At 66.5% G+C, this 53,949-nt stretch carries 58 protein-coding genes (1 of these 58 cut by a window edge); 36 read left to right on the forward strand and 22 right to left on the reverse strand.

Going from position 1 to position 53,949, the window contains the following annotated elements; genetic code table 11:
• The first annotated feature begins 22 nt into the window (after positions 1-22).
• Positions 23-598 (forward strand): Maf family protein, encoded by a 576-nt coding sequence (locus UU7_RS01475; protein ID WP_007804689.1) that lies wholly within the window; start codon positions 23-25, stop codon positions 596-598.
• On the opposite strand, the gene UU7_RS01480 is transcribed toward UU7_RS01475, so the two are convergent.
• Entirely contained in the window at positions 582-1,400 is an 819-nt protein-coding gene (locus UU7_RS01480; protein WP_007804691.1) for a CPBP family intramembrane glutamic endopeptidase, read from the reverse strand. The genes UU7_RS01475 and UU7_RS01480 overlap by 17 nt on opposite strands.
• A 179-nt stretch (positions 1,401-1,579) precedes the next feature.
• On the opposite strand from UU7_RS01480, the gene UU7_RS01485 reads away from it, so the two are divergent.
• Entirely contained in the window at positions 1,580-2,356 is a 777-nt protein-coding gene (locus UU7_RS01485) for a class I SAM-dependent methyltransferase (protein ID WP_007804692.1), read from the forward strand.
• A 2-nt stretch (positions 2,357-2,358) separates the two neighbouring features.
• Here UU7_RS01485 and UU7_RS01490 read toward each other — a convergent pair whose 3' ends face one another.
• Positions 2,359-2,751, reverse strand: a complete 393-nt coding sequence (locus UU7_RS01490; RefSeq protein ID WP_007804694.1) for an MAPEG family protein — start codon at positions 2,749-2,751, stop codon at positions 2,359-2,361.
• 122 nt (positions 2,752-2,873) lie between these two features.
• On the opposite strand from UU7_RS01490, the gene ypfJ reads away from it, so the two are divergent.
• Together ypfJ and UU7_RS01500 are read left to right on the forward strand one after the other, a co-directional pair.
• The gene (gene ypfJ / locus UU7_RS01495; RefSeq protein ID WP_007804696.1) at positions 2,874-3,737 is read left to right on the forward strand and encodes a KPN_02809 family neutral zinc metallopeptidase; all 864 of its coding nucleotides are present in this window, start codon (positions 2,874-2,876) and stop codon (positions 3,735-3,737) included.
• Positions 3,738-3,938: 201 nt separating this feature from the next.
• On the forward strand, positions 3,939-4,325 hold the full coding sequence (locus tag UU7_RS01500) for a YkgJ family cysteine cluster protein (protein WP_007804698.1): 387 nt from the start codon (positions 3,939-3,941) through the stop codon (positions 4,323-4,325).
• A 34-nt stretch (positions 4,326-4,359) separates the two neighbouring features.
• Here UU7_RS01500 and UU7_RS01505 read toward each other — a convergent pair whose 3' ends face one another.
• Entirely contained in the window at positions 4,360-5,973 is a 1,614-nt protein-coding gene (locus tag UU7_RS01505; RefSeq protein ID WP_007804700.1) for a tetratricopeptide repeat-containing sulfotransferase family protein, read from the reverse strand.
• A gap of 80 nt (positions 5,974-6,053) precedes the next feature.
• Positions 6,054-7,970: a DEAD/DEAH box helicase gene (locus UU7_RS01510; RefSeq protein WP_007804704.1), complete on the reverse strand. Its 1,917-nt coding sequence runs from the start codon at positions 7,968-7,970 to the stop codon at positions 6,054-6,056.
• Between the two features lie 143 nt (positions 7,971-8,113).
• Between UU7_RS01510 and fghA the strand changes: the two genes are divergently transcribed.
• Positions 8,114-8,962 carry an S-formylglutathione hydrolase gene (fghA, locus tag UU7_RS01515; RefSeq protein ID WP_007804705.1) on the forward strand — a complete coding sequence of 283 codons (849 nt, stop codon included), beginning with the start codon at positions 8,114-8,116 and terminating at the stop codon, positions 8,960-8,962.
• Positions 8,963-8,988: 26 nt separating this feature from the next.
• Here fghA and UU7_RS01520 read toward each other — a convergent pair whose 3' ends face one another.
• Positions 8,989-10,317, reverse strand: coding sequence for a DEAD/DEAH box helicase (locus UU7_RS01520; protein ID WP_007804707.1), 1,329 nt, complete (start codon positions 10,315-10,317; stop codon positions 8,989-8,991).
• 162 nt (positions 10,318-10,479) lie between these two features.
• Positions 10,480-11,139, reverse strand: coding sequence for a class I SAM-dependent methyltransferase (locus tag UU7_RS01525; RefSeq protein ID WP_007804710.1), 660 nt, complete (start codon positions 11,137-11,139; stop codon positions 10,480-10,482).
• Between the two features lie 143 nt (positions 11,140-11,282).
• Between UU7_RS01525 and UU7_RS01530 the strand changes: the two genes are divergently transcribed.
• Positions 11,283-12,512 carry an MFS transporter gene (locus UU7_RS01530; RefSeq protein ID WP_007804712.1) on the forward strand — a complete coding sequence of 410 codons (1,230 nt, stop codon included), beginning with the start codon at positions 11,283-11,285 and terminating at the stop codon, positions 12,510-12,512.
• Between the two features lie 69 nt (positions 12,513-12,581).
• The gene (locus UU7_RS01535; RefSeq protein WP_007804713.1) at positions 12,582-13,067 is read left to right on the forward strand and encodes an FKBP-type peptidyl-prolyl cis-trans isomerase; all 486 of its coding nucleotides are present in this window, start codon (positions 12,582-12,584) and stop codon (positions 13,065-13,067) included.
• A 125-nt stretch (positions 13,068-13,192) separates the two neighbouring features.
• Here the strand turns inward: UU7_RS01535 and UU7_RS01540 are convergent, their stop codons facing one another.
• The 3 genes from UU7_RS01540 to UU7_RS01550 form a co-directional block, all read right to left on the reverse strand.
• Positions 13,193-13,693, reverse strand: a complete 501-nt coding sequence (locus UU7_RS01540; RefSeq protein ID WP_040672661.1) for a C40 family peptidase — start codon at positions 13,691-13,693, stop codon at positions 13,193-13,195.
• A 140-nt stretch (positions 13,694-13,833) separates the two neighbouring features.
• Positions 13,834-14,139, reverse strand: a complete 306-nt coding sequence (locus UU7_RS01545) for an energy transducer TonB (protein ID WP_007804717.1) — start codon at positions 14,137-14,139, stop codon at positions 13,834-13,836.
• A 247-nt stretch (positions 14,140-14,386) separates the two neighbouring features.
• Positions 14,387-15,736 (reverse strand): hypothetical protein, encoded by a 1,350-nt coding sequence (locus tag UU7_RS01550; RefSeq protein ID WP_007804719.1) that lies wholly within the window; start codon positions 15,734-15,736, stop codon positions 14,387-14,389.
• Positions 15,737-15,836: 100 nt separating this feature from the next.
• On the opposite strand from UU7_RS01550, the gene hutG reads away from it, so the two are divergent.
• The gene (hutG, locus tag UU7_RS01555) at positions 15,837-16,616 is read left to right on the forward strand and encodes an N-formylglutamate deformylase (RefSeq protein ID WP_007804721.1); all 780 of its coding nucleotides are present in this window, start codon (positions 15,837-15,839) and stop codon (positions 16,614-16,616) included.
• A gap of 36 nt (positions 16,617-16,652) precedes the next feature.
• Here hutG and UU7_RS01560 read toward each other — a convergent pair whose 3' ends face one another.
• The 7 genes from UU7_RS01560 to asnS all read right to left on the reverse strand — a co-directional run bounded on the left by UU7_RS01560 (position 16,653) and on the right by asnS (position 22,699).
• Positions 16,653-17,084, reverse strand: coding sequence for a RidA family protein (locus UU7_RS01560; RefSeq protein ID WP_007804722.1), 432 nt, complete (start codon positions 17,082-17,084; stop codon positions 16,653-16,655).
• Complete coding sequence (gene can, locus UU7_RS01565) at positions 17,081-17,746, reverse strand: carbonate dehydratase (protein ID WP_007804724.1); 666 nt, start codon at positions 17,744-17,746, stop codon at positions 17,081-17,083. The genes UU7_RS01560 and can overlap by 4 nt, the downstream gene beginning before the upstream one ends.
• Positions 17,743-19,263 carry an aldehyde dehydrogenase gene (locus UU7_RS01570; RefSeq protein ID WP_007804726.1) on the reverse strand — a complete coding sequence of 507 codons (1,521 nt, stop codon included), beginning with the start codon at positions 19,261-19,263 and terminating at the stop codon, positions 17,743-17,745. The genes can and UU7_RS01570 overlap by 4 nt, the downstream gene beginning before the upstream one ends.
• A gap of 78 nt (positions 19,264-19,341) precedes the next feature.
• On the reverse strand, positions 19,342-20,133 hold the full coding sequence (locus tag UU7_RS01575; protein ID WP_007804729.1) for an SDR family NAD(P)-dependent oxidoreductase: 792 nt from the start codon (positions 20,131-20,133) through the stop codon (positions 19,342-19,344).
• Positions 20,134-20,149: 16 nt separating this feature from the next.
• A complete protein-coding gene (locus UU7_RS01580) occupies positions 20,150-20,464 on the reverse strand; it encodes a hypothetical protein (RefSeq protein WP_007804731.1) in 315 nt (104 codons plus the stop codon).
• On the reverse strand, positions 20,461-21,285 hold the full coding sequence (locus UU7_RS01585; RefSeq protein WP_007804733.1) for a MalM family protein: 825 nt from the start codon (positions 21,283-21,285) through the stop codon (positions 20,461-20,463). The genes UU7_RS01580 and UU7_RS01585 overlap by 4 nt, the downstream gene beginning before the upstream one ends.
• Positions 21,286-21,298: 13 nt before the next feature.
• Positions 21,299-22,699, reverse strand: coding sequence for an asparagine--tRNA ligase (gene asnS / locus UU7_RS01590; RefSeq protein ID WP_007804735.1), 1,401 nt, complete (start codon positions 22,697-22,699; stop codon positions 21,299-21,301).
• A 150-nt stretch (positions 22,700-22,849) separates the two neighbouring features.
• Between asnS and UU7_RS01595 the strand changes: the two genes are divergently transcribed.
• From UU7_RS01595 to radA, 7 genes are all read left to right on the forward strand, one after another.
• Positions 22,850-23,176, forward strand: coding sequence for a HesB/IscA family protein (locus UU7_RS01595; RefSeq protein ID WP_007804736.1), 327 nt, complete (start codon positions 22,850-22,852; stop codon positions 23,174-23,176).
• Positions 23,177-23,385: 209 nt separating this feature from the next.
• Positions 23,386-23,814, forward strand: a complete 429-nt coding sequence (gene rpsF, locus UU7_RS01600; RefSeq protein WP_007804738.1) for a 30S ribosomal protein S6 — start codon at positions 23,386-23,388, stop codon at positions 23,812-23,814.
• Positions 23,815-23,828: 14 nt separating this feature from the next.
• The gene (gene rpsR / locus UU7_RS01605; RefSeq protein WP_007081973.1) at positions 23,829-24,059 is read left to right on the forward strand and encodes a 30S ribosomal protein S18; all 231 of its coding nucleotides are present in this window, start codon (positions 23,829-23,831) and stop codon (positions 24,057-24,059) included.
• Positions 24,060-24,203: 144 nt separating this feature from the next.
• Positions 24,204-24,653 carry a 50S ribosomal protein L9 gene (rplI, locus tag UU7_RS01610; protein WP_007804740.1) on the forward strand — a complete coding sequence of 150 codons (450 nt, stop codon included), beginning with the start codon at positions 24,204-24,206 and terminating at the stop codon, positions 24,651-24,653.
• 295 nt (positions 24,654-24,948) lie between these two features.
• Positions 24,949-26,343: a replicative DNA helicase gene (locus tag UU7_RS01615; protein ID WP_007804742.1), complete on the forward strand. Its 1,395-nt coding sequence runs from the start codon at positions 24,949-24,951 to the stop codon at positions 26,341-26,343.
• A 19-nt stretch (positions 26,344-26,362) separates the two neighbouring features.
• Entirely contained in the window at positions 26,363-27,451 is a 1,089-nt protein-coding gene (alr, locus tag UU7_RS01620) for an alanine racemase (RefSeq protein WP_007804744.1), read from the forward strand.
• A 114-nt stretch (positions 27,452-27,565) separates the two neighbouring features.
• The gene (gene radA / locus UU7_RS01625) at positions 27,566-28,951 is read left to right on the forward strand and encodes a DNA repair protein RadA (RefSeq protein WP_007804745.1); all 1,386 of its coding nucleotides are present in this window, start codon (positions 27,566-27,568) and stop codon (positions 28,949-28,951) included.
• Positions 28,952-28,958: 7 nt separating this feature from the next.
• Here the strand turns inward: radA and UU7_RS01630 are convergent, their stop codons facing one another.
• Positions 28,959-29,756 (reverse strand): cytochrome C assembly family protein, encoded by a 798-nt coding sequence (locus UU7_RS01630; RefSeq protein ID WP_007804747.1) that lies wholly within the window; start codon positions 29,754-29,756, stop codon positions 28,959-28,961.
• 95 nt (positions 29,757-29,851) lie between these two features.
• Between UU7_RS01630 and ffh the strand changes: the two genes are divergently transcribed.
• The 5 genes from ffh to rplS all read left to right on the forward strand — a co-directional run bounded on the left by ffh (position 29,852) and on the right by rplS (position 33,459).
• Positions 29,852-31,234 (forward strand): signal recognition particle protein, encoded by a 1,383-nt coding sequence (gene ffh, locus UU7_RS01635; protein ID WP_007804749.1) that lies wholly within the window; start codon positions 29,852-29,854, stop codon positions 31,232-31,234.
• A 196-nt stretch (positions 31,235-31,430) separates the two neighbouring features.
• Complete coding sequence (gene rpsP, locus UU7_RS01640; protein WP_007804750.1) at positions 31,431-31,685, forward strand: 30S ribosomal protein S16; 255 nt, start codon at positions 31,431-31,433, stop codon at positions 31,683-31,685.
• Between the two features lie 2 nt (positions 31,686-31,687).
• Positions 31,688-32,203, forward strand: coding sequence for a ribosome maturation factor RimM (rimM, locus tag UU7_RS01645; protein ID WP_007804751.1), 516 nt, complete (start codon positions 31,688-31,690; stop codon positions 32,201-32,203).
• A 35-nt stretch (positions 32,204-32,238) separates the two neighbouring features.
• Positions 32,239-33,012: a tRNA (guanosine(37)-N1)-methyltransferase TrmD gene (gene trmD, locus UU7_RS01650; RefSeq protein ID WP_007804752.1), complete on the forward strand. Its 774-nt coding sequence runs from the start codon at positions 32,239-32,241 to the stop codon at positions 33,010-33,012.
• A gap of 42 nt (positions 33,013-33,054) precedes the next feature.
• On the forward strand, positions 33,055-33,459 hold the full coding sequence (rplS, locus tag UU7_RS01655; RefSeq protein WP_007804753.1) for a 50S ribosomal protein L19: 405 nt from the start codon (positions 33,055-33,057) through the stop codon (positions 33,457-33,459).
• 106 nt (positions 33,460-33,565) lie between these two features.
• Here rplS and UU7_RS01660 read toward each other — a convergent pair whose 3' ends face one another.
• Both UU7_RS01660 and epmB read right to left on the reverse strand, forming a co-directional pair.
• Positions 33,566-35,608, reverse strand: a complete 2,043-nt coding sequence (locus tag UU7_RS01660) for an EAL domain-containing response regulator (protein WP_007804754.1) — start codon at positions 35,606-35,608, stop codon at positions 33,566-33,568.
• Positions 35,609-35,743: 135 nt separating this feature from the next.
• The gene (gene epmB, locus UU7_RS01665) at positions 35,744-36,754 is read right to left on the reverse strand and encodes an EF-P beta-lysylation protein EpmB (RefSeq protein WP_007804755.1); all 1,011 of its coding nucleotides are present in this window, start codon (positions 36,752-36,754) and stop codon (positions 35,744-35,746) included.
• Positions 36,755-36,842: 88 nt separating this feature from the next.
• Between epmB and efp the strand changes: the two genes are divergently transcribed.
• From efp to folE2, 7 genes are all read left to right on the forward strand, one after another.
• Entirely contained in the window at positions 36,843-37,421 is a 579-nt protein-coding gene (efp, locus tag UU7_RS01670) for an elongation factor P (protein WP_007804756.1), read from the forward strand.
• A 139-nt stretch (positions 37,422-37,560) separates the two neighbouring features.
• Positions 37,561-38,892: a TRZ/ATZ family hydrolase gene (locus UU7_RS01675; RefSeq protein ID WP_007804757.1), complete on the forward strand. Its 1,332-nt coding sequence runs from the start codon at positions 37,561-37,563 to the stop codon at positions 38,890-38,892.
• Between the two features lie 12 nt (positions 38,893-38,904).
• Positions 38,905-39,156, forward strand: coding sequence for a YciI family protein (locus tag UU7_RS01680; protein WP_007804758.1), 252 nt, complete (start codon positions 38,905-38,907; stop codon positions 39,154-39,156).
• Positions 39,157-39,247: 91 nt separating this feature from the next.
• Positions 39,248-39,952 (forward strand): bifunctional 2-polyprenyl-6-hydroxyphenol methylase/3-demethylubiquinol 3-O-methyltransferase UbiG, encoded by a 705-nt coding sequence (ubiG, locus tag UU7_RS01685; protein ID WP_007804759.1) that lies wholly within the window; start codon positions 39,248-39,250, stop codon positions 39,950-39,952.
• Positions 39,949-40,632 carry a phosphoglycolate phosphatase gene (gene gph, locus UU7_RS01690; RefSeq protein ID WP_040672735.1) on the forward strand — a complete coding sequence of 228 codons (684 nt, stop codon included), beginning with the start codon at positions 39,949-39,951 and terminating at the stop codon, positions 40,630-40,632. Before ubiG ends, gph begins: the two co-directional genes overlap by 4 nt.
• Positions 40,629-41,483, forward strand: a complete 855-nt coding sequence (locus tag UU7_RS01695; RefSeq protein ID WP_007804764.1) for an isoprenoid biosynthesis enzyme family protein — start codon at positions 40,629-40,631, stop codon at positions 41,481-41,483. The genes gph and UU7_RS01695 overlap by 4 nt, the downstream gene beginning before the upstream one ends.
• Before the next feature lie 108 nt (positions 41,484-41,591).
• Positions 41,592-42,539 carry a GTP cyclohydrolase FolE2 gene (gene folE2 / locus UU7_RS01700; protein WP_007804766.1) on the forward strand — a complete coding sequence of 316 codons (948 nt, stop codon included), beginning with the start codon at positions 41,592-41,594 and terminating at the stop codon, positions 42,537-42,539.
• A gap of 37 nt (positions 42,540-42,576) precedes the next feature.
• Here folE2 and yidD read toward each other — a convergent pair whose 3' ends face one another.
• Positions 42,577-42,849: a membrane protein insertion efficiency factor YidD gene (gene yidD / locus UU7_RS01705; protein ID WP_083845920.1), complete on the reverse strand. Its 273-nt coding sequence runs from the start codon at positions 42,847-42,849 to the stop codon at positions 42,577-42,579.
• A gap of 250 nt (positions 42,850-43,099) precedes the next feature.
• Here yidD and dksA point away from each other — a divergent pair, with 250 nt between their 5' ends.
• A complete protein-coding gene (gene dksA / locus UU7_RS18820) occupies positions 43,100-44,200 on the forward strand; it encodes an RNA polymerase-binding protein DksA (protein ID WP_193385047.1) in 1,101 nt (366 codons plus the stop codon).
• Between the two features lie 176 nt (positions 44,201-44,376).
• On the opposite strand, the gene UU7_RS01715 is transcribed toward dksA, so the two are convergent.
• Together UU7_RS01715 and cysS are read right to left on the reverse strand one after the other, a co-directional pair.
• Complete coding sequence (locus UU7_RS01715) at positions 44,377-44,814, reverse strand: SufE family protein (protein ID WP_040672738.1); 438 nt, start codon at positions 44,812-44,814, stop codon at positions 44,377-44,379.
• A gap of 62 nt (positions 44,815-44,876) precedes the next feature.
• On the reverse strand, positions 44,877-46,247 hold the full coding sequence (gene cysS, locus UU7_RS01720) for a cysteine--tRNA ligase (RefSeq protein WP_007804773.1): 1,371 nt from the start codon (positions 46,245-46,247) through the stop codon (positions 44,877-44,879).
• A gap of 189 nt (positions 46,248-46,436) precedes the next feature.
• On the opposite strand from cysS, the gene UU7_RS01725 reads away from it, so the two are divergent.
• From UU7_RS01725 to argC, 8 genes are all read left to right on the forward strand, one after another.
• Positions 46,437-46,967, forward strand: coding sequence for a glycine zipper 2TM domain-containing protein (locus UU7_RS01725; protein ID WP_007804775.1), 531 nt, complete (start codon positions 46,437-46,439; stop codon positions 46,965-46,967).
• 405 nt (positions 46,968-47,372) lie between these two features.
• Positions 47,373-48,380, forward strand: a complete 1,008-nt coding sequence (locus UU7_RS01730; protein WP_007804777.1) for an N-acetylornithine carbamoyltransferase — start codon at positions 47,373-47,375, stop codon at positions 48,378-48,380.
• A gap of 6 nt (positions 48,381-48,386) precedes the next feature.
• A complete protein-coding gene (locus UU7_RS01735; RefSeq protein ID WP_007804779.1) occupies positions 48,387-49,007 on the forward strand; it encodes an FMN-binding negative transcriptional regulator in 621 nt (206 codons plus the stop codon).
• The gene (locus UU7_RS01740) at positions 49,004-49,492 is read left to right on the forward strand and encodes an OsmC family protein (protein WP_007804781.1); all 489 of its coding nucleotides are present in this window, start codon (positions 49,004-49,006) and stop codon (positions 49,490-49,492) included. Before UU7_RS01735 ends, UU7_RS01740 begins: the two co-directional genes overlap by 4 nt.
• Positions 49,493-49,560: 68 nt before the next feature.
• Entirely contained in the window at positions 49,561-50,808 is a 1,248-nt protein-coding gene (locus UU7_RS01745) for an argininosuccinate synthase (protein ID WP_007804783.1), read from the forward strand.
• On the forward strand, positions 50,805-51,905 hold the full coding sequence (locus UU7_RS01750; RefSeq protein WP_007804785.1) for an acetylornithine deacetylase: 1,101 nt from the start codon (positions 50,805-50,807) through the stop codon (positions 51,903-51,905). The genes UU7_RS01745 and UU7_RS01750 overlap by 4 nt, the downstream gene beginning before the upstream one ends.
• Positions 51,906-51,942: 37 nt before the next feature.
• A complete protein-coding gene (locus UU7_RS01755; RefSeq protein ID WP_238530874.1) occupies positions 51,943-53,208 on the forward strand; it encodes an acetylglutamate kinase in 1,266 nt (421 codons plus the stop codon).
• Positions 53,209-53,354: 146 nt separating this feature from the next.
• Positions 53,355-53,949, forward strand: partial view of an N-acetyl-gamma-glutamyl-phosphate reductase gene (gene argC / locus UU7_RS01760; protein ID WP_007804788.1) — the 5' portion only. The gene runs 377 nt beyond the window's last position; 595 of the gene's 972 nt are visible here — the first part of the coding sequence; its start codon is at positions 53,355-53,357; its stop codon lies off the right edge, out of view.

Raw genomic sequence — 53,949 nt, forward strand, 5'->3', positions numbered from 1 at the left:
CCCCGCATCCGTCGGACTTCGCATGCTGTATCTCGCCTCGCAATCGCCACGCCGCCGTCAGTTGCTGGAGCAGTTGGGCGTGGCCTTTGCGGTGATCGATGTCGAGGTGACCGAGCAGCGCGAAGCGGGTGAATCACCGCAGGACTACGTGAGCCGGGTCGCTCGCGACAAGGCCCGTGCCGGCCTGGCAGCGCTGACGGATGCATCATCGGCGTGGGTGCTGGGCGCGGACACCGAGGTGGTGCTGGACGACGAGGTGTTCGGCAAGCCTCGCGATGCCGCGGATGCGGCCGCGATGCTGCGGCGGCTCTCCGGTCGCACGCATACGGTGATTTCGACGCTGTGGCTGGTTGGCGGGCAGGGCGAGTACCGGGAGGAATGCCTTTCCCGGGTGCGGTTTGGCGCGCTGGATGATGGGCTGATCCAGGCTTACGTAGCCAGCGGCGAGCCGTTCGGCAAGGCCGGCGCCTATGCCATCCAGGGACGCGCGGGGGCCATGGTCGAGCATCTGGCCGGCAGCTATTCCGGGGTGATGGGGCTGCCGCTGTTCGAAACGGCGCGATTGCTGCGTCGTGGCGGTATCAGCCCGTCGCCCTGACGGCGATGAACCAGCCGACGACGGCCAGCAGATTGTTGATGCCGTGTGCCAGCACGCCGGGCCAGATCGACTTTGAACCCAGGCGCAGGACCGCCAGCAGCACGGCCAGCAGCAGCAGGTTCGGCAGCGCATACCACTGGTAATCCAGCCCCGGCAGATGGATCAGCACAAATGCCAGAGAACTGAGCGCCACCGCCAGGCCGGCACGGCAATGCCTCATCAGGGCCGACAGCAGCACGCCGCGAAACAGCAGTTCCTCCACGACCGGCCCCACGCCGACCACCACCAGCACCAGCAGGAGGCGCGATGCCAGCGGAGTCCGCGCGCCGATCTGCTCGATGTCCTGGGTCACCGGATGGCCATGCGCCAGCCACTGCGTCAGCAGCGAACCGATCCACGGCAGCAGCAGGCCGGTGGCGATGGCCAGTGCGAAGAACCAGGTCCGGCTGGGCGCAACGAAACCCAGCCCCGGCGGCTGAGCCGTCGACCACCACGCGCCCCACTGCCGATGCGCCAGCCACAGGGTCAGTGGCGCGGCCACGCCCAGCGAGACGATCGCCAGCCAGGCCTGCATGCCTGGCCGGGCGAGGGTGGTGCCGACGGCAACTTCCAGGCCGGTCGCCGGGTGATCGAACATCGCGGCGAACATGGCTACCAGCGCAAACGCGAATCCGGCCAGCAATTGCAGCGCAAAGTAGCCCGCGATGATGCCTACCGCGCCGCCCAGGCCCGGTGGCAGTCGATATGTCGTGCTGGAGGGCAGGGCGGGTGGCCGGGGTGTCTGGGTACCACTGACTTCCATGCGTTGATCATGCCTGCGGGATGCTGGTGAAGGCGCGGCGCGCGCTTCGAGGTGTCACCCGCCGGACAGGTCTTCACCCGTGCCGGGAGCGTGCGTGGGCCACGGCTTGCAGCGCGGGGTCATGCCGCTACTATGCCAAACAGCAGAAGCTTGCGTCACCAGTGGCTACAGGGGGTGTGATGGCTATCGACTTCGGCAGGACGGCCGCTGACTACGCGCGCCATCGGGCAGGGTTCCCCGAAATCTTCTTCGATCGCCTGCTCAGCGACGGCTGCGTCCATACCGGTGACGTCGTACTGGATCTGGGTACGGGCACCGGCACGGTGGCCCGCGGGATGGCCTTGCGCGGCTGCGAGGTCACCGGCCTGGATCATTCCGCTCCGCTGTTGGCGCAAGCCGCGGAGCTGGATCGCGCCGCGGGTGTGCAGGTGAAACAGGTCAGGGCCAGGGTCGAGAACGCCGACTTCGCACCGGCTTCTTTCGACGTGGTGACGGCCGGACAATGCTGGCACTGGTTCGAGCGCGCCCGCAGCGCCGCGCTGGTGCGCAAGTGGCTGCGGCCCGGCGGTCGTTTCGTGATCGCGCATTTCGACTGGGTACCGCTGAACGGCAACATGGTGCAGGACACCGAGCGCCTGATCCTTGCCTACAACGCGGGCTGGACCATGCACAGCGGCAGTGGCCTTTATCCGGCATGGCTCAAGGACCTGGCCGAAGCCGGCTTCAGCGACCTGCGCACCTGGTCGCTGGACGTGGAGGTTTCCTACAGCCACGCGGACTGGCGGGGGCGCATCCGCGCCAGTGCCGGCATCGGTGCCAGCCTGGACGAAACAAGAGTCCAGCGCTTCGATGCCGAGCTGGCCGCGTTGCTGGCCGCGCGTCACGCCGGCGAGCCGATGGCGGTGCCGCATCGTCTGTGGGTATTGAGCGGCACCGCTCCGGGTTTGCTCGGCTGACTTCAGCCGACCATCATCGCGCGGGCCACGCCGATGCAGGCCATCACCAGTGCCGCAGCCCAGCCCAGCATGCTCACCAGATAACCCGGTCCGCGCTTGCCGGCGTCGCGCAGATAGGCCAGGGCATACCACACGCGGCCAGCCAGCCAGACCAGGCCCGCGATGCCGGCCCATCCGGTGAAGCCGTAGTGAGCCGCCAGCCACAGTGTCGGCAGGAACATCACCGTGGCCTCCAGCGTGTTCATCTGTACCCGATAGGCCCGCTCGAAGGCCGGGTCGCCGGTGGTCGCGGGTGCCTTGACGCCGTACTTGCCGCGGGCGTGGCCAACCGCCCACATGGTGCCGAACATCAGCAATACGGTGAGCAGGGTAACCAGGGCGGGCAGATGGGTCATGCTGAAATCCTCACGAAGGGTGGCCTACTTTAGCCGTGATGTCCGACGTGGCGCGATGCGCGGCAGCGCGCTATCGTCGCCGGACAGCGCCGAGGCGCACGTACCAGCACTGCGGGGGATCTATGGATTGGCGGAAGGGTGGCAGCAGCAACAACGTCGAGATCGACAGTGGCGGCGGCGGTGGCGGCCGGCGCTTCGGCGGTGGTCGTGGCATGGGCCTGGGCACCATCGTGGTGCTGGCGCTGATCGGCTGGATCTTCTTCAAGAACCCGATGGCTTTGCTGGACCAGGGCGGCATCCAGCCCGGCGCCGGCGGCCAGACCGGCGTGCCGGCCCAGGTCGATCCCGAGCAGAAGGATTTCGTCAGCGCCGTATTGCATTCCACCGAGCAGAGCTGGGGCGAGATCTTTCGCGAACACGGCGCCACCTATGTCGAGCCGAAACTGCACCTGTTCAGCGGCGGCGTGAGTACGGCCTGCGGCAGCGCCAGCACGGCGGTGGGCCCGTTCTATTGCCCGGGTGACCAGAAGGTCTACCTGGACGTGGCGTTCTTCCAGCAACTGCAGGACGAACTGCATTCCTCCGGCGACTTCGCCCGCGCGTACGTGATTGCGCACGAGGTCGGCCATCACGTGCAGAAGCTGACCGGCGTGTTCGACAAGGTCGACCAGGCCCGGCGCCAGGGCGCCCCGATGGATGGCGCCGACGGCCTGTCGGTGCGACAGGAACTGCAGGCGGACTGCTATGCCGGCGTGTGGGCCAACCACAGCCAGCAGGAGTTGAACTGGCTGCAGCCGGGTGACATCGAATCGGCCCTCAACGCCGCCAGCCACATCGGCGACGACACCCTGCAGCAGCAGGCGCAAGGCCGCGTGCGTCCGGACACCTTCACCCACGGCACCTCGGCCCAGCGCGTGAAGTGGTTCAAGACCGGGTTCGCCAGCGGCGACATGGCCCGGTGCAATACCTTTGCCGGAGAGCCATAAGCACTCAAGCGCTCGACCTCCGGTCGAGCGCTTTCCGCTTACCTCCCCTGCGCGCAGGGGAGGGCAAGGGTGGGGTCGCTCTTGCCGCACGGCCTCCCGCAAAAAGGGGAGCGAGGCGACATCGCTCCCCCACTCCCCAGCCGCGTCCCCGCGCACTAGAATCCGCTCCCTGCGCGCCTCGGGGCGCCCCTGGTCGGTTCGATGGATCATCCCTGCCTGCGTTGCGGTGCCTGCTGCGCGTTCTATCGCGTGGCCTTCCATTGGTCGGAAGCGGAGGCGTTCCTCGGCGGCTGCGTGCCGCCCGAGCTGACCGAGAAACTTGATCCGCACCGGCTGGCCATGCGCGGCACCAACGCTGCGCAGATACGCTGCGTGGCGCTGCAGGGCGTGGTGGGCGAGGCCGCCCATTGCGGCATCTATCCGCAACGACCGTCGGTATGCCGCGAAGTGCAGCCGTCATGGGAGTTCGGCGCGGTCAGCCCGCAATGCGACAAGGCGCGGCTGGCCCATGGCCTGCCCGTGCTGACGCCCGGAGACTGGCTCGACCCCTCCGATGCCGGCCTGCCGCCGTTGCCGCAAAGTGCCTGAAGCGCTGCCGGTTGGTTTTGCCTGATCGGTGCGGTCAGCCGGCCCTGGGCAGGCCCAGGCCGAAACGCAGCGGATCGAGCAGGGCGCCGTAATGCTCCGCGCGTGCCGTGTCGCGACGCAACGGCTGGCGCACCTGCGCCGCGCTGGCCGTGCGCACGTTGCGCGAGGCGCGATGGTAGTCGAGGCAGTCCGGGTCGAACGGCAGGTCGCAGAACGCCAGCAGCGCACGGATCTCGTCTTCCGGTGTGGCCAGCAAGGCCTCGTAGCGCTGGATGCGGATGCGCTGCGGCGCCGCTGCCTGCCAGGCGCCCATGATCCGTTCGTAGTCGCGGACATAGGCGGCGATGTCGGTCAGCGTGCAGGCGAAGTGCGGCAACTTGTAGAACTGCTGCTTGTAGCAGGACCAGCCTGCTTCCAGCGCATCGCGGCGGGCGTCGATGACCGGGGCGCCCGGCAGCATCGCGCCCAGCACGCCGGCCAGCAGCCAGTTCGACGGCAGCTTGTCGGTATGCCGGGGCTTGTGTCGGCGCCAGCGGGCGGTGAGCTCCAGATAGCGCCGGCCCAGTCGTTGCCAGTCGTCCGCGCCGGCCTCGTCGATCCATTGCAGCAGGGGTTTCCGGCGCCGCGCGGATTCCTCGCCGAGCACCTGTTCCAGTTCGGTGAGCTCGCTGGCGCCTTCCACCTCGGGATGGGCGGCGAGGATCTGCTCGAACAGGGTCGACCCCGAGCGTGGCAAGCCCACGATGAAGATCACTTCACGCCCGAGGCCCGTGTCGATGGGCGGCGGCAGCCGCCGGGATGCCGCAAGCAGGGCCTCGGCGTGGGCATGGAAGGCGGACGCCTGCCACGGCCTGATCTCGCGCAGTTCGGCGTTGGCGCGATTCAGCGCGTGGAAGGCCTCCTCGTAGCGTTCCTGGTCCTCGCAGACCTTGCCCAGCGCGAAACCCATCGCGATGCGGTCGGCCGGGGCGATGCCGGGCTGTCGCAAGGCGGCGCCCAGCTGTTCCCGATCCGCGTCCGATAGCGGCCGCGTCTTCATGTTTGCCAGTCCGCGCCAGGCATCGCCGCAGGCCGGATGCAGGGCCAGCGCGGCACGGTAGCGTGCGTCGGCTTCGTCGAAGCGGCCGGCGTGGACCAGGGCATCGCCGAGCAGGATCAGCGCCGGCAGGAAATCCGCCGCCAACGCATGCGCCTGCTGCAGCGCCTCGATCGCGGCGTCGGTGTCGCCATGCGACTGCAGGTTTCGGCCCAGGTTGAACCACGGCATCGGCGCAGCCGGCGCCAGCGCGCAGGCTTGCCGCCAGCTGGCGAACGCCGCCTCCATGTCTCCGCGTGCCTGCTGCACCCCGCCCAGGTCCGACCAGGCCAGCGCATAGTCGGGCCATCGCGCCAGCACCTGCTGCAGGCAGGCCTGCGCCTCGTCCTGGCGTTGCGCGCGGGTGTGCAGGATGGCGTACAGGCGCAAGGCCTCGGGATGTTCCGGGGCGAGTTCGAGGGTCGTGTCCAGCGCCACGCGCGCCGGCGCTTCGGCGCCATCGCGAATGGCGCGCGCGGCCGCCTGCAACTGTTGCAAGGCCGCCGGCGACAGGCCATCGATGCGCGGCTCGGAGCCGCTGGGCGGTTGCTGTTCGGCGTTGCGGCTGGGCATGCGACGGGTTCGCGGTGGCGATGATCCGCCGATGTTACGTGGTCGCGCCGCCGCTTATCGAGCGGCGCGACCCGAAGCGCCTACTTGCGCTTTGGCGGCTTGCCGCCGGCGGGGCGTGGCTTGAAGCCGCCGGGCTTCCTGGGACCGCCCGGCTTGTGGGACGGCGGCGCGCTGGTGCCGGTGTCGGTGCCATCCCACTCGTGGATGCGCAACTGCTGCTGCACCACCCAGACCTTCTTCAGGTGCTCGAACACTTCCTTGGGCATGCCGTCGGGCAGGTCGATCAGGCTGTAGTGGTCGCGGATGCTGAGGCGGCCGATGTACTGGCTTTCCAGACCGGCCTCGTTGGCGATCGCGCCCACGATGTTGCCCGGCTTCACGCCATGCTCGTGACCCACCTCGATGCGATAGGTGCGCTTGCCTTCCTCGGTGGCGTGCGCGCGCACCGGGCGCTGGCCGAACTCGCGCGGCGGGGCGCGGTCATGGGCGCCGTGCTCGCGCGGGCGATGTTCGGCGGGCCTGGATTCGTGCGCCGACGGGTGGCTGGCAGCCCCGGCTTCGCGTGCGTGGGGCGGACGGCGTTCGCTGCTGCGCTCGCGCGGCGCGGCGCGTTCGACCCGCTCGCGCGAGGCCGGTTCGTACTTCTCGCGCTTGGGCGGCGGCGAGAGCAGCAGCGGCTGGTCGCCCTGGGCGATGCGCGCCAGCGCGGCGGCGATCTCGATCGCCGGCACGTTGTGTTCCTGCTCGTACTGCTCGATCAGTTTCTGGAATTCGCCGAGATCATCCTGCGCCAGCATGTCGGTGATGCGCTGCTTGAACTTGCCGATGCGCACGTCGTTGACCACCTCGACCGACGGCAGCTGCATCTGCTCGATCGGCTGGCGGGTGGCACGCTCGATCGCGCCCAGCATGCCGCGCTCGCGCGGGCTGACGAACAGGATCGCCTCGCCGCTGCGGCCGGCGCGGCCGGTGCGGCCGATCCGGTGCACGTAGCTTTCGGTGTCGTACGGAATGTCGTAATTGAACACGTGGCTGATCCGCTCCACGTCGAGGCCGCGCGCGGCCACGTCGGTGGCGACCAGGATGTCGAGCTTGCCGTCCTTGAGCTGCTGGATCACCCGCTCGCGCTGCGGCTGGGCGATGTCGCCGTTGATCGCGGCGGCGGCCAGGCCGCGCGCCTGCAGCTTGCCGGCCAGCTCCTCGGTGGCCTGCTTGGTGCGCGCGAAGATGATCATCGCGTCGAACGGCTCGGCTTCGAGGATGCGGGTCAGCGCATCGAGCTTGTGCATGCCGCTGACGAACCAGTAGCGCTGGTGGATGTTCGCCGCGGTGGTGGTGGAGGACTTGATGGTGACCTCGACCGGATCCTTCAGGTGCCGCTGGGCGATCTTGCGGATCACCGTGGGCATGGTCGCCGAGAACAGCGCGACCTGGCGCTGCGGCGGCGTCGCCTGCAGCACCTTCTCGACGTCGTCGATGAAGCCCATGCGCAGCATCTCGTCGGCTTCGTCGAGCACCAGGTACTTCAGCTCCGACAGGTCCAGCGTGCCCTTGTCCAGATGATCGATGACGCGGCCGGGCGTGCCGACCACGACGTGCACGCCGCGCTTGAGCGAGTGCAGCTGCGGGCCGTAACTCTGCCCGCCGTAGATCGGCAGCACCTGCAGCCCGCGCATGTGGGTGGCGTATTTCTGGAACGCTTCGGCCACCTGGATGGCCAATTCGCGCGTGGGCGCCAGCACCAGCGCCTGCGGCTTGCCGGGCTTCAGGTCGATGCGCGAGAGGATCGGCAGCGCGAACGCGGCGGTCTTGCCGGTGCCGGTCTGCGCCTGGCCGAGCACGTCGCGCCCCTCCATCAGCGGGGGAATGGTCGCGGCCTGGATCGGCGAGGGCGACTCGTAGCCGACGTCGGCCAGTGCGCGCAGGACGTCAGGGTGCAGCTCAAGCGCGCCAAAGCCGGATGGTACCGGGGCGTTGTCGGAGACGGGGGATGACATGAGGGATACCTCTAAAACAGAAAGTGGTCGGGAAAGCGACGCACAAGGCGTGCATTCTACCAGTGCGGAGCATTGTTGAAGCTGGCGCCAGTCGACTGCGGGCCTGGAAGCTGCGGCTATGCTTGGTCGACGACTGAAGGACGATGAACATGTTTGAGACGATTTCCGAACAGCGACTGCACGGCGGTGTACAAGGCTTCTATCGCCATCACTCCGAAACCTGCGGCGGACCGATGCGCTTCGCGGTCTACCAGCCACCACAGGCGGCTGATGGGCCGTGTCCGGTGCTGTACTTCCTCGCCGGGCTGACCTGCACCGAGGAGACCGCCACCATCAAGGCCGGCGCGCAACGCCTGGCTGCCGAACTGGGCCTGGTGCTGGTGATGCCCGATACCAGTCCGCGCAACACCGGTTTCGAAGGCGCCACCGGCGACTGGGAATTCGGCGAAGGCGCAGGTTTCTACCTCGATGCCACCCAGGCGCCCTGGTCGTCCCGCTTCCGCATGTACAGCTACGTGGCCCGCGAACTGCCCGAACTGATCGCCGCCCGGTTCCCGGTCGATGCCTCGCGCAGCGGCATTTGCGGGCATTCCATGGGCGGACTCGGTGCGCTGGTCATCGCCTTGCGGCATCCGTCTCGGTACCGCTCGGTGTCGGCCTTCGCCCCGATCGTGGCGCCCAGCCAGGTGCCCTGGGGACACAAGGCGCTGCCGCATTACCTGGGCGACAATCGCGACAGCTGGGCAGAATACGATCCCTGCGAACTGGTGCGACAACAGACCTTTCCCGGAACCATCCTGGTCGATCAGGGCGAAGCCGATGGCTTCCTCGAAACCCAGCTGAAACCCGAGCTGTTCGACCAGGCCTGCGCTGAAGCGGACCAGTCGCTGCTGTTGCGCCGGCATGCCGGCTACGATCACAGCTACTGGTTCATCGGCAGCTTCATCGACGACCATCTGCGCCACCATGCGGCGGCGCTTGGCCTGTCGTAGCGGCTCGCGAACGGACCCCTACGGGTTCAGGCCTTGGCCGCCGGACGCGAGTTCGAACGGCGGCGCTGGTTGCCGGCAGCATGGTCACCGCGGCCCTGGGGCGCGTAGCCGTTCGGTCGCGCTGCACCGGCGGGCTTGCCCTGACGCGGCGCGCGCTGCTGCTGACGCTGACCACCGCCACCCTGCTTGGGACGTGGCGCGCCGGCGTCCAGGCGCAGCGGTGCGGAGGGCTCGTAACCGGTCACCGCGGTGATCGCGATGTCCTGCTTGAGCAGCTTGCGGATGTCGAACAGCAGGCCGGACTCGTCATGGCTGACCAGCGACAGTGCCAGGCCTTCCATGCCGGCGCGCCCGGTGCGGCCGATGCGATGCACGTAATCCTCGGCCACTGACGGCAGATCGAAGTTGATCACGATCGGCAACTGCTCGATGTCGATGCCGCGGGCGGCGATGTCGGTGGCGACCATCACCGTGACGCGGCCGCTCTTGAAGTCGCTGAGCGCACGGGTGCGGGCGTTCTGGCTCTTGTTGCCGTGGATCGCGGCACTGCGCAGGCCGGAGGCGTTGAGGAAGGTCACCAGCTTGTCGGCGCCGTGCTTGGTGCGGCTGAACACCAGGGTCTGGCGGCGGCTGTCCTGCGACAGCACGTGCAGCAGCAGGTCGCGCTTGCGCGAGGCGTCGACCGGATGCACCTGGTGGCTGACCAGGGTGGTCACGGTGTTCGGCGCGGAGACCGAGATCTCCTTCGGGTTGTGCATGAACTCCATCGCCAGCGTCTTGATCGCCGGCGCGAAGGTGGCCGAGAACAACAGGGTCTGGCGGCGCTTCGGCACCGACTGCAGGATGCGCTTCAGCGCCGGCAGGAAGCCCATGTCCAGCATGCGGTCGGCTTCGTCGAGGATCAGCGTTTCCACCGCGGACAGATCCAGCGTGCGCTGCTGCATGTGGTCGATCAGGCGGCCGGGGGTGGCGATGACGATGTCTACGCCGCGACGCAGCGCGTTGATCTGCGGGCCCATGCCGACGCCGCCGAAGATGGTAGTGGCGCTGATCTGGATGAACTTGCTGTAGTCCCGGATGTTCTCGTGGATCTGCGCCGCGAGTTCGCGGGTCGGCGTGAGGATCAGCGCACGCGGGCGCCGGGTCATCGTCTGGCCGCTGGTGGACAGCTTTTGCAACAGGGGCAGCGCGAACGCCGCGGTCTTGCCGGTGCCGGTCTGGGCGGCAGCAAGCAGGTCGTGACCTTCCAGCACGGACGGGATCGCCGCGGCCTGGATCGGGGTGGGCTGGGTGTAGCCGTAATCGGCAAGCGCACGCAACAACGCGGGCGCAAGGCCCAGCGAATCGAAAGACATGGAACACTCCTGAGCAACCCGGAGTGTTCATACCGTGTTGCAGACTAAGGGAAAGGGGCGACGGTGTGTCGCAACGTTCGTGGGGCCGAACGCGGAGCGGAGTATAGCCGATACATCGGCGCCGTGCGCGCGGACCGTTCGTGAAACTGAACGGCCAGCCGATCAGGCCTGCGGTCGGCGCGCCACGATCAGGTAGCTGTTGAACGGCGTGCGGCCGCGCAAGGGCTCAATGCGCACGTCCAGCCCGACGTCCTCCAGGGGCGCCCGCAGCTCGCTGGCGCTGGGATAGTGCTGCGGGCCTCCGGGAATCCAGCCCGATGCATGCAGGAAGAACTCCTCGATGCGGGTGGCGTGAAACCGCCAGTTCCGTTCGCGCAGCACGTTGCGGATGATCAGTCGACCGTCCGGGGCAAGATGGCGCGCGGCCGAACGCAGCAGGTCGGACTGGCGGGAAGCGGGCAGGTAGTGCAGCACGTCCAGCACGGTGACGTCGCCCTGCACCGACGGCAGCTCGGCCGCGTCGGCGTGTTGCAGTTCCATCAGGTCTTCCAGTCCGCCGCGCCGGGCGGCCAGCCGGCCGGAGGCGATCTTGCGCGGATCGTGGTCCAGCCCGAAGTAGCGCCGCTTCCGGCCCTGGGTGTTCAGATACTGTCCGAGCAGGCCGATGCCGCAACCGATGTCCAGCAGGGGCAGCGAGCTTTCTTCCAGCAGCGCCGCGGTGGCGGCGTAGACCGGGTCGCCGGCCAGCTTGCCGCGGACATAGCCACGCTGGATGACGTTGTCATAACGGCTTGCGATGCGCTGGCGGCTGCGATGATCCATCCGGGTCCCACGTCTGGAGAGGTTCCTGCAGCCTAAGACATCCGCGCGATGCAGGCCATGCGGGCCGATTCCGCCCGTTTGGCCGTCTACCGGCATAGGATGGCGGCCAGTCCACGATCCGCTCCTGACCCGGCGAGGCCACGATGTCACTGCTTGCACCCCTGCGTGAACTCGATTCCACCCAACGCCATACCGTGCTGGCAAGTTTCCTCGGCTGGACGCTGGATGCCTTCGACTACTTCCTGCTGACCTTCGTGATCGTCACGGTGGCGAAGGAGTTCGAGGTGGCCACGACGCAGGTGATCTATGCGCTGTTCCTGACCCTCTCCGCTCGGCCACTGGGCGCCTTGCTGTTCGGGCGACTGGCCGATCGCTTCGGACGACGCCCGATCCTGATGCTGGACGTGGTGCTGTTTTCGCTGTTCGAGCTGGCCACCGCGTTTGCGACCTCGCTCACCATGTTGCTGGTGCTGCGTTTCCTGTTCGGGGTCGCGATGGGCGGCGAATGGGGCATCGGCGCATCGCTGGCGATGGAGTCGATCCCGGCGAAGGCGCGCGGGGCCGTGTCCGGCCTGCTGCAGAGTGGCTACCCGTGCGGGTTTTTCCTGGCGGCCCTGGCGAACTGGCTGCTGGTGGATCACATCGGCTGGCGCGGGCTGTTCGTGGTCGGCGCGATTCCGGCCTTGCTGGTGCTGTACATCCGGCGCAAGGTGCCGGAATCGACGGTATGGCAGGCGGGCCAGGGCACCGGTCGTCGCCCCGGCCTGCTCGAATCCATGAAGGGGCACTGGAAGCTGGCGATCTACCTGATGCTGCTGATGATGGCGTTCAACATGTTCAGCCACGGCTCGCAGGACCTCTATCACACCTTCGAGGAATCCAGCCTGCATCTGCCGACGGGTTCGACCGCGGCCTTCGTGCTGGTGGCCCTGCTCAACCTCGGTGCCCTGGTCGGCGGACTCTACTTCGGTGCGCTTTCGGAGCGGATCGGTCGGCGCAAGGCGATGATGATCGCGGCCCTGCTGGCGATTCCGGTGATCCCGCTGTGGATGCATGGCGGTTCGCTGATCCTGCTCGGACTGGGTGCCTTCCTGATCCAGGTGATGGTGCAGGGCGCCTGGGGCGTGGTGCCGAGCCATCTCAACGAGCTGTCGCCGGCTCTGGTGCGGGGCACCTTGCCCGGTTTCGCCTACCAGATGGGCAACCTGCTGGCGGCGGTCACCGCAACCGCGCAGAACTGGCTGGCGCAGCGGCATGGCGGGGACTTCGCGTTCGCCATGTCGTGGTGGATGGTCGGGGTCGCCCTGCTGCTGGCGCTGCTGCTGTGGCTGGGGCCGGAGGCGCGCGGGGTGGGGCTTGCCGCCGAGTCCTGAGGCCGGTGGCCATCCCGCCGCCGACGGGCTGCTAGAATCCCCGGTTTGATCCCATCGACGAGACGCGCAATGAAGGCTGGCAAGGACAAGGTCATCGCAATCCACTACACGCTGACCGTGGATGGCGAGAAGGTGGAAAGCTCGCATGACCGCGATGAACAGTTGTGGATACTGCTGGGCCACGGCCAGCTGATTCCGGGCCTGGAAACCGCGCTTGAAGGCCGCGAAGCGGGCGACACGCTGTCGGTGGACGTGGCTCCCGCCGATGCCTACGGCGAGCGTCAGGAAGGCCAGATCCAGCGCATGTCGAAGAAGTATTTTCCGCAGGCAAACCGCCTCAAGCCGGGCATGACCACCGTGCTCAGCCTCAAGGAAGGCGGCCAGCGCGCGGTGACCGTGCACAAGGTCGGCATGAGCGCGATCGATGTGGACCTGAATCACCCGATGGCCGGCAAGACCCTGCATTTCGACGTCACGGTTGGCGAAGTGCGCGACGCCACCGAAGAAGAAGTCCAGCACGGTCACGCCCACGCGCCGGGCAGTGCGGAGCACTGACCGGCGCGTCAAAAAGCCAAAGTAAAACGGCGCCCATGGGCGCCGTTTTTCGTTCGCCCTCTCCCCTCCCGGGGGAGAGTTGGAGTGGGGTCGCCACGGTCTACCCGAAACCTTCTTCCCAACACTCAATCCAGCACCCGCCTCCCATAGGCAAAGTGATCACCCCAGTACGGCCCGTCGATATCGTCCAGCCGCACCGTGCCGCCGCTGTTCGGTGCATGCACGAAGCGTCCCTTGCCCACGTACACGCCGACATGGCTGATCGCGCCGCCGATGTCGAAGAACACCAGGTCGCCGCTGGCCAGCTGAGTCATCTTGCGCACCTTCCTGCCGTCCGCTGCCATCTCGTGGGAGGTGCGCGGCAGCTTGATGCCGGTGGCCGTGCGGTAGATGTAGTCGACCAGACCACTGCAGTCGAACCCGCCCGCCGGGGTGTTGCCGCCCCAGCGATACGGTGTGCCGACGAGTCCGATCGCGCGGAACAGGATGTCGTTCGCCTCGCCTGCGCTGGCCGCCGAGGGCGCGCGCGGCGGCAGGTCGGCCAATGCAGAGTGCGAGGTCCTGTAGGCGGGTTGCGGCCGGCGTGGATTGCCGGAGCAGGCGGCCAACGCGGCTATCGCCAACATCGGCAAGGCAAGATGCGCAGCTCGTGAGAGCGTGCGCGAGGCGACATGGCTGGCGGCGGGCTGCGTACTCACAAGACAACCTCGGCAGGGATGTGCCGAGGTTATCAATTCAATAATTCGCATGCAAATCAAAAGGATTTTCAGCTTTTTGAATTTCGTTTCTCAGCTTCAACCCTGTTTGGGCCATCGGTGAGAGGGTCCAGCATGAATTTCACGGGTACGCGTGCATAGCCTTCGACCGGCTGGCCATTCTTCATCTTCGGGTTGAAACGCCATTGCCTCGCCGCATGGGTTGCCGCCGCGATGAGGTCGCCGGACACCGTGCTGCTGTACTGCGGATCGTAGGTGATGCTGCCCACCGTGCCATCGGCATGAACCATGACCTTGAGCACGACCGTGCCTTGTTCGTGGTTCTGGATCGATGCGGCCGGATACCGCGGTTGCATGTTCACGTTGTGGGCGACGTCCGAGGACGCACTCTGGGCGATGCAGGAGTGGATTGGGCCTGTGCTTTTCGACGCCAAACGACCGCTGAAAGTCACTGGAAATGGGCGAATCGACCCTGGCGTAGCGAGAGTGGCGGTCTGAAGAGGCGGCCCTGGCCCCCACAGATCATCGATCTGTCGAGAGCCTTTGCGGGATGGCAGAGTGCACTTGTCGGCTCGGGTTGCTAGCAGGATCCCCGCCCACAAACTACTGCTGACCTATGCTGATGATCCGTTCGGACAATGTCTTGTCCCGGATATCCCAGGCACGCAGCCGATAGCGGCCCGGCCGAAGATACAACTTGCTTATGGTGTCACCTTGCATGAAAGCGTAGCGGTCGGCAGCGATGGCCTCGTCGTTTTCAACGATGTAGTGCGCGTCGACGACGCAGGGCGTGGTGACCCGGCACAGTGTCGTGCTGATCTCGTAGGGGATGCGTTCGTCGTGCAGGGTGAGCCATTCCGGTCGTTGCGTATTGACGAAATGCGCGAGCATGGATTGATTCCGAACCATGTCGTGGACGATCGTTGATGGTTGGGTGTAGCCACTCTCGAGCGCGCGCTGGCCTGCGGCTGGGGGCAGCAGCACGTTCATGTCGTACTGCTTCGGATGTGAGCTCCACGGCTTGCCCGTGATTCGGTTGACAAGAACGAAGGGCTCCCTGGAAGGAAAGTTCTTGACCAGTTCCGAGTAAGCATCTGGTTCTGCCGGGATCTGCTCGCGGAACTGGGTCTGGTCGATCGACAGCGGTTCGAAATCGGTCATCTGCTGCAACTGCATGGCCATCGGCATGATGTTGCCGAGGCGTCCCTTCGCCTTGTCGATATGCGCGTAGCCTGCGTGAACAAACAGTCGGGCGTCAGGGTCTTTTGCAAATACTTTCTCGTACAGGTTCTTCGCCTGCCCGGTTTCGCGTTCAGACATGTCGCGACTATCCACATCGTAGGACACGATCTTGAAGCCAAGCTTGATTGCCGTGCGCACGATCTCGCCATAGGAAGGTTCGTGCAGATAATCGCTGCCGCTGGTTCTGGTCGGATACCCCCGATGCATCAATCTGGCGTCCTCGTCGAGCAAGGCCTCTGCAGCAAAATAGTTGAATCCGAGCGCGTGCAGGCGTGGCAGCAGAGCCAGCGTAAGTTGCCTGGTATGGGCGTCGTGGTGCGCCTCGTTGATCAGTACGATGTGGTGATCGGCGGCCTGTCGGACAATCACGTCCACGGCATCCGCCGCTTTCCATTGAGCTTCCGTCGGAATGGTTGTATCTGCCGCAACGTGGCTCTTCAGCGGGAAATCACGAAGTGCCTCGTTGTAGAGACCCAGTTCGTTCTCGACCGAGGCGAACATCTGCATCGCAAGGGGCCGGTCGGCGGCGGGGAGCGTTTGCATCGTCTTGACCAGATAGACGTAGCGGGCCAGGTCATTGGGCTGCTGCTTCAATCCGTGGAACATCTCGATGGCTGCCGCACTGAAATCCTGGGCATGTACCGCAGGAATGGGCGCGGCGATCATGCAGGCCACGATGGAAAACGTTCGGAACAGCGCTCTGACTGGCATGCTCAAGCTCCCGGAAGGCTCCTTCGGCTAGCGTGCCTGCCTCCGGTGTGGCAGGCAAGCTTCGACTGAAGCTGGAGGGCAGACTGGATACAATGCCCGGATGACGACTTTCACTGTGCAGCCCGGCCGCGTGCCGCTGTTGATCAGCCTGCCGCACGACGGCTTCTTCATTCCTGCCGATATCGCGGAGCGGATGCATCCTGCCGCGCGGCGATCGCCGGATACGGATTGGCATGTGGCGCGACTGTACGAGCCGCTGGCGCAGGCGCTGGGCGCCAGCGTGCTGAAACCGCAGGCATCCCGTTACGTCGTTGACCTGAACCGTCCTGCCGATGGCCATGCCCTGTACCCGGGGCAGCGCGAGACCGGGCTGGTGTCGACCATCGGCTTCGATGGCGAGGCACTCTATCGTGACGGGCTGGAGCCGGATCAGGACGAAGTGCGGCGCCGGATCGACGAATACTGGCGGCCTTATCACCAGGCCCTGGCGCAGGAACTGGACCGGTTGTGCAACGAGCATGGTCGGGCGGTGCTGTGGGAAGGACATTCCATCCGCAGCCGGGTGCCCATGCTGTTCGAGGGGCGCTTGCCGGATTTCAACCTCGGCACGGCGAGCGGTGCGAGCTGCACGCCAGCCCTGCAGGAACGCCTGCAGTCCTGCCTGGCGTCACAGTCACGCTTCAGTTTTGCGGTCAACGGGCGCTTCAAGGGCGGCTACATCACCCGCCATTACGGTGCGCCGGAGACGGGCGTGCAGGCGGTGCAACTGGAACTGGCCCAGCTCAACTACATGGACGAAGACAGCTTCGCCTACGACGAGGCCAGGGCATCGTCGGTGCAGGAACTGATCGGGCTGTTGCTGCAGACCTGCCTGGCCTGACGGAGCGCTTGCGCCGGGCGAACACGCTGCCGCGGATCAGCGCGGCTCGGCGGGAAGGGCGGCCACGCACTTCAGCTCGATCGCGATCGGCGTCGGCAGGGCCACGATGCCGACGGTGGTGCGGCAGGCATCCACGCCGGCGAAGCATTCCGCATACAGACGGTTGTAGGTCGCGAAGTCACGCTGCATGTCGGTGAGGAACACGGTGATGTCGACCAGGTCCGTCCAGGCGGCGCCGCTGGCTTCCAGCACGGCTCGCACATTGGCGAACACCTGCCGGCATTGCGCCTCGATGTCGTAGTCGATCACCCGGCCGTCAGCATCGAGCACGTTGCCGGGAATCGCATGGCTGCCGGGCTGGCGCGGACCCACGCCGGACAGGAACAGCAGGTTGCCGACCCGCCGCGCATGCGGATATGCGCCCACCGGCGCGGGGGCTGCGTCGGTGCGAATGCCTGTGTCGCTCATGCGCCGCCTTCCCAGCGCCGCGTCAGTTCGGTGATCGCCTGGTGATAGGCGTCGGGCAATTGCTCGCGGCCACGCACGTCGAGGCCCAGGTCGTGGATATGGCCGTTGTCCAGGCCGTAGATCCACGCATGCACGGCCAGCGGCTGGCCGCGTTCCCACGCTTCGCGAACCACCGTGGTGTGGCATACGTTGAGTGCCTGCTCCAGCGCGTTCAGTTCGCACAGGTGGGCATGGCGCATCGCGAATGACTGGGCCGGGTCGAGCTTGTCGGCGTGCTTCATGGCGATGTCGGTGATGTGCCGCAACCAGTTGTCGATCAGACCCAGCCGGCTTTCCTTCAGCACCGCCCCCACGCCGCCGCAACCATAGTGGCCCACCACCAGGATGTGTTTCACCTGCAGGACATCGACCGCGAACTGGATGGTGCTGAGCGCGTTGAGGTCGGTGTGCACCACCACGTTGGCCACGTTGCGGTGCACGAAAATCTCGCCCGGCGGCAGGTCGACGATCTGGGTCGCTGGCACGCGCGAATCCGAGCAGCCGATCCACAGGTAGCGCGGCGCCTGCTGCTGCGACAACTGTTCGAAAAAGGTCGGGTCCTGCGCGGTGACCTGATCGGCCCAGCGTCGGTTGTTGGCAAGCAGGTCTTTCAGTGAATTCATCGGGACTCCATGGGTGGGACCGACGCGTCCTGGCGAGGTACGGGAGGCGCGCCATAGGCGATGCAGATGTTTTTCGGCTCGGTGAAGAAATGCAGCGCCTCGCTGCCACCCTCGCGACCGACTCCGGATTGCTTGACGCCGCCGAACGGCGTGCGCAGGTCGCGCAACAGCCAGCAGTTGATCCAGACGATGCCGAATTCGAGCTGGCCGGCCATGCGATGGGCGCGGGACAGGTCCTGCGTCCACAACGAGGCGGCCAGGCCGTAGCGGCTGTCGTTGGCGATCGCCAGCGCCTCGGCTTCGTCCTCGAAGGGAAGCAGGCACACCACCGGGCCGAAGATTTCCTGCTGGTTGGTCTGCGCCGCCGAAGGCAGGCCCTCGATCACCGTCGGGGCGATGAACCAGCCGTCGGCGCAGCGCCCGGGCAGGGTGAGCGCGCCGCCACCGCAAAGGATCTGGCCGCCCTCGTGGCGAGCCTGTTCGATGCAGCCGAGCACCTTGTCGTGGTGCGCCTGCGAAACCATCGCGCCGAGGTCACTGTCGGCCGCATCCGGATCGCCCACGCGCAAGGCTCGCACCCTGGCCAGGTAGCGCTGGCGGAAAACGTCGTAGATCGATTTCTGCACCAGCAGCCGCGAGCCGCACAGGCAGATCTCGCCCTGGTTGGCGAAGCCCGAGCGCACGATGGTGTCGAGGTTCGCGTCGGAAAGCTCGGCATCGGCGAACACGATCGCGGGGTTCTTGCCGCCCATTTCCAGCGACAGCTTCTTGAACTGCGCAGCGGCGACGCCGGCGATCCGCACCCCGGTGGCCGTGCTGCCGGTGAAGGAGACGGCCTTGACCACGGCATGTTCGACGATCGCCTGTCCCACGTCCGGGCCGCTGCCGTGCACGATGTTCAGCACGCCTGCCGGAAAACCGGCTTCGATGCTCAGTTCACCCAGCAGGGCGGCCGTGCACGGCGTGACTTCCGAGGGCTTGGCCACCACCGTGTTGCCGGCGGCCAGGGCCGGCGCGATCTTCCAGGTGAACAGGTACAGCGGCAGGTTCCACGGACTGATGCAGCCGACCACGCCCAGCGGCTGGCGCAAGGTGTAGTTGACTGCGCCGCTGCCGGGCGCGCCGGTTTCCATCGCGTGCGATTCGCTGCCCCAGCCGATGATCGCCGCGGCGAAATGGCGGAGGTTGCTGACGGCACGGGGAATATCCAGTCGGCGCGCCACGCTCAGTGGCTTGCCGCTGTCGCGCGACTCCAGCGCGGCAAATTCTTCCAGTCGCGCCGCGATCAGGTCGGCCAGCCGCTGCAGGTGATGCGCGCGCTGATCGATCGGCGTGCTTGCCCATGCGGGCGCCGCGCGGCGGGCCGCTTCCACTGCGGCAGCGACGTCGCCGGCGTCCGAGGCGGGGCATTGCATGAAGACCGAACCGGTGGCGGGTTCGTGCACGTCGAGCCAGGTATCGCGGTGCGACGCCTGCAGGCGTCCGTCGATCAGATTGGCTAGGCGCGGTATGGACATCCGCAGCAGTCTAGAACCAGCCGGCGATGATTGCACCGGACGCCGGCGTATGCGCGACGTCCCGGGCGACCCGGTGGCTCAACTCAAGGCGCGGGTGCGACCGCCGTCCACGGCGATGCTGACGCCGTTGACGTAGGCGGCGGCCGGGGTGCACAGGAACGCGATCACCGCCGCCACCTCGCTGGCCTCGCCGAAGCGCCGGGCCGGAATGGTGGCGATCAGGCCTTGGGCAACTTCGTCTTCGCTCTGACCACTGGCCGCGGCTTTGGCGCCCAGCAGGCTGTCCAGCCGATCGGTGCGGGTGTAGCCAGGCAGTACGTTGTTGACGGTGATGCCATCGGCGGCCAGTTCGCCGGACAGGGTCTTGGCCCAGCCCGCCACCGCGGCGCGCACGGTGTTGGATACGCCCAGTCCCGCGATCGGTTCCTTCACCGAGGTGGAGATCACGTTGACGATGCGGCCATAGCCGCTCCCGCGCATGCCGGGCAGCAGTGCCTGCAGCAAGGTCTGCCCGGCCAGCAGGTGCTGGCGGAACGCGGTCTCGAAAGCCGTGTTGGTCGCGCTGCTGGCCAGGCCGCCCGGCGGGCCGCCGCTGTTGTTGATCAGGATGTGCACGGCTGAGGCGCTGGCAACTTCCGTGGCGGCGGTCTGCAAGGCCGCCGTATCCAGCATGTCGACGCCGCGCCATTGATGCCGCTGCCCCGCATGGTTGCGCGGCAATTGCGCGGCGAGCTGTTCGAGCTTGTCGACCGACCGCGCCAGCAGGGTGACGCTGGCGCCCAGTTCGGCCAGCTCGATTGCGGTCGCGCGACCAATGCCTTGCGAGGCGCCGCAGACCAGCGCGTGGCGTCCACCCAGATCCAGTTGCATGATCATTCTCCGCGAGTCAGTGCAGCCACAGGCGCATCGCCAGCGCGCCGAGCCAGCAGGCCCAGCCCAGCCACTGGCTGTATCGCCAGATTGCCCGCCAGCGGTTGATCGCCACATCGCCAAGCGCGGGCAGCGCCGGCGAGCGCAGCACCTGCTGCATGCTGGCCCAGGTGCGAAAGCCCGAGAGGCGGCCGCCGGCGGCGTCGGTGATGACGTGCCAATGCTGCGGGTAGCGCTGGCGCAGGAGTGCGGCGACGCGAAACGGGGCCACGTACGACAGCACGAACAGGCCGACGCCGCAGGCCAGCAGGCCGAGATAGAGGATGATCATGGCGGGCTGCTGTGGCGGCTGGCGTTGTCGCTGCCGGCCCAGGGCAGGGGCAGGGCGGTACGCAAGGTGTTCAGCACGCCATCGCCCTTCGCGGCCTTCTTGCACACCGCGTTGTCGAGCGCTTTCTCATACGTCTTGTTCATCAGGCCGACCCACAGGGTGCCGTCCGGGCCGTGCGGAATGCTGAAGCTGCCGGTGGAGTTCATCTGCAGCGAGGCGGCGGTCGAGGTGGAAATCGAGGCGGGCGACTGCTCCCAATAGGTCTTGCCGGATTGCTGCTCGGCCGAGCTGTAGACCAGCAGGTAGCGCGCCTTCGCGTTGTCGATCTTCAGACTGCCGAACGCACCGGTGGTTTCGTCGCTCCAGCCCATGTGTTCGCACAGGCCGATGTCTTCCGAACGCAGCGGCTGGAACGCCTCGTCCAGCAGCACGGCGGTGGGCGCGAACAGATAGCTGGCGTGCAGCCAGCGGCCGTTCAATTCCGATTTCAACGCGACCTGGTAGGGCAGCTTCACGCCGATCGGCAAACGGAAGGCCAGAAAGTAGCTCTGCGTGCCGTTGAGATTGGCGACCATGCTGCCGCTGCCCAGCACGAACTTCTGCGGTTCCCACGGCAACATGCTGCGGTAGGAGAAATCGGCAAAGCTGCTGCAGCAGGGGCTGGCCTGCATCAGTTGCGCCTGCGCCAGCTTCAGCGCGTCGCCGGTGTTCTCCGACGGCGGGCGCAGGTTGGGCGGCAGCAGGGACTTGGCCGTGTGGCAGCCGCCCAGCAGGACGCTGAAAAACAGTGCGGCGATGAGGGCGGGGAGTCGAAGCTGCATGGCGAGGGTTTGCTCAGAATTCCGCCGTGCCGGCGGCGCGGGGGTAGGGGATGGCATCGCGGATGTTGGCCAGGCCGCAGATGTAGACCAGCAGGCGCTCGAAACCGAGGCCGAAGCCGGCATGCGGCACCGTGCCATAGCGGCGCAGGTCGCGATACCAGCCGTAGCTGGCCGGGTCCAGGCCGAACTGCACCATGCGACGATCGAGGTAGTCGAGTCGCTCCTCGCGCTGGCTGCCGCCGATGATCTCGCCGATGCCCGGCGCCAGCACGTCCATCGCCGCCACGGTTTTCTCGTCGTCGTTCAGGCGCATGTAGAAAGCCTTGATCGCCTCGGGGTAGTTCATTACGACCACCGGGCGGCCGATATGTTTCTCGGCCAGGTAGCGCTCGTGCTCGGTCTGCAGGTCGATGCCCCAGGCAACCGGGTATTCGAATTTCTCCCCCGATTTCTTCAGGATCTCGATCGCATCGGTGTAGTCGATGCGTTCAAAGGGCTTGGCGATGAACGCTTCCATCCGGCTGATCGCGTCCGGCTGCACGCGTTCGGCGAAGAACGCCATGTCATCGGCGCGTTCGTCCAGCACGGCCGTGAAGATCGCCTTGAGGAAGGCTTCGGCGCAGTCCGCGTCGGCGGTGAGGTCGGCGAAGGCGATCTCCGGCTCGACCATCCAGAACTCGGCCAGATGGCGCGCGGTGTTGGAATTTTCGGCGCGGAAGGTGGGACCGAAGGTATAGACCTTGCTCATCGCCAGGCAGTACGCCTCGACGTTGAGCTGGCCGGACACGGTGAGGAACGCCTCGCGGCCGAAGAAATCCTTGCGGAAGTCGATCTTGCCCTCGGGCGTGCGCGGCAGATTGGCCAAGTCCAGGGTGGACAGCCGGAACATGTCGCCGGCGCCTTCGGCGTCGGAGGTGGTGATGATCGGCGTGTTGATCCAGAAGAAGCCCTGCTCGGTGAGATGGCGATGGATCGCCGTCATCATCGTGTGCCGCACCCGGGTCACCGCGCCGAACAGGTTGGTGCGCGGACGCAGGTGGGCAACCTCGCGCAGGAACTCCATCGAATGCTGCTTGGGCTGGATCGGGTAGGTTTCCGGGTCGTCGACCAGGCCGGTGACGATCACCTCGTCCGCCTGCACCTCGAAGCTCTGGCCCTTGCCCTGCGAAGCAACCAGGGTGCCGCTGACGATCACGCCGGCGCCGGCAGTGAGGTGCTTCACCTCGCTTTCGTAGTTGCCCAGGGTCGCCGGGACCACCGCCTGGATCGGATCGAAGCAGGAGCCGTCGGTGACGTTGACGAAGGACAGGCCGGCCTTGGAATCGCGGCGCGTGCGCACCCAGCCACGCACGGTCACCGTGCTGCCGGCTTCGAGCTTGCCGGAAAGAGCCTGCTTCACACTGACCACGGCCATCGGTTGAAACTCCTGCTGCCACGCCGCATCTGGACGTGTAATGGGTGAGTGCTCCCTCCACGGCGGCGCCTGGGAGCAAACCGCCATGATAATGTAGCTGCCGCCCGTGCTGCGACTTTCCGGGTCATCTCCGAGGTTCGATCTGCCACCATGAGCATCACCATCACTTCCGCCGCCAACGAGCGCATGCGCCACTTCCTGGCGGCTACGCCGACCGCTGCCGGTGTGCGCTTCGGCGTCAAGCGCACCGGCTGCTCCGGCTTCGCCTACGTGGTGGACCTGGCCGAGTCGATGGGCGAGGGGGATCGCGTGGTCGAGGTCGACGGCCTGCCGCTGATCGTCGACGACAAGAGTCTGGCGCTGGTCGACGGCACCGTGATCGACTTCCAGCGGCAGGGCCTGAATGCCAGCTTCGTGTTCCACAACCCGAACGCCACCGGCGCCTGCGGCTGTGGCGAGAGCTTCACGGTCAGCTGAGACAGGCCAGGGGCTGCGTCTGACTGGCGGGTTCCCGCGCTGTACCCGGCGCCAGCCCTGTTTCATCAATGACTTGCACGGGCCTCCGTCGGCACCGTACAATTCCGCTTCTGTCCGCACCCCAACCGGCGCCGGCAGGACACTTGCCTCACCGCAACGGCGGGAGGCTGCGAGGCCGCAAGGCCGCATCCACAAGGAGTCAACCCACAATGACCCTGCGTCATTACGAAGTTGTGTTCATGGTCCATCCGGACCAGAGCGAGCAGGTCCCCGCGATGCTCGAGCGCTACAAGGCGCTGATCGAGACCGACGGCGGCAAGATCCACCGCCTGGAAGACTGGGGCCGCCGTCAGCTGGCCTATCCGATCGTCAACCTGGCCAAGGCACATTACGTGCTGCTCAACATCGAAGTCAGCCAGAACGCGCTGAACGAGCTGGAGTCGGGCTTCCGCTTCAACGACGCCGTGCTGCGCCATCTGGTGGTTCGTCGTGACGAGGCCGACATCGAGCCGTCCTTCATCCTGAAGTCGAAGGAAAAGGATGACGCCAAGTCCACCCGTCGTCGCGACGACGAGGGTGATGGCGAAGGCCGCGGCGGTCGTGACGACCGCGACAACGATCGCGACAGCGACGACTGATCAGGAGCACAGCCATGTCCAAGTTTTTCCGCCGCCGCAAGTTCTGCCGCTTCACTGCCGAAGACGTGAAGGAGATCGACTACAAGGATCTCAACACCCTGCGCCAGTACGTCACCGAGAACGGCAAGATCGTGCCGAGCCGCATCACCGGCACCAAGGCGCGCTACCAGCGCCAGCTGGCCACCGCGATCAAGCGCGCCCGCTTCCTGTCGCTGCTGCCGTACACCGACAACCACGACGTCTAAGACACGTCAGGGGCGGGGAGCAGGAAACGGGGAACGTTGGCATCGCGCCAGCCTTTCCGTTCCCCGATCCCCGATCCCAGCTCTTCGGACACCCGTCCTCTGGCTGCGCCGGGCCACACCGGCGCTAACGAAAAGAGAAGCATCATGGAACTCATTCTTCTGCAGAAAGTCCGCAACCTCGGCACGCTCGGTGACAAGGTCACCGTGAAGCCGGGCTACGGCCGCAACTTCCTCCTGCCGCAGGGCAAGGCCGTTCGCGTCAACGCCGCCAACCTGGCTGCGTTCGAGCAGCGTCGTGCCGAGTACGAAGCCAAGGCCAACACCGCCTTGTCCGAGGCCGAAGCACGCAAGGCCAAGCTGGCCGACGCGTCGGTGACGATCACCGCGCACGCCAGTGCCGAAGGCAAGCTGTTCGGTTCGGTCGGCCCGCGTGACATCGCCGAGGCGCTGACCACCGCAGGTCACGAAGTTCACAAGAACGAAGTGATCCTGGGCGAAGGTCCGCTGCGCAACACCGGCGAATTCGACGTCGTAATCAGCCTGCATGCCGACGTCCAGACCACCGCCAAGGTGATCGTGGTCGGCGACAAGTAAGTTCCGGATCATCGGACAGGCACCGGGCGCCGCGAGGCGCCCGTTTGCTTTTGAGGGGCAGGGAGTCGGAACGGGCAATGGGGAATGGCGACAGCCAGACCGCCGTGGCTCCTTGGCTCTTTCCGAAGCGCCGATCCCCGCCCTCCAGCCTTATCCCCATCCATCCCCAGCTTATCCACAGACTTGTTGTCTCGACGGGCGAGACGCCGCCGCGCATGATGGTGTCGGTATGAGCAGCCACGAAGGGTCGGCGCATTGCAGGCCGCCCGTGGGGCAATTCTCCTGAGGTCAGTCCATGTCTTTCGTGCCCGAACGCAAACCTTCCTCTCCGGCCATCGAGGCGTTGCGGGTGCCGCCGCATTCCATCGATGCGGAGCAGGCGGTGCTGGGCGGCCTGATGCTGGCGCCGGACGCGCTGGACAAGGTGGCCGACCGGCTGGCCGAGGATGATTTCTATCGCAAGGACCACCGGCTGATCTGGCGTGCGATCAACGAGCTGGCGAACAAGGGCATGCCGTGCGACGCGGTGACCCTGGGTGACTGGTTCGAGAGCAATGGCCTGGCCGAGATGGTCGGCGGCGCCGGCTACCTGATCGAGCTGGCCAACAGCACGCCCAGCGCGGCCAACATCGCGGCCTATGCCGAGATCGTGCGCGAGAAGTCGGTGATGCGCCAGTTGATCGACGCGGGCACCTCGATCACCGAGGACGGCTACCGGCCCGAAGGCAAGAGCGTGCAGGAAGTGCTGGAAAGCGCCGAGCAGCGGGTTTTCCACATCGCCGAATCCGGCGCACGGGGCAAGAAGGATTCCGTCTCGATGCGCGAGGCGGTGAAGGACGCGTTCCGCCTGCTCACCGAGCGCTACGAGAACCGCGGTCAGCTCACCGGCATTTCCACCGGCTTCGTCGATCTGGACAACCTCACTTCCGGACTGCAACCGTCGGATCTGATCATCGTGGCGGCGCGCCCCTCGATGGGCAAGACCGCGTTCTCCGTGAATATCGCCGAGGCCGCCGCAATGCGCGGCAAGAAGGCGGTGGTGATCTTCTCGATGGAAATGTCCTCGTCGCAGCTGGCGTTCCGCCTGATTTCGTCGGTCGGACGCATCCACCAGCAGCACCTGCGCAACGGCACGCTGGAGGAGGAGGACTGGCCGCGCGTCTCCAACGCGATCGCCCTGTTGTCCGAGGCCAAGATATTCATCGACGACACGCCCGGCCTGTCGCCGGTGGAACTGCGCTCGCGCGCGCGCCGCCTGCACCGCGAGCACGGCGGGCTGGGCCTGATCGTGATCGATTACCTGCAGCTGATGCAGGTGCCCGGCAACAAGGAGAATCGCGCCACCGAAATTTCAGAAATTTCGCGTTCACTGAAGGGACTTGCCAAGGAGCTGAACGTGCCGGTGATCGCCCTGTCGCAGTTGAACCGCTCGCTGGAACAGCGAGCGGACAAGCGTCCGATGATGTCCGACCTGCGCGAATCCGGCGCCATCGAGCAGGACGCCGACGTGATCATGTTCATCTACCGCGACGAGTACTACAACAAGGAATCGCCGGACAAGGGCATGGCCGAGATCATCATCGGCAAGCAGCGCAACGGCCCCACCGATACCTGCAAGCTGACCTTCCTCGGTCACTACACCAAGTTCGAGAACTACGCCCCGGATTCGTTCGTCGGTTCATTCGATTGATGCTGCGCTTCCGTCCACGATGAGCCGCGCCACCGTTGCCACCATCCATCTCGGTGCCTTGCGTCACAACCTGGCGCGGCTGAAGGCGCTGGCTGCGCCGGCGCAGGTGATGGCCGTGGTCAAGGCCGATGCCTACGGGCATGGACTGGAACGGGTCGCACGTGCGCTCGACAGCGAGGCCGATGCCTTCGCCGTGGCGGCGCTCGGTGATGGCCTGCGCCTGCGCGCTGCCGGACACCGCCAGCGCATCGTGGTGCTGTCCGGTCCGGACAGCGCCAGTGACATCGCCGAGATGCAGCGGCTCCAGCTGGAGGCGGCGATCCATCATGACGTCCAGTTGCAGTGGCTGGCCGGGGCCGACGCCGCGCGCGGACGCCTGCGCGTCTGGTTGAAGGTCGACAGCGGCATGCACCGGCTCGGCTTCGCGCCCGCACGGGTGGCTGAGGTGCACGCGCGGCTGGCCTCGATGACGGGTGTCGATCCGGAAATCGGCCTGCTGACCCACTTCTCCGACTCCGAAGTGTTCGGTGGCGGGCAGACGGCAGCCCAGGTCGCGTGTTTCAACCGGGCCACGCAGATGTTCGGCGGCCCACGTTCGCTGTCCAATTCCGCCGCCGTGCTCGGCTGGCCCGAGGCGCGCGGTGACTGGGTGCGCACGGGCGGCCTGCTTTACGGCTTGTCCGTCGTGGAAGGCAGCAGCGGCGAAGACTTCGGCTTCCGTCCCGCCATGACGCTCTCCACGCGGCTGATTGCGATCAACCGCATCGGCAAGGGCGAGCGCATCGGCTACAACGGCACTTGGACCTGTCCCGAAGACATGCCGATCGGCGTCGCCGCCGTCGGCTACGGCGATGGCTACCCGCGCAGTGCCGCCGCGGGCACGCCGGTACTGGTCGGTGATCGACGGGTGCCGCTGATCGGCCGCGTCTCGATGGACCTGATCACCCTGGACCTGCGCAGCGTGCCGGGGGCGAAGATCGGTGATCGCGTGGTGCTGTGGGGACCGGAGCTGCCGGTGGAAATCATCGCCGCGCAATCGGCCACGATTTCCTATGACCTCACCTGCGGCATGACGCGCCGGGTGCTGTTCGTCGAAGACGAGCATTGATCGATCGGTCCGCGTTCGAAGACGAAGGCTGACAGCGTGGCGCGCGTTGCCGTCTCGCGGTTTGCGATGGCCGCAGGCTAAGCTTCCCGCATCGCATCCCGCTGGAAAACTTTCATGGCCAAGGCCAAGACCGCCTACGTCTGCACCGAATGCGGCGCCGAGCACAGCAAGTGGCAGGGCCAATGCATCGAGTGCGGGGTGTGGAACACGCTCAGTGCGATCGTGCTGGAGCCGGCCACGGCGGGCAAGTCGTCGGTGGGTGCGCAGCGTTCCAGCTATGCCGGCGCTGCTGCCGGCTCGCCGAAGATCACGCCGTTGACGGAGGTGATGTCGACCACCGAGGCGCGCACGCTGACCGGCATCGGCGAACTCGACCGCGTATTGGGCGGCGGGCTGGTGCAGGGTTCAGTGGTGCTGATCGGCGGCGATCCCGGCATCGGCAAATCGACCCTGTTGCTGCAGGTGCTGGGCACCCTGGGCCTGCAGTTGCCCAGCGTCTACGTCACCGGCGAGGAATCGCTGGCGCAGGTCGCCTCGCGGGCGCAACGCCTGGGCCTGTCGCTGGACCCCTTGCGGGCGCTGGCCGAGACCTGCATCGAACGCATCCTCGAGCAGGCGATGACGACCCGGCCGAAGGTATTGGTGATCGATTCGATCCAGACCATCTGGACCGAGCTGCTCACCGCGGCACCCGGCTCGGTGTCGCAGGTGCGCGAGTCCGCGGCCAAGCTCACCCGCTTCGCCAAGGAGACCGGCACGTCGGTGTTCCTGGTCGGTCACGTCACCAAGGAGGGCGGCATCGCCGGCCCTCGCGTGCTCGAGCACATGGTCGATGCGGTGCTGTACTTCGAGGGCGAATCGGGCAGCCGCTTCCGCGTGCTGCGCGCGTTCAAGAACCGCTTCGGCGCCGTCAACGAACTGGGCGTGTTCGCGATGTCGGACAAGGGGCTGCGCGAGGTGCCCAACCCGTCGGCGATCTTCCTGTCCTCGCATGCTGGGCCGACCTCGGGCAGCGCGGTGATGGTCACCCGCGAAGGCACCCGGCCGCTGCTGGTCGAGGTGCAGGCGCTGGTGGACCAGTCCTCGCTGGGCAATCCGCGCCGGGTCACGCTGGGACTGGAGCAGAACCGCCTGGCGATGCTGCTGGCCGTGCTGCATCGGCACGGCGGCGTGGCCGCGTACGACCAGGACGTGTTCGTCAACGTGGTGGGCGGCATTCGCGTGCAGGAAACCGCGGCCGACCTGCCGGTGCTGCTGGCGGTGCTGTCCAGCTTGCGCGATCGGCCGTTGCCCGAGCACATGATCACGTTCGGCGAGGTGGGACTGTCTGGCGAGATCCGCCCGGTGCCCAATGGCGAGGAACGCCTGAAGGAGGCGGCGCATCACGGATTCAGGCGTGCCATCGTGCCGAAGGCCAACACGCCGAAGAACGGCAGGGTCGGCGAGATGGAGGTGGTGGGTGTAGAGCGTCTGAGCGAGGCGATCGACGCCTGCCGTTGAGCGCGGTCTATACCGGGCGGTGCAACACCAGCTCCAGCACCGCCTTGCTGCCGAAGAACGCCAATACCAGCACGGCCATGCCGATCAGGGTCAGGTTCACCGCGCGCGAGCCGCGCCAGCCATGCCGCCAGCGTCCGTAAAGCAGCACGCCGAAGACCAGCCACGCCACGATGGACAGCACGGTCTTGTGCACCAGGTGCTGGCCGAACAGGTTGTCGACGAACAGCACGCCGGTCAGCAGGGTCAGCGAAAGCAGCACGAAGCCGGCGCTGATCAGGCGGAACAGCAGGGTTTCGGTCAGCGTCAGCGGCGGCAATGCGCGCAACCAGCGGCCGAACTGGCGATGCCGCAAGGCCCGTTCCTGAATGGCCAGGAGGATCGCCAGCACGGCGGCGATCGACAGCACGCCAAAGGCGACCAGCGCCACCGTGACATGCAGCTTGATCTGCCAGTCCATCGACTGTGGCAGGGTGGGCGGGGCCAGGAAGCTGTCCACCGCCACCAGGGCAGCGGTCAGCGGAAACACGATGACGCCCAGCGCGGCGACCGGGCGCGAGGCATTCACCAGCAAGGTCAGCGCAGAGACGACGAAGGCGACCAGGGACAGGGCGGCGAAGAAATGCAGGTCCAGCGCGCCTCGGTGAATGCCGAGCAGGATGCCGGCATGCAGCAACACGGCCACCCCGGCCAGGCCAAGTGCCAACCGGTTCAGCGGCTGGCCGCTGCCCAGCAGCGGACGGGCGAGCACCCCCGCCGCGGCGAGGTAGAGCACGATGGCGATCAGTGCAAGCAGGTGTGTGGTCATAGCCCGGCAGTGTCGCACAGGCCCTTGCCGGCTTGCATGCCAAGCTGGTCGCCGCGTCCGTTATAATCGGCCCTTTCCCGTTTGCCGGTTCCGCCATGTTCGAGTCACTCAGCCAACGTCTTTCCACCACCATCAACCGCCTGCGTGGCCGCGGCCGGCTGACCGAGGAGAACATCCGCGAAGCGCTGCGCGAAGTGCGCATCGCGCTGCTTGAGGCGGACGTGGCGCTGCCGGTGGTGCAGGCGCTGATCCAGCGGATCAAGGTGCGCGCGGTCGGTCAGGACGTGGTCAAGAGCCTGTCGCCGGGCCAGGCACTGATCAAGGTGGTCAGCGACGAGCTGACGGTGGTGATGGGGGCGGCCAACAGCGAGCTGAATCTGGCCCAGCAGCCTCCGGCGGTGGTCCTGATGGCTGGCCTGCAGGGCGCCGGCAAGACCACCACGGTGGCGAAGCTGGCGCGGCTGCTGACCGAGCGCAAGAAGAAAAAGGTGATGGTGGTCAGCTGCGACGTCTACCGTCCGGCGGCGATCGAGCAGTTGCGGACGCTGGCCGAGCAGGTCGGGGTGAAGTTCTTCCCGTCCGAGGCGGGTCAGGACCCGGTGGCTATCGCGAAGGCCGCCGTGGCCGCGGCGCGCCGCGAAGTGGTCGACGTGCTGATCGTCGACACCGCCGGTCGCCTGCACGTGGACGAGGCGATGATGGCCGAGATCAAGGCCTTGCATGCCGCGATCACCCCGATCGAGACCCTGTTCGTGGTCGACTCGATGACCGGCCAGGATGCTGCCAACACGGCCAAGGCATTCAACGAGGCGCTGCCGCTGACCGGCGTGGTGCTGACCAAGACCGACGGTGATGCCCGCGGTGGCGCTGCGCTGTCGGTGCGCTACGTCACCGGCAAGCCGATCAAGTTCCTGGGCGCCGGCGAAAAGAGCGACGCGCTGGAACCGTTCCATCCCGATCGCCTTGCCCAGCGCATCCTCGGCATGGGCGACGTGCTGTCGCTGGTCGAGGAAGTCGAGCGCAAGGTCGATCAGGACAAGGCGCAGAAGCTCGCCCAGAAGGTGATGAAGGGCAAGCGCTTCGACCTGAACGACATGAAGGACCAGCTGGAGCAGATGGGCAACATGGGCGGTCTGGCCGGCCTGATGGACAAACTGCCTGGCGTTTCGAGCCTGCCGGACAGCGTCAAGTCCAAGGTCAACGACGGCGAGATGAACAAGATGATCGCCATCATCAATTCGATGACCAAGAAGGAACGCCGTCATCCCGATCTGCTGAACGGCTCCCGTCGCGCCCGCGTGGCGCGCGGGTCCGGTACCCAGCCGGCCGACGTCAACCGGGTGCTGAAGCAGTACATGCAGATGGAAAAAATGATGTCCAAGCTGTCCAAGGGCGGCACCAAGGGCCTGATGCGCCAGATGCGCGGGGCCATGAAGGGCATGGGCGGCATGGGCGGCGGTCTGCCTCCGATGCGCTGAGGGCGGGAAGTGAGTGAAGAGGAGTGAGAAATGAGAGAAGTGCGCCGGAGCTGCTGCTTTCTCTCTCTTCTCACTCCTCTCCACTCACCTTTGCCCCAAAACTCTTCCCTTTTCCCGAAAAACCGCTAAAATGCCCCGTTTACCGCGCACGGCTCTCGTGTGCCTGCCGCCGGTTCGGCAATTCTGGAGTTTTACCATGGTCAAGATTCGTCTTTCGCGCGGTGGCGCCAAGGGCCGTCCGTTCTACCACGTCGTCGTGACCGATCAGCGCAACAAGCGCGACGGCCGCAACATCGAGAGCGTCGGTTATTACAACCCGGTTGCGTCGGGCAAGGACAAGCGCCTTGAGCTGAACGTCGAGCGCGTGAAGGAATGGGTTGGCAAGGGCGCCCAGCTGACCGACAAGGTCGCTGCCCTGGTCAAGGAAGCCGGCAAGCAGCAGGCTGCCTGAACGTGACCACGGCCGGTCGACGCGTCCTGATCGGGCGCATCGTCGGCCTGTATGGCGTGCAGGGCTGGCTCAAGATCGAATCCTGGGCCGAGCCGCGCATGCGGATCTTCGACTACCAGCCGTGGCTGCTCGGTGCAGCGCCCGGTGCGGAGCTGGAGATCACCGGAGCGAAGGGTCGCCTCCAGGGCAAGGGCATGGTGGCCCAGTTGCCCGGGATCGACGATCGGGAAAAGGCGGCGGCGCTGATCGGTACCGACATCCATGTCGCCCGTGAGCAGCTGCCCCCTCCGGCGAAAGACGAGTATTACTGGGTCGATCTCGAGGGACTCGAGGTCGTCACCACGCAGGATGTGCAGCTGGGGCGGGTGAGTCACCTGTTCGCCACGGGTGCCAACGATGTGGTGGTGGTCCGGGACGGTGCGCGCGAGCGCCTGATTCCCTTCATCCAGGGTTCGTATGTGCGTTCGGTGGACTTGTCCGCAGGGCGCATGGTGGTGGACTGGGATCCCGAATTCTGACGTCGCCGTTTTTGCGGACCAAAGGATCAAGGATCATGCGCATCGACGTCGTCAGCCTGTTTCCCGACTTCGTGCGCCAGTGTGCCGAGGTCGGTGTGGTGGGACGCGCGCAGCAGCGCAAGCTGCTCCAGGTGGAAACCTGGAACCCGCGCGACCATGCCATCGACAGGCATCGCAGCGTGGACAGCAGCTCGTATGGCGGCGGTCCGGGCATGGTGATGATGATCGAGCCCTTGCGCACGACCTTGCAGGCCATGCGCGAGGCGGCACCGGAGCCGGTGCATCTGGTTTATCTCAGTCCGCAGGGAGCGCGGCTGACGCAGGGCAGGGTGGAGGCGCTGGCGAAACTGCCGCGCATCGGCCTGCTCTGTGGGCGTTACGAAGGTGTGGACGAGCGTCTGCTGGCGCACGAGGTCGACGAGGAGCTTTCCATCGGCGATTATGTGCTGTCCGGCGGCGAGCTCGCCGCGGCGGTGATCATCGACGCGGTGGGGCGCTTGCAGGATGGCGCGTTGAACGACGCGGCGTCGGCCGAGCAGGATTCATTCTCGAATGGATTGCTCGATTGCCCGCACTATGCAAAACCGGTGCAGGATGCACTGGGTTCGGTACCGGAAGTGTTGCTGTCCGGTGACCATGCGGCGATTGCCCGCTGGCGCCTCAAGCAATCGCTGGGACGGACCTGGTTGCGCCGCCCGGACTTGTTGTCACGGCATGGACTGGATGCAGTTTCCCGGGCCTTGCTGGATGAATTCCGTCGTGAACATTCCCTGCGGGGACAACCACGGCAAGACGATGCGGCCGAATGACCGCAACATTGCTTTCGATTTAAGTGAACCGACAGGTGCGCCATGAACAAGATCATTGAACAGTTTGAATCCGAGCAGATCACCCGCCAGCTGCCGGAATTCGGCCCCGGCGACACCGTAGTCGTGAACGTCAAGGTGAAGGAAGGCAATCGCGAGCGCGTGCAGGCTTTCGAGGGCATCGTCATCGCCCGTCGCAGCCGCGGCCTGCATTCGGCCTTCACCGTGCGCAAGATCTCGCACGGCACCGGCGTGGAGCGGGTGTTCCAGGCGCACAGCCCGGCCATCGACTCGGTGTCGGTCAAGCGCAAGGGCAAGGTTCGCGGCGCCAAGCTGTATTACCTGCGCGGCCTGGAAGGCAAGGCTGCGCGCATCAAGGAAGACGTGGCCGCCGCCGCTGCCGCCAAGGCGAACGCCAAGGCCGCCGCTGCTGCCGCCGCCGCCGAGTAATTCCGGCACTGCGCGGTTGCGCTTGAAAAACCCGCGGATCACTCCGCGGGTTTTTTGTTGCCTGCCGTCTGCGCGGGCTCGCCGGGCGCCCCGGTGAGCGCCAGCATCAGTCCAGCCGCTGCGGGATCTGCAGGAAGTTGCCCTGCACGAAGTCCACCCCACAGGCGAACAGCAGCGAGGTGCTGGTCGCGTCCTCGACCCATTCGGCAATCGTCTGGCGCTTCAATTCGTGAGCCTGCTGGCAGATCTCGGTGATCTTCTTCTGGCTTTCCGGGTGCTGCGGTAGATCGGCCATGTAGCTGCGGTCGATCTTCAGATAGTCCGCATCGATGTGGTTGAGCAGCTGGAACGAGTTGAGGCCTGAACCGAACTGCTCCAGTGCAAAGCGTCCGCCGATCTTCTTCCAGCCCTTGAGGAACTCCTGCGCCGGGCGCAGCAGGGTCATGATCTTGCTTTCCGTCATCTCCAACACCAGCTGACCGCGCTTCAGCCCCGCCTGTCCCAGCCGCTGGCCCAGCCATGGCAGCAGGCTTTCATCCTGCAGCGAGGCGGCCGTGAGCTTGACGAAGAAGGTGGTCTGCTGGCCCTGCTTTTCGCGTTGCTGCAGGGCCGTGATGGCCTGGTCGAGCACCCAGCGGTCGATGGCTGCGGTGAGGTTGTGCTTTTCGGCGATCGGCATGAAGAAGCCAGGCAGCACCTCGCCCTGCGGACCGTTCATGCGCAGCAGGATCTCGGAATACTCGCCCTCGACGTCCTGCAGGCTGATCGTCTGCTGGTGATACAGCACCAGTCCCTCCCCGGTCAGCGCCTTCTGCAGCAGTTCCAGCCAGTGACGATCCTTTTCCGCATCCGCCTTCTCGCGTGCCGCCGGGTCGTGCAGCTCCACCTGGCTGCCACCCAGGCTCTGCGCCGTGCGCAAGGCATGGCTGGCCTGGTTGAGCAGCGATTCCGCGTTGGCGTTCTTCTCGCCGAGCAGGCTGCCGCCCACGCTGGCGGTGACCGTGATCGAACGGCTGCCGGCGTCGAAGATCTCGCTGCTGATGCTGTGTTGCAGCTTGGCGATCCACTCGCGGACATCGTCGTCGGTGCGTGAATCGAGCAGCACGCCCAGGGTGTGTTCGGCCAGCATGCCGGCCACGTCGTCCGCTCCCAGCAGCATGCGGATGCGGTCGGCGAAGCCGGACAGCAGCTCGTCGGCCTTGCCCAGGCCGATGCCGCTGACCAGCGAGGCCCAGTTGTCCGGTTCGATCAGCAGCAGTGACTGCCCCTTCTTGCCCTTGGCTGCGGCGGTGACCGCATCGTCCACCTGCGCCAGCATGTGCGAGCGGTTGTACAGCCCGGTCACCGGGTCGCGCTGCAGCTGCTCCATCACGGCAGGGTCGACCATCTGGCGGCGGAACACGATCTGCAGGCAGCGCTCGCCCTCGAACGTGGCGGGGGTGAACTCGACCGTGGCGTCGAAGCGGGTCTCGTCGGCGCGGCGCGCGCGCAGGGTGAGCTGCGCGGGGAACTTGCCCTGGTGCGCCTGCCCCTTGAGCAGCGCCTTCATCTCGTCGGCGTTCGCCGCGTCGACCATGTCCAGCAGCGGCAGGCCGAGCAGGTCGTCGAAGCTGTCGTAGCCGAAGGTGTCCAGATAGGACTGGTTGGCACGCACGTGCATGCCTTCGTGGACGTAGGCGATCGCATCGGTGGATGAGTCCAGCAGGGCGTCGCAGCGGCGCTCGGTCTCGCGCAGCGCGGTGTGCAGCCAGCGAACCTGGCGGCGCGTCTGCAGGGCATCGAACTCGCGCTTGAGCACGGCGATCAGCTGCTTCGGATGGTTTCGCGAGGCGACCCCGCGGGCGCCATGCACGAACAGGTCGGCGACCTGTTCGCTTTCCATCTCGTTGACCAGGGCCAGCAGCGAAAAGTCGCGTCCATACGCGTCCAGCACCTTCATCGCCTCGTCCAGGCTGATCGTGGTGACGGCCGGGTCGAACATCACCAGATCCGGCTCCAGCTCGTTCACCGCCGCCTGCATCTGCTCGACATTGGTGGCGCGTGCGGGCCGCACGGCGATGCCGCTGTTGCGCAGCAGGCTGATGATCTGTTCGGCCTCTTCGAGCGAGCTTTCGACGAAGAGAATCTTGATGACGTATTCTTTTTTCATGGGGCGTGCGGCAGTCCGGTGGTCATCGCGGGCGGTTCGGGGGTCGGACATGGCCTTCTTCGGCCATTCGTGTTTGTAACGGATTCCGCCTGCAGCCGCCAGCAGGAAGCAGCGTAAAGGTGACGGCGGCGGGCTTCACAGGGGGCGTTTGGACGTATCGCCGCCCACTTCGCGGACCAGCCGCGGCACCAGGTAGCCGGGAAGTCGCGCGCGCAGGGACTCCATCAACGCGAGGGCGCGGGAATCGTTGACCTCGAAATGGGCGGCCCCCTGCACGCGGTCGAGCTGGTGCAGGTAGTACGGCAGCACGCCGGCGGCAAACATCCGCTCGGACAGGGCGGCCAGTGCGTCCGCGTCGTCATTGACCCCGCGCAGCAACACCGACTGGTTGAGCAGGGTGGCGCCGGCCGCCTTCAGCCGGGCACAGGCCGCATCGACGGCGGCGTCGAATTCGTTGGCATGGTTGGCGTGCAGCACCACCACTTTCTGCAGCGGGAGGGCACCAAGCCAGCTCACGAATTCGTCGTCGATCCGTTCGGGCAGCACCACCGGAAGGCGGGTATGGATGCGCAGGCGGATCACCTGGGGCAGCTCGACCAGGCCGTCGCCAAGTTCGTTCAGCTTGTGGGTGGCCAGCGCCAGCGGATCGCCGCCGGACAGGATCAGTTCGCGAATCGACGGGTCGGCCCGGAGCCGGGCCAGGGCGTCCCGCCATTGCGAGGCGGCGGCGATCCCCTCGCCATAGGGAAAGTGGCGGCGGAAGCAGTAGCGGCAATTCACCGCACAGCTGCCGCTGGCGATCAGCAGGGCGCGGCCGTCGTACTTGTGCAGGAAGCCCTGACCGGCTCTCGATGCCATGTCGCCCACCGCGTCGGCCGTATAGCCCTCGACCTGGTCGTGTTCGGCCCGTTGCGGCAGCACCTGTAGCAGCAGGGGGTCGGTCGGGTCGTTGCGGCGCATCCGCGCCACGAAACCGCGTGGAACCCGCAAGGCGAAACCGGCGTCGTCCGCCGGCAGCAGATCGGTGCGGTGCCCCAGGCCGACCGCCCGCAACAGCTCGCCGGAGTCGGTAATGGCATCCCGCCACAGTTCGCGCCAGCCGGCTGCGGCGGACGATAGGCGGGAATGGGGGCTTGCGGTTATCATGTCGGGCCTTGGATCGGGCAGTGACGCCCGTGACAGACACCCATTTTAGCCGCCCCTCGGGCGAAAACGACTCCGGAGCAGATAGCGCATGGCGACCCTTGGCCTCAACGACGTCAAAACGGGCAAGAAGATCCTTCACAACGGCGATCCCTGGATCATCACCGAAGCGGACTTCATCAAGCCCGGCAAGGGTCAGGCGTTCACCCGCATCCGCATCCGCAACCTGAAGGACGGCCGCACCACCGAGCAGACGCTGAAGTCCAGCGATTCGTTCGAGGAAGCGGACGCCACCGACACCGACATGCAGCTGTCCTTCATCGACGGCATCGGCAAGGACAAGGTGTGGCACTTCATGAACATGGAGACCTTCGAGATGGTGCCCGCCTCGCTGGCTGCCATGGGCGATGCGTGGAAGTGGCTGAAGGGCGAGGAGGAGTGCGTGGTCACCCTGTTCAACGGCGGCATCGTCGCGGTGCAGGCGCCGAAGTTCGTCGAGCTGAAGATCGTCGAGACCGATCCGGGCGTGCGCGGTGACACCTCGGGCGGCGGCGGCAAGCCGGCCACGCTGGAAACGGGAGCCGTGGTGCGTGTGCCGCTGTTCGTCAACCAGGATGAAGTCATCAAGGTCGATACCCGCACCGGCGAATACGACAGCCGCGTCAAGTGAGTGATGGGAGCCTGGTGCTCCCGTCGCCGGTCAAGGCGGACATGCCCACCGGCATGACCGACAACGCGAATGGGGCGGGCGCCGCAAGGTGTGCCGCCCCATGTCGTATTCAACAGCAGCCGCTGCATGGAGCAGAACTATGAGCCAGTCCCATCCGCAACCCGTCGACCTGATCATCGAGGCACGCTGGGTGGTGCCGGTCGAGCCGCATGCGGTGGTGCTGGAGGATCACGCGGTGGCGGTCGACGGCGACCGCATCGTGGCCTTGCTGCCGATTGCTGACGCCCGCGCGGCCTACGCGCCGCGCGAGCGCGTGGAACTGACCGAACACGCCTTGATCCCCGGCCTGGTCAACAGCCACACGCACAATCCGATGACTCTGCTCCGTGGCCTGGCCGACGACCTGCCGCTGATGGTGTGGCTGCAGCAGCACATCTGGCCGGCCGAGGCCAAGGTGATCGGGCCGGAGTTCGTGCGCGACGGCGTCGAGCTGGCGGTGGCCGAGATGCTGCGCGGCGGCACCACCTGCGCCAACGAAAATTACTTCTTCCCCGACGTGATCGGCGCCACCTACCGCAAGCTGGGTTTCCGCGCGGTGGTCGGCCTGCCGGTGATCGAGTTTCCCACCGCCTGGGCGAAAACCCAGGACGAATACTTCGAGCGCGCCGGCGAAGTGCATGACAGCTTCCTCGGCGACAGCCTGCTGACCACTGCGTTCGTGCCGCATGCGCCTTACACGGTGTCGGACGAAAGCTTCGAGCGAATCCGCGTGCTGGCCGACCAGCTCGACATTCCGATCCACCTGCACACCCACGAAACCGCGCAGGAGGTGGAGGACGAAAGGGCCAAGAGCGGGCTGCGACCATTCCAGCGCCTGCAGAAGCTGGGCCTGGTCAACGACCGGCTGGTCGCGGTGCACATGACCCAGCTGACCGAGGGCGAGATCGCCGCCTGCGCGGCCGCCGGCGTGTCGGTGGTGCACTGCCCGGAGTCGAACCTCAAGCTGGCGTCCGGCTTCTGCCCCGCCGAGAAGCTGCGCGCCGCGGGCGTCAACGTGGCGATCGGCACCGATGGCTGCGCTTCCAACAACGACCTGGACATGTTCGGCGAAATGCGTACCGCGGCCCTGCTGGCCAAGGCAGTCGCCGGCGATGCCGCCGCGTTCGATGCGGCCTTCGCGCTGCGCGCGGCCACGCTCAACGGCGCCAGGGCGACCGGGCTGGAAGCGAAGATCGGCTCGATCGAGGTGGGCAAGCAGGCGGACTTCGCCGCCGTGCGGCTGAGTGACCTGGAGACCCAGCCGATGTTCCACGTGATCTCGCAGCTGGTCTATGCCACCGGCCGGCACCAGGTCAGCGACGTGTGGATCGCCGGCGTGCGCAAGCTCGCCGGGCGCGAACTGGTGGGCATGGACACCGGAGCGATCCTGGCCCGCACGCGCGCCTGGCGCGAGCGCATTGCCTCGGCTTGAGGGAGACCTTCCATGCACCGCTACCTGATCCTGTTGATGCGCCGCCCCCATCTCGACCCTGCCGTGCTGCCGCTGCATCGGGCGTATCTGGAGGGCCTGCGCGAACAGGGGCAGGTCGAGCTTTACGGCGGCTTCGGCGACAAGTCCGGCGGCGCCTACGTGTTGCGCGCCGGTGACCTGGCGCAGGCGACGGCCATCGCGCACAACGACCCGGCGCACATCAGCGGCGGTTGGGACATCACCGTGCATGAATGGCTGACCTGAATCGCTGCGCCCGTTCGCGAGCGAGAGAATCCTGGAACGGCCATGCCAAGTCGCACTCTTCAACAAACCCATCCCCATCGTGGATTCGAACATGATCACCACCAATGTCAGCCCCGAGGAAATCGCCCGTTTCGACAGCCTGGCGGCGCGCTGGTGGGACCCGGACGGCGAGTCGCGGCCGTTGCACGATCTCAACCCGGTGCGCGCGGCGTACATTGCCGCGCGCACCGACCTGCGTGACGCGAAGGTGGCCGATGTCGGCTGCGGTGGCGGCCTGCTCAGCGAAGCGCTGGCGCGCGCCGGTGCCCGGGTCACCGGCATCGACCTGGGCAGCAAGGTCATCGACGTGGCGAGGCTGCACCTGTACGAATCGAAGCTGAGCGTGGATTACCGCGTGCAGTCCTCGGCCGAACTGGCGGCAGTCGAAGCAGGGAGTTTCGACGTGGTGTGCTGCATGGAGCTGATCGAGCACGTGCCGGACCCCGAAGCCCTGGTCAGCGACCTCGCCGCGATGCTGAAACCGGGTGCGCGCCTGTTCATGTCCACCATCAACCGCACCCCGGCCGCGTTCGGCGCGGCCATCATCGGGGCGGAGTACGTGATGCGCATGCTGCCGCGCGGCACCCACCATTACGCCCAGTTCCTGAAGCCGTCCGAACTGGGCCGGCTGCTGCGTCATGCCGGGCTGGAGCTGGAGGATGTTTCCGGGCTGGGCTACAACCCGCTCACGCGCAAGGCGTGGCTGGGCAGGATCACCGCGGTCAACTACGTGCTGTGCGCACGCAAGCCGGCATGAGCCGTCCGCTCCCGGAAGACGTTCAGGGCGTGCTGTTCGATCTGGACGGCACCCTGCTCGACAGTGCGCCGGACCTGTACGCGGCACTGCTCGCCCAGTGCACGGAGGAAGGTGCGGCCCCGCCGCCTTACGCACCGGTGCGCGAGGTGGTGTCGCGCGGCGCGCGTGCCGTGCTGCGCTGCGCATTCGCCGAACGCGGCGAGGATGGCGTGCTGGCCCTGGTGCCCCGTTACCTGGAGCTCTACCGGCAGGTCATGGCCCGGCAGACCCGCGCCTTCGAAGGCGTGGACGACTTGCTGGCGCGGATCGAGGAGCGAGGCTTGCGCTGGGGCATCGTCACCAACAAGGCCGCCTTCCTCACCGATGAACTGGTGCGACGCATCGGCTGGAACGAGCGGGCCAGCGCCGTGATTTCCGGCGATACCCTGCCGGTGAAGAAGCCCGATCCGGCGCCGGTGCTGCTGGCCTGCGAACGGGCGGGGCTGACGCCGGCACGCTGCCTGTTCGTCGGCGACGATCAGCGTGACATCGCCGCCGGCGCCGCGGCCGGCCTGTACACGGTGGCGGTGAGCTGGGGCTATCTCGATGGCGGCGATCCGCATGGCTGGGGCGCCGACGCGGTGCTGGACCATCCGGCCGAACTGGCGGCATTGCTGCAACTGGAATCGAGCGTCGCATGATCGAGCTGATCGAACAGAGTGCGGTACTGCAGGGCTTCATCGACAAGTGGCTGGCGGTGCAGCCGCAGCAGCGGATCGCCCTGGCGTTTGTCGACGGCCGCCGTTACCCGGGCCATGTCGCGCTGGCCGCGCTCGAACAGGAACTGCTGGGCGCCGCCTACGGCATCCGCGAACCGCAGGTGGCCGCGGCCAAGCTCAACTGGTGGGCCGAGGAGCTGGCCGGTGCCGCGGCCAGCGGCGGTCGCCATCCGCTGAGCCAGGTGCTGTTCGACGACGAGCGGGCGCACGCCATCGCCAGCGAACTGTGGCTGGCGCCGGTCATCGCGGCCATGGCACAACTGGAGCAGGGCACGGCTGCGGACTTCACGGCGCAGATCGCCGCGGCGATGCCCCTGCATGGCGCGCTGGCGGCGCTGGAAACGGCCTGGTGGTATGGCGCGTCGGCGTCGGCCGAGCGGGCCGCCCGGGTCGCCGTGCTGAATCACCTGCTGCATGCGCTGCTGCGGCTGGATGCCGATGCCGAGCGCGACCGCCTGCCGCTGCCGATGGCGCGGCTGGCGCGACACGGCCTGGATCGCACGCAACTGCGCAGCGCCAGCACCGCGAGGCAGCAGGCGATCCAGGCGCAACTGGACGACCTGCTGGACAGCTGGCGCGTGTCGACGACACTCAGTGGTCCGCTCAGCGTATTTCGCTCACTGGAGTCCCGCCACGCCAGCAGGCTGGCACGGCGCGCCGTGCGCTCCGGCGATGCGCTGGCCACGCTGCAGGCCGGCCAGCCGCGCACCGGGCTGTCGACCACCTTGCAGGCGTGGCAGGCAGCACGCGCGTGGCAGCGCCAGCGGCCGTAATTCGTTCAAGACGCAGCGTTTCCCCCGCGCCACTATTGCGCCGCGGGCTGCGTGCCCCAAGATTGCTTGCCTCACCGGCGAGTTGCTTCGCCGAGATCAGGACCCGCCATGCCGAACCAGGAAAATACCGCCCGTCTGCTGCCCGACGTTGCCGTCCATGCACAGCCCCATCTGGCCGGCGCGCTGGACTGGGTCGGCATGGCCGACATCCAGGTGCCGGTGCTGTTCGACGCCGGCGACGGCCAGCCGCAGCGTGCCAGCGCGCGGGTGGGCGCCTTCGTCAACCTGAAGCGGCCCGACAAGCGCGGCATCCACATGTCGCGGCTGTACCTGCAGGTCGAGCAGGCGCTGAGCACGCAGGCGCTGGGTGCCGACATGCTGCACGCGCTGCTGCGCGGCTTCCTCGATTCGCACGGCGACCTGTCCGACCGCGCCTGCCTCAGCATCCGCTTCGAACACCTGGTGCGCCGCCCTGCGCTGAAGAGCGCCAACAGCGGCTGGCGTGCCTACCCGGTCTGCATCGAAGCCAGCCTCACCGGCGACGAGTTCCTGCTCGAATTCGGCACCGAGGTGATCTACTCCTCGACCTGCCCGGCATCCGCCGCCTTGTCGCGCCAGTTGATCCAGGACCAGTTCGCCAGCGACTTCAGTGCGGATCAGCCGCTCGACCATGCCGCCGTGCTGGCCTGGCTGGGCAGCGAGAAGGGCATTGTGGCCACGCCTCATGCCCAGCGCAGCGTGGCGCGTCTGCGCGTACGTCCCGTGCCGGGTGCCGGCTTCCACCTGGTCGGCCTGATCGATGGCGTCGAGCACGCGCTGGGCACCCCGGTGCAGACGGCCGTGAAGCGCGAGGACGAGCAGGCCTTCGCGCTGGCCAACGGCGGCAACCTGATGTTTTGCGAAGACGCCGCGCGGCGCATCCAGAAGTCCCTCGATGCGGATGCCACGCTCAGCGACTTCCATATCCGCGTGGAGCACCAGGAAAGCCTGCACCCGCATGATGCGGTGGCCTATGCCAGCAAGGGCGTGGAAGGGGGCTACGGCTCCGCGCCGTGACTGACGGCTGCTGCAGGCGTCGCGCAGCGTCGCCCGCTCACTGCGGGTCGACGGAATCTCCCTGGTGCCGGCAGCGGGAGAAATGAAAGTGCTCGGGCACCGGATCATCGCCGCCGTCGCATAGCGGCTGGCAGCGCAGCAGCCGCCAGCCGGTCAGCAGGCTGCCCCGCCAGGGACCGAAGCGCGTGACGGCAATCCGTGCATAATCGGAACAACTGGGGTGGAAGCGGCAGCGCGGGCCGAGCAGGGGGCTGAGCCAGCGCTTGTACAAATGCAGCAACCACAGTATGAATCGGCTTGGGATATTCACGGTGCCGGAACGGCCTGCATCGGGTAGTGGTACAAGTATTCCAGAAGCAGGCTTGCTGGTGCAGGATACATGGGCTATAACACCCGGCCGCCACGGCCACCAACGGTGAAGGGATATGGCGAAAACGACGCGTAGTTCGACCGCCGCCAAGGCGCAGAAAGCCGGGGCTTCGTCTGGAAGCAAGGCCGGCAAGTCGACAGTTGCAGGCAAGGGAGCGACCGTGAAGAACGCGAGCAGGACACCGGCCAGGGTGGCGTCGAAGGCCGCGGCCAAGACCAAGCCAAAGGCCGCAGCCAAACCCGCAAGCAAGCCGGCGGTGAAGAAAGCCGCGTCGAAAAAAGTGGTCGGCAAGCCCGTCGCCAAGTCATCCGCCGCCAAGTCGCCGGCCAGCAAGTCGCCGATGAAGAAGTCCGCCCCGGTCAAGGCTGCCGCCACGAAGAAAGTTGCCACCAAGGGCGCCACGAAGAAGGCTGCCGTGAAGAAGGCGCCACCCGCCAAGGTCGTCGCGAAGAAGCCTGCCGCGGGCAAGGTGGTCGCGAAGAATGGCAAGGCTGCCGCAGGCAAGGCCCGCAGCGCAGCCACCAAGCCGGCCAAGGTGGTCGCCAAGCCGGCCGTGGTGGCAAAGCCTGCGGCGAAGCGGGCAGCCAAGCCAGCAGCCAAGCCGGCCCCGAAAACGATCCAGCCCGCTGAAAAGGCGGTCGCGAAGCCGGCACCGGTAGCCGCCGCAAAACACGTATCCCCGGCACCCGCCAGCACCCTGTTCAAGGGCAAGGTGGCGAGTGCAACCGCCATGGTGACACCGCGTGCGGAAGCCGCTGCGCCCCATGCCTCTTCCTCCAAGAAACAGAAAACGTCGTCTTCAATGAATAAACTTGCTGCAAAAAAACTCGATAACGGCATTACCCAGGAAGACGGGCGATACGCACTGTCCTCCACCACCAACATCAGCTTGCCCAAGGGTTATCGCCCCTCGCCCGACGAGGAGTACATGAACCCGATGCATCTGGCGTACTTCCGCAACAAGCTGCGCGACTGGCGCGACCAGCTCGTCGAGGAGTCGCGTCAGACCATGGACAACCTGCGCGAGGAAGTTCGCGACGTCGGTGACGAGGCCGAGCGCGCCACCCGCGAAACCGAGAACTCGCTGGAACTGCGCACGCGTGACCGCTACCGCAAGCTGATTTCCAAGATCGACAAGGCGCTGCGCCGGATCGAGGAAGGCAGCTACGGTTTCTGCGAAGAGACCGACGAGGAGATCGGCGTCGATCGTCTCGATGCGCGACCGATCGCCACCTTGTCGCTGGATGCGCAGGAGCGTCGTGAGCACCTGCAGAAGCAGATGGGCGACTGATGGCTGTGCCTTTGCGCTCATCCTGAGCGCAAAGATCAAACCGGCATCCAGGCCGGACTCTTCAAAAAAAGCCCCGCTTCGAGCGGGGCTTTTTGCGAGAAGTGAGTGGAGAGGAGTGAGAGAAGGCAACGGCGTCTCGCGCTCCGGCTTTTCTCTCCCTTCTCACGCCTCTTTACTCACTCCTGGCTCGCCATCGCCTTGGCGTATTCCTTCAGTTTCGTCAGCGTTGCGGCCAGGCCGTTCGAGCGCGTGGGCGACAGGTGCTTGGCCAGGCCGATGGAGCCGATGAAGCTGGGTTCGGTGGCGAGGATCTCGGCCGCCGGACGGTCGGAATAGACGCGCAGCAGCAGGGCGAGCAGGCCGGACACGATCGCCGAATCGCTGGCTGCCTCGAAGTGCACGTTCGCGGCATCACCGGAAGGCACCAGCCACACCATCGACTGGCAGCCGTGCACGCGGTAGACGTCGTTCCTGTGCGCCTCGGGAAAGTCCGGCAACTGCTTGCCGAGGTCGATCAGGTACTGGTAGCGCTCGGTCCAGTCGCCGAAGAAGGCGAACTCCTCGGCGATCTGCTGCTGCGCCTGCTCGGCGCCGGTGCTGGCAATGGCATTCATCCGGGCATTATCGCGCGCACCGGGGCGGGAAATGAAATCCGTGGCATCGGCGGCCCGATGCATCAGGCCTTGACGATGCTCCAGCGGGTGCCCTGGGCGCCGTCCTCGATGGCGATGCCGAGCGCGGCAAGTTCGTCGCGAATCGCATCGGCCCGGGCGAAGTCGCGCGAGACGCGGGCGGCGCGGCGCTGTTCGAGCAGGTCCTCGATGCGCGCCTCGTCGATCGCCTCGTCGCCGCGCCGGAACCATGCTTCCGGCGACTGTTGCAGCAGGCCGAGCAAGGCAGCGCCACCGAGCAGCGCAGCCTTGGCCTCGGCACTCCCGGACTGACGCGCGGCATCAGCCAGCACGGACAGTTCGGCCAGCGCCTGCGGCGTGTTGAGGTCATCGCACAACGCGGCCTCGATCCGCGGCGGCACCGGCAGCTCGCCCGCCGGCAACACCACGTCGGCCAGGTCGCGCAGCACGCGATACCAGCCATCGAGCGTGCTGGTGGCCTGCTGGATGGCCGCTTCGGACCAGTCCAGCGGCTGTCGGTAATGGCCGCTCAACAGGCGCAGCCGCAGGGCTTCGGCCGGATGCAGCTTGAGCAGTTCGTGCAGCAGCAGCACGTTGCCCAGCGACTTGGACATCTTGCGACCGTCGAACGTCAGCATGCCGTTGTGCATCCACCAGCGTGCGAACAGCTTGCCGCCGTGGGCGCAGGTCGACTGCGCCACCTCGTTCTCGTGGTGGGGAAACAGCAGGTCGACGCCACCGGCGTGGATGTCGATCGTCTCGCCCAGGTGCGCAGCGCTCATCGCCGAGCACTCGATGTGCCAGCCGGGACGGCCGCGACCCCACGGGCTGTCCCAGCCCGGCAGTTCGGGGGTGGATGGTTTCCACAGCACGAAGTCGCCGGCGTTGCGCTTGTACGGCGCCACTTCCACCCGCGCGCCGGCGATCAGTTCGTCGGGATCGCGGCCGGACAGCTTGCCGTAATCGGCGAACGAACCGACGTCGAACAGCACGTGACCCTCGGCGGCATAGGCATGGCCACCGTCGATCAGCGCCTCGATCATGGTGACGATCTGCGCGATATGGGTGGTGGCGTGCGGCTCGATGTCGGGCGGCGCCACGCCGAGCCCGGCCATGTCGTCGCGATAGGCCTGGGCGAAGCGGTTGGTGATCGCGTCGATCTGCACGCCCTGTTGCTGCGCGGCGGCGTTGATCTTGTCGTCCACGTCGGTAATGTTGCGGGCATACACGACGTGGGGATAATGCCGCCGCAGCAGGCGCACCAGCACGTCGAACACCACCGGTCCGCGCGCGTTGCCGATGTGAACGTAGTTGTAGACGGTAGGGCCGCACAGATACATCGTCACGCGCTCGGGGTCGAGCGGGGCAAACGGTTCGGCGCGACGGGTCAGGCTGTTGTAGAGCGATATCGGCATGGTGGAGTCCGCGGCATGGGCCGTCCGGGCAGGGGTTCGGCCAGCCAGGCATCTTAACAAGGTGTAAGTGGCCGAGTCGCGCAAGCGCCCCGGTGGCTGATTCTAAGGGTGTATTCAGCGTGAATTTGCTGCAATGGCCACCAGAACGCGCACCTGCGCGATTGACGCTCAAGTAATCGGGAGGTCGTGATGACCAAGCTGTGGATATCCGCGCTCGCACTCGCCCTGGCGGCGGGCGGCGCTTGTGCGCAGGATGTGCGTTACGCGAACTCCGGCACGGATGACAATGCCCATTACGGCTGGGCCGATGTGTTGCGCGCCGACCCGGTGCAGGGCGTGACCCGCACCGAAGTGCCGCGGCAGGAATGCTACGAGCAGCCGGTGGTGCGCCATGAAGGCGGCAACAGCACCGCGGGCACCGTGCTCGGCGCCGTGATCGGCGGCGTGCTGGGTAATACCGTGGGCAAGGGCGACGGGCGCAAGGCTGCCACCGTGGCCGGCGCCGTGGCCGGTGGCGCGATCGGCAACCGGGCCAACCGTGGCCGCGACTACGAAACCACCCAGACCCAGTGCCGCGAGGTCAGTTCGGTCAGCGAGCAGCGCCGGATCATCGGCTACGACGTGGAATACCGCTATCGCGGCGAGGTCTACACCTCGCGCCTGAGCTACGACCCCGGCGAGCGCCTGCGCGTCCGGGTCCGGGTCGATCCAGCCGACTGACCATCCGTCAGCCACGCCGCCACCTGTTGGCGGCGTGGCTTTTCGGTACACCCGAATTTTCTGTTGCATGGCAGCGAAATTGCCGGCATGATGCCCGGCATTCACCCGGAATCCTCATGTCGACAGCCGTCTATACCGCCACCGTACTGACCAGCGCCCGCGCGGCCGCTGGCATGACGTCGCGTGCGCGCCGACCGTTGCATGGATACTCGGCCGGGTAGGCAGTCGCACGCGTTTCAAGGTGCATCGACGACAAAACCCGGCCTCTGCGCCGGGTTTTTTTGTTTTGATCAAAAGCTGGTCGGCCCTTGCGCCGGGTTTTCCGTTTCGGGTTGTACTTCGCGCGGATCCAACGCAACGCCCCGTCCACCCATGGCCGGACTCTTCAAACAAGAGCATTCACTCATGACCATCAGGCACTTCCTCACCACCCAGGACTACAGCCGCGCCGAGATCGACGCCTTGCTGGAGCAGGCTGCCGCCTTCAAGCGGGATCGGCTTGGCCCGCAGCTCGCCGGCAAGTCGATCGCCTTGCTGTTCTTCAATCCGTCGATGCGCACCCGCACCAGCTTCGAGCTGGGCGCGTTCCAGCTCGGTGGTCACGCCGTCGTGCTGGCGCCGGGCAAGGACGCGTGGCCGATCGAGTTCGAGGTCGGCAGCGTGATGGACGGCGACACCGAGGAACACATCGCCGAGGTGGCGCGCGTGCTGAGCCGCTACGTCGACCTGATCGCGGTGCGCGCCTTCCCGAAGTTCCAGGACTGGGCGGTGGACCGGCAGGACAAGGTGATCAAGGCGTTCGCCCAGTACGCCACGGTGCCGGTGATCAACATGGAGACCATCACCCACCCCTGCCAGGAACTGGCTCACGCGCTGGCGATGAAGGAGCACCTGGGCGACCTCACCAGGAAGAAGTACGTGCTCACCTGGACCTACCATCCTAAGCCGCTGAACACCGCGGTGGCGAACTCCGCGCTGCTGATCGCCACCAAGATGGGCATGGACGTGACCCTGCTGTGCCCCACGCCCGACTACGTGCTGGACGAGCGCTACATGGCGTTTGGCCGTCTGAACGCCGAGCAGAACGGCGGTTCGCTGAAGGTCAGCCACGACATCGAGGAGGCCTACGCCGGTGCCGACGTGGTCTATGCCAAGAGCTGGGGCGCGTTGCCGTTCTTCGGCCAGTGGGACAAGGAGAAGCCGATCCGCGAGGCGAACAGGCACTTCATCGTCGACGAGGCGAAGATGGCGCTGACCAACCACGGCCTGTTCAGCCATTGCCTGCCGCTGCGCCGGAACATCAAGGCCACCGACGCGGTGATGGATGCGCCGTACTGCATCGCCATCGACGAGGCCGAGAACCGCCTGCACGTGCAGAAGGCGGTGATGGCGTCACTGATCGGGCAGGGCTGAGTCGGCATGTACACGCCGAAGCATTTCCATGAAACGCGGATCGAGCTCCTGCACGGGCTGATCCGCGCGTACCCGTTCGCTGCCGTGGTGACCCGCGGAAGCGGTGGGCTGGCCGCCAATCACCTGCCGTTCGAGCTGGTCGATGGCGTGCTGCATGGTCATGTCGCTCGCGGCAACGAGCTGGCACAGCAGGACGGCACCGAGGTACTGCTGATCTTCCAGGGGCCGGATGGATACATCAGCCCGAACTGGTATCCGAGCAAGCACGAGACCGGGCGCGAGGTGCCGACGTGGAACTACGCCGTGGTGCACGTGCATGGTCGCTTGAACGTGATCGATGACGCGGCCTGGTTGCGTCGGCTGCTGGAGACACTGACCGACCACCATGAGGCGGTTCAGCCCCAACCGTGGAAGGTCGGTGACGCGCCGGAAGACCACGTCGAAAAGTCGCTGCGCGCCATCGTCGGTCTGGAAATCGGCATCGACCGCATCGAAGGCAAGTTCAAGCTGAGCCAGAACCATCCTGCCCGCAATCGTGCCGGCGTGATTGCCGGCCTGCGCGAGCGGGACGGCGATGGCGACGTGGAACTGGCCGCACTGATGACCCGACAGGAGCCAACGCCGTGAACCACCAGCATCGCTATCGCGTCGACGTGGAATGGACCGGCAACCTCGGCACGGGCACCGACGGCTATCGCAACTACAGCCGCGACCATGTGATCCGCATCGCGGGGAAAGCCGAACTGGCCGGCTCGTCCGATCCGACCTTCCGCGGCGATGCCACCCGACACAATCCGGAAGACATGCTGGTCACCGCGCTGTCGACCTGCCACATGTTGTCCTACCTGCACATGGCCACCGTGGCCGGCGTGGTGGTGACGGCTTATACCGACGCCGCCGAAGGCACGATGGTCACCGAAGGTGACGGCGGCCGCTTCGTCGAAGTGGTGCTGCGTCCCTTGGTGACGATCAGCGCTGCCAGCGATCCGGCCAAGGCCGAGGCCGCGCACGAAGCGGCCCACCACGCCTGCTTCATTGCCAACTCCGTGAATTTCCCGGTGCGCTGCGAGCCGCGCATCGTCGTGGAGCAGGGAATGGCGAATCGGGAATAGGGAATCGTCAAAAACAGTCCTTCGCACTCTGCTCGTTGCGCTTCACCCATACCTTCAGGATTACCACCATGTCGAATGCTCCCACCATTCCCGATTCCCCATTCCCCGTTTCCTCCAACGGAGAAGGCAAGGACATCGTCCTCGCCTTCTCCGGCGGCCTCGACACCAGCTTCTGCGTGCCCTACCTGCAGGAGCGCGGCTGGGCCGTGCACACCGTGTTCGCCGACACCGGCGGCGTCGACGCCGATGAGCGGGCCTTCATCGAGGCCCGCGCGAAGGAACTGGGCGTGGCCAGCCACGTCACCATCGACGGTGGTCCGGCGATCTGGGCGGGCTTCGTCAAGCCGTTCGTGTGGGCGGGCGAGGGCTACCAGGGCCAGTACCCGCTGCTGGTCTCCGATCGCTACCTGATCGTCGAAGCCGCGCTGAAGCGCGCCGCTGAACTGGGCACGAAGGCGATCGCGCACGGCTGCACCGGCATGGGCAACGACCAGGTGCGTTTCGACCTGGCGGTGAAGGCGCTGGGTGATTACCAGATCGTGGCGCCGATCCGCGAGATCCAGAAGGAACACACGCAGACCCGCGCCTACGAGCAGAAGTACCTGGAGGAGCGCGGCTTCGGCGTACGCGCCAAGCAGCAGGCCTACACCATCAACGAGAACCTGCTGGGCCTGACCATGTCCGGCGGCGAGATCGACCAGTGGCAGGCGCCCGGTGCCGGCGCGGTGGGCTGGTGCAAGCCGCGCGCCGAATGGCCGTCCAAACCGCTGCAGTTGAAGATCGGTTTCGTGGGCGGCGAAGCGGTGACGCTGGATGGCGAGAAGATCGCCGGACATGCCATGCTGGCGAAGCTGAACCATCTGTTCGCCCAGTACGGCGTGGGTCGTGGTCTCTACACCGGCGACACCACCATCGGCCTGAAGGGCCGCATCATCTTCGAGGCACCGGGCCTCACCGCCCTGCTAGCCGCGCACCGCGCGCTGGAAGAGGCGGTGCTCAGCAAGCAGCAGAACCGCTTCAAGCCCGAGGTGGCGCGCAAGTGGGTGGAACTGGTCTACGAAGGCTTCTTCCACGACCCGCTGAAGGCCGACCTGGAAGCGTTCCTGGCCTCCAGCCAGTCCACCGTCAACGGCACGGTGACGCTGGAGACGAACGGCGGCAGCGTGGGCGCGGTCGCCGTCGAGTCGAAGCACATCCTCAACGCCAAGGGCGCCACCTACGCCCAGTCGGCCGACTGGGGCGTGGAGGAAGCCGAGGGCTTCATCAAGCTGTTCGGCATGAGCAGCACGCTGTGGGCCGAGGTCAATCGCGGATGAGTGCGCTGCTGGACGCCACGCTGGAGCATCTGAAAGCGCTGGTCGGTTTCGACACGCGCAATCCGCCGCGCGCGATCGACACCGGCGGCATCTTCGACTACCTGCGCGCGCAGCTGCCCGGCTTTTCGGTGACGGTGACCGACTTCGGCGCCGGTGCGGTGGCGCTGCATGCGGTGCGCGGCGAGCCGAAATACCTGTTCAACGTGCATCTGGACACGGTGCCTGACTCGCCGGCGTGGACGGCCGATCCGCATGCGTTGCGGGTGACCGCGGATCGCGCGATCGGCCTCGGCGCCTGCGACATCAAGGGTGCGGCCGCGGCGTTGCTGGCGGTGGCGAATGCCGGTGATGGCGACATGGCGTTGCTGTTCAGCACGGATGAAGAGGCGAACGATCCGCGCTGCATCGCCGGCTTCCTGCGCGATGCGCATGCCTACGAGGCAGTGATCGTGGCCGAGCCGACCAGGGGCGAGGCGGTGCTGGCGCATCGCGGCATCCAGTCGGTGCTGATGCGGTTTGCCGGCCACGCCGGGCATGCCTCGGGCGAGCAGCAGCCCAGCGACAGCGCGTTGCACCAGGCGATGCGCTGGGGCAATGCGGCGCTGGATTTCGTGGCGGCGCAGTCGCACGAGCGCTTCGGCGGACTCACCGGCCTGCGCTTCAACATCGGCCGGGTCGAGGGCGGCATCAAGGCAAACATGATCGCGCCCGGGGCGGAAGTGCGCTTCGGTTTCCGTGCGCTGCCGACGATGGACCCGGACCAGTTGCTCGCGCGCTTCCGCATGCTGGTCGACCCGCAGCCGGTGGAGTTCACCGAAACCTTCCGCGGCGCCTCGCTGCCCGCCGGCGACACCGCGAACGCCGAGACGAACCGGCTGGTCGCACGCGACCTCGCCGACGAGCTGGGCATTCCGGTGGGCAACGCGGTGGACTTCTGGACCGAGGCCGCGCTGTTCTCCGCCGCCGGTTACACCGCCTTCGTCTACGGCCCCGGCGACATCGCCCAGGCACACAGCGCCGATGAGTGGGTCGCGCTCGACCAATTGCAGCAGTACGCAGAAACCATTTACCGGATCGTCACCAGTGGAAACGCATAAGCACACCCGCAAGACCATCGTGCGCCTGCTTTCGAGCATGGGCAGTGCGAAGGAAATCCAGCAATACCTCAAGCGCTTCTCCGAGGTCGATGCCAAGCGTTTCGCCGTGGTCAAGGTCGGCGGCGCGGTGTTGCGCGACGAGCTGGCCGACCTCGCCTCGTCGCTGACCTTCCTGCAGCAGGTGGGTTTGACCCCGATCGTGCTGCATGGCGCCGGTCCGCAACTGGATGAGGAGCTGGCCGCTGCCGGCATCGAGAAGCAGACGATCAACGGCCTGCGCGTGACTTCGCCGAAGGCACTGGGCATCGTGCGCCGCGTGTTCATGCAGCAGAACCTGAAGCTGGTGGAAGCGCTGCAGTCGATGGACACCCGCGCCACCGCGGTGCCGTCGGGCGTGTTCCTGGCCAGCTACCTGGATCGTGACACCTACGGCATGGTCGGCAAGGTCGACAGCATCAACCTGGCGCCGATCGAGGCCAGCCTGCGCGCGAATTCGATCCCGGTGATCGCCAGCCTCGGCGAGACCGACGAGGGACAGATCCTCAACGTCAACGCCGACGTCGCCGCGAACGAACTGGTACGCATGCTGCAGCCGTACAAGATCGTGTTCCTCACCGGCACCGGCGGCCTGCTCGACGAGCACGGCAAGCTGATCGACTCGATCAATCTGTCGACCGAGTTCGACCACCTGATGGCGCAGCCGTGGATCAACGGCGGCATGCGCCTGAAGATCGAGCAGATCGCCGACCTGCTGGCCGATTTGCCGTTGACGTCATCGGTGTCGATCACCCGTCCGGCGGAACTGGCCAAGGAGCTGTTCACCCACAAGGGTTCCGGCACCCTGGTCCGGCGCGGCGAGAAAGTGCTGACGTTCGACTCGTGGGACGGCATCGACCTGCCACGCATGCGCACGCTGATCGAATCGAGTTTCGGCCGTGCCCTGGTGCCCGATTACTTCGAGCGCACCAAGCCGCTTCGCATCTACGTCAGCGAGAACTACCGCGCCGCGATGATCCTCACCGAAGAGGACGGCTTGCCGTACCTGGACAAGTTCGCCGTGCTCGATGACGCCCAGGGCGAAGGCCTGGGCCGGGCGGTGTGGCAGGTGATGCGCGAGGAAAATCCGCGCTTGTTCTGGCGTTCGCGCCACGGCAACCAGGTCAACATTTTCTACTACGCCGAGTCGGACGGCTGCATCAAGCAGCCGCGCTGGAAGGTGTTCTGGTACGGCATCGAGGACCTCGACACGATTTTCCGCTGCGTGGCGCATTGCGCGCAGCGCCAGCCGACACTGGTGGATTGAGCAAGACCAACTCCCTCCCCTGCATGCGGGGGAGGGCTGGGGTGGGGTCGCTCTTGATCTTGCTGTGAAGATCAAAAGCCTCACCCCCTCCCGACCTCCCCCTGCCATGCAGGGGGAGGAGAAAGAAGCATCGCAGGAGTGGATCGGTGACACACGACAAGAAAACCATCGGCATCGTCGGCGCGCGGGGCCACACCGGCACCGAGCTGATCCGCCTGATCGCGGCGCACCCGGCGCTGGAGCTGAGCTTTGTCTCCTCGCGCGAGCTGGACGGCCAGCGCGTCGACGCCCACGTGCCCGAGTATCGCGGCGAACTGCGTTACAGCGCGCCGGCACACGAGGACCTGCCGAAGCTCGGTGCCGACGTGGTGATCCTGGCCCTGCCCAACGGCAAGGCGGCGGCCTGCGTGGAGGCGTTCGACCAGGCCGGTGTCGATCCGATCATCCTCGACCTCTCCGCCGACTATCGCTTCGACAAGCGCTGGTATTACGGCCTGCCCGAACTCGCCCGCGACCAGTGGCGGGGCGAGCGGCGCATCAGCAACCCCGGTTGCTACGCCACCGCGATGCAGCTTTCCATCGCGCCACTGAAGGACCTGCTGGCAGCCCCGCCGGTATGCTTCGGCGTGTCCGGCTACTCCGGCGCGGGCACCACGCCGTCCGACAAGAACGATCCGGAAAAGCTGCGCGACAACCTGATGCCGTATGCACTTACCGGCCACATGCACGAGAAGGAGGCTT

It is taken from the genome of Rhodanobacter spathiphylli B39 (genome assembly GCF_000264295.1).
In the GTDB taxonomy this organism is placed as follows: domain Bacteria; phylum Pseudomonadota; class Gammaproteobacteria; order Xanthomonadales; family Rhodanobacteraceae; genus Rhodanobacter; species Rhodanobacter spathiphylli.

What these genes read in the sequence shown, in the direction of transcription:
- trmD (WP_007804752.1), top strand. Translation starts at nt 32,239, where the DNA reads ATGCGCATCGACGTCGTCAGCCTGTTTCCCGACTTCGTGCGCCAGTGT.
- UU7_RS01630 (WP_007804747.1), bottom strand. Translation starts at nt 29,756, where the DNA reads ATGACCACACACCTGCTTGCACTGATCGCCATCGTGCTCTACCTCGCC.
- UU7_RS01540 (WP_040672661.1), bottom strand. Translation starts at nt 13,693, where the DNA reads ATGTTGGCGATAGCCGCGTTGGCCGCCTGCTCCGGCAATCCACGCCGG.
- ffh (WP_007804749.1), top strand. Translation starts at nt 29,852, where the DNA reads ATGTTCGAGTCACTCAGCCAACGTCTTTCCACCACCATCAACCGCCTG.
- UU7_RS01745 (WP_007804783.1), top strand. Translation starts at nt 49,561, where the DNA reads ATGTCGAATGCTCCCACCATTCCCGATTCCCCATTCCCCGTTTCCTCC.
- UU7_RS01520 (WP_007804707.1), bottom strand. Translation starts at nt 10,317, where the DNA reads ATGTCTTTCGATTCGCTGGGCCTTGCGCCCGCGTTGTTGCGTGCGCTT.
- epmB (WP_007804755.1), bottom strand. Translation starts at nt 36,754, where the DNA reads ATGATAACCGCAAGCCCCCATTCCCGCCTATCGTCCGCCGCAGCCGGC.
- can (WP_007804724.1), bottom strand. Translation starts at nt 17,746, where the DNA reads ATGAATTCACTGAAAGACCTGCTTGCCAACAACCGACGCTGGGCCGAT.
- UU7_RS01500 (WP_007804698.1), top strand. Translation starts at nt 3,939, where the DNA reads ATGGATCATCCCTGCCTGCGTTGCGGTGCCTGCTGCGCGTTCTATCGC.
- UU7_RS01490 (WP_007804694.1), bottom strand. Translation starts at nt 2,751, where the DNA reads ATGACCCATCTGCCCGCCCTGGTTACCCTGCTCACCGTATTGCTGATG.
- UU7_RS01575 (WP_007804729.1), bottom strand. Translation starts at nt 20,133, where the DNA reads ATGCAACTGGATCTGGGTGGACGCCACGCGCTGGTCTGCGGCGCCTCG.
- cysS (WP_007804773.1), bottom strand. Translation starts at nt 46,247, where the DNA reads ATGCCGATATCGCTCTACAACAGCCTGACCCGTCGCGCCGAACCGTTT.
- UU7_RS01480 (WP_007804691.1), bottom strand. Translation starts at nt 1,400, where the DNA reads ATGGAAGTCAGTGGTACCCAGACACCCCGGCCACCCGCCCTGCCCTCC.
- UU7_RS01680 (WP_007804758.1), top strand. Translation starts at nt 38,905, where the DNA reads ATGCACCGCTACCTGATCCTGTTGATGCGCCGCCCCCATCTCGACCCT.
- UU7_RS01660 (WP_007804754.1), bottom strand. Translation starts at nt 35,608, where the DNA reads ATGAAAAAAGAATACGTCATCAAGATTCTCTTCGTCGAAAGCTCGCTC.
- asnS (WP_007804735.1), bottom strand. Translation starts at nt 22,699, where the DNA reads ATGGCCGTGGTCAGTGTGAAGCAGGCTCTTTCCGGCAAGCTCGAAGCC.
- UU7_RS01755 (WP_238530874.1), top strand. Translation starts at nt 51,943, where the DNA reads ATGGGCAGTGCGAAGGAAATCCAGCAATACCTCAAGCGCTTCTCCGAG.
- UU7_RS01505 (WP_007804700.1), bottom strand. Translation starts at nt 5,973, where the DNA reads ATGCCCAGCCGCAACGCCGAACAGCAACCGCCCAGCGGCTCCGAGCCG.
- alr (WP_007804744.1), top strand. Translation starts at nt 26,363, where the DNA reads ATGAGCCGCGCCACCGTTGCCACCATCCATCTCGGTGCCTTGCGTCAC.
- UU7_RS01675 (WP_007804757.1), top strand. Translation starts at nt 37,561, where the DNA reads ATGAGCCAGTCCCATCCGCAACCCGTCGACCTGATCATCGAGGCACGC.
- rpsR (WP_007081973.1), top strand. Translation starts at nt 23,829, where the DNA reads ATGTCCAAGTTTTTCCGCCGCCGCAAGTTCTGCCGCTTCACTGCCGAA.
- UU7_RS01485 (WP_007804692.1), top strand. Translation starts at nt 1,580, where the DNA reads ATGGCTATCGACTTCGGCAGGACGGCCGCTGACTACGCGCGCCATCGG.
- rplS (WP_007804753.1), top strand. Translation starts at nt 33,055, where the DNA reads ATGAACAAGATCATTGAACAGTTTGAATCCGAGCAGATCACCCGCCAG.
- efp (WP_007804756.1), top strand. Translation starts at nt 36,843, where the DNA reads ATGGCGACCCTTGGCCTCAACGACGTCAAAACGGGCAAGAAGATCCTT.
- fghA (WP_007804705.1), top strand. Translation starts at nt 8,114, where the DNA reads ATGAACATGTTTGAGACGATTTCCGAACAGCGACTGCACGGCGGTGTA.
- UU7_RS01550 (WP_007804719.1), bottom strand. Translation starts at nt 15,736, where the DNA reads ATGCCAGTCAGAGCGCTGTTCCGAACGTTTTCCATCGTGGCCTGCATG.
- UU7_RS01510 (WP_007804704.1), bottom strand. Translation starts at nt 7,970, where the DNA reads ATGTCATCCCCCGTCTCCGACAACGCCCCGGTACCATCCGGCTTTGGC.
- ypfJ (WP_007804696.1), top strand. Translation starts at nt 2,874, where the DNA reads ATGGATTGGCGGAAGGGTGGCAGCAGCAACAACGTCGAGATCGACAGT.
- ubiG (WP_007804759.1), top strand. Translation starts at nt 39,248, where the DNA reads ATGATCACCACCAATGTCAGCCCCGAGGAAATCGCCCGTTTCGACAGC.
- gph (WP_040672735.1), top strand. Translation starts at nt 39,949, where the DNA reads ATGAGCCGTCCGCTCCCGGAAGACGTTCAGGGCGTGCTGTTCGATCTG.
- folE2 (WP_007804766.1), top strand. Translation starts at nt 41,592, where the DNA reads ATGCCGAACCAGGAAAATACCGCCCGTCTGCTGCCCGACGTTGCCGTC.
- UU7_RS01750 (WP_007804785.1), top strand. Translation starts at nt 50,805, where the DNA reads ATGAGTGCGCTGCTGGACGCCACGCTGGAGCATCTGAAAGCGCTGGTC.
- UU7_RS01725 (WP_007804775.1), top strand. Translation starts at nt 46,437, where the DNA reads ATGACCAAGCTGTGGATATCCGCGCTCGCACTCGCCCTGGCGGCGGGC.
- rpsP (WP_007804750.1), top strand. Translation starts at nt 31,431, where the DNA reads ATGGTCAAGATTCGTCTTTCGCGCGGTGGCGCCAAGGGCCGTCCGTTC.
- radA (WP_007804745.1), top strand. Translation starts at nt 27,566, where the DNA reads ATGGCCAAGGCCAAGACCGCCTACGTCTGCACCGAATGCGGCGCCGAG.
- UU7_RS01525 (WP_007804710.1), bottom strand. Translation starts at nt 11,139, where the DNA reads ATGGATCATCGCAGCCGCCAGCGCATCGCAAGCCGTTATGACAACGTC.
- hutG (WP_007804721.1), top strand. Translation starts at nt 15,837, where the DNA reads ATGACGACTTTCACTGTGCAGCCCGGCCGCGTGCCGCTGTTGATCAGC.
- UU7_RS01535 (WP_007804713.1), top strand. Translation starts at nt 12,582, where the DNA reads ATGAAGGCTGGCAAGGACAAGGTCATCGCAATCCACTACACGCTGACC.
- UU7_RS01570 (WP_007804726.1), bottom strand. Translation starts at nt 19,263, where the DNA reads ATGTCCATACCGCGCCTAGCCAATCTGATCGACGGACGCCTGCAGGCG.
- UU7_RS01715 (WP_040672738.1), bottom strand. Translation starts at nt 44,814, where the DNA reads ATGAATGCCATTGCCAGCACCGGCGCCGAGCAGGCGCAGCAGCAGATC.
- UU7_RS01585 (WP_007804733.1), bottom strand. Translation starts at nt 21,285, where the DNA reads ATGCAGCTTCGACTCCCCGCCCTCATCGCCGCACTGTTTTTCAGCGTC.
- UU7_RS01560 (WP_007804722.1), bottom strand. Translation starts at nt 17,084, where the DNA reads ATGAGCGACACAGGCATTCGCACCGACGCAGCCCCCGCGCCGGTGGGC.
- rplI (WP_007804740.1), top strand. Translation starts at nt 24,204, where the DNA reads ATGGAACTCATTCTTCTGCAGAAAGTCCGCAACCTCGGCACGCTCGGT.
- UU7_RS01735 (WP_007804779.1), top strand. Translation starts at nt 48,387, where the DNA reads ATGTACACGCCGAAGCATTTCCATGAAACGCGGATCGAGCTCCTGCAC.
- UU7_RS01595 (WP_007804736.1), top strand. Translation starts at nt 22,850, where the DNA reads ATGAGCATCACCATCACTTCCGCCGCCAACGAGCGCATGCGCCACTTC.
- UU7_RS01530 (WP_007804712.1), top strand. Translation starts at nt 11,283, where the DNA reads ATGTCACTGCTTGCACCCCTGCGTGAACTCGATTCCACCCAACGCCAT.
- UU7_RS01475 (WP_007804689.1), top strand. Translation starts at nt 23, where the DNA reads ATGCTGTATCTCGCCTCGCAATCGCCACGCCGCCGTCAGTTGCTGGAG.
- rpsF (WP_007804738.1), top strand. Translation starts at nt 23,386, where the DNA reads ATGACCCTGCGTCATTACGAAGTTGTGTTCATGGTCCATCCGGACCAG.
- UU7_RS01615 (WP_007804742.1), top strand. Translation starts at nt 24,949, where the DNA reads ATGTCTTTCGTGCCCGAACGCAAACCTTCCTCTCCGGCCATCGAGGCG.
- UU7_RS01695 (WP_007804764.1), top strand. Translation starts at nt 40,629, where the DNA reads ATGATCGAGCTGATCGAACAGAGTGCGGTACTGCAGGGCTTCATCGAC.
- UU7_RS01730 (WP_007804777.1), top strand. Translation starts at nt 47,373, where the DNA reads ATGACCATCAGGCACTTCCTCACCACCCAGGACTACAGCCGCGCCGAG.
- UU7_RS01580 (WP_007804731.1), bottom strand. Translation starts at nt 20,464, where the DNA reads ATGATCATCCTCTATCTCGGCCTGCTGGCCTGCGGCGTCGGCCTGTTC.
- UU7_RS01545 (WP_007804717.1), bottom strand. Translation starts at nt 14,139, where the DNA reads ATGCAACCGCGGTATCCGGCCGCATCGATCCAGAACCACGAACAAGGC.